Genomic DNA, 56,134 nt, shown 5'->3' with positions numbered 1-56,134 from the left:
ACCGGGGTGCCCGTCACCATAGGCCGGCTGGTGTTCAATCCGCTGCACCCCTACACCCTGCTGGCGGAACAGGTGCGCTATGGGGATGCGGTACAGCTGGAAAAACTCTATCTGGAGATCGAGCACATCGACTGGTTGAACCGGGATGTGCGCATCGCCCACCTGGACCTCATCCGTCCCGTCATCAAGCTGCCGCTCCCCAACCAGTTACCAAGCCTGCCGGTTCGCTCCCTCACCATCAGCGACAGCACCATCGACAACCTGAGCCTGCAGAGCGAGGCCCTGACCCTGCGCGGCCTCAGTGCGTCCCTGAGTGACTGGGAACTGATCGACCCAAGACGCCAGCCCCAGGCCAACCTCACCCTGGGCATCAACCAGCTGGAGACCCCCATGTTCACCCTGGCCCGTCTCAGCCTAAAGGGGCGGCTGGAGGGGCAGGTGCTCAGCACCGACAGACTGACCACCAACCTGTTCGACGGCCTGCTCGAGACCGGCATGGTACTGAACTGGCCAGAGCGCAGCCTGCAACTGCACGATCTCAAGGCCCGCACCATGCGACTCGAGCTTGGTGACATTCCCCCTGGCGAGTTCCCCCTGCGCCGCATCACCCTGGACAGGGGTCAACTTGCCCAGGTGAGCATCAATGCCATCGATCAGGAGCTCTCCCTCAACAACTTCAACGGCCAGCTCACCGCCTTCGACTGGCAGGCGGGCAGCCAGCCCAGCGGCTATCTGGCGGGCACCCTGGGCGACATGGGCCGCGGCCTGTTCCAGCTTGAGGCCGTCGAGGGCAAGCTCGCCTTCTCCCCCCGGCAGCTGGATGCCGAGCTGCGGGGCAAGGCATACGAAGGGGAGTTCAACGTCGAGCTGGCCCTCGACACCCAGCAGCAGAAGCTCGTCCTAAAGGATCTGGCCCTGAGCGGCATGGACATCAGTTTGCCCCAGGGGTGGTGGCAGGATTGGCAGGGCTGGCGCCCGCAACAGATCGACATCCGCAAACTGGCCTTCGACAAGCTCAAGGTGCTCTCTTTCGACGACACTCTGCCCCTCTCCCTGACCGGCTGGCAACTCTACCTGAACGATCTCGCCCTGCGGGGCAACCAGCCAAGCCCCCTGCTGGGACGCGCCCGCATCGAGAGCAAGTGGTTCGAGCTGGTGTGGGACGGTCTCAGTGCCCGCAACGGCACCCTGGATGGCGAGCTGACCCCCAGCTCCTGGCAGCTCAACACCCTCGTCACCTCCCTGCCCGACGAGGGCTCCCTCAACCTGAGCGCCCAGTGGGGCAGGACGCCCGGGCAGGAGAGCCGCCTGCAGTTGCAGGGCAAGCAGCTGGATCTGGAGCAGTGGGGCAAGTTGCTGCACTCCCCCGTCTCCTTCGCGGGCAAGGTGGATCTGGCGGCAGATCTGCAGGCCGACCTCAACGGGCAGCCCGGCGAGCAGACGGCCAACTGGCGCCGGACCCTTCAGGGTAGCTTGAGCCTGGAGAGCAAGGATCCCTTCTGGGACAAGGTCGGCATCGACCCCTTGCTGGATGACTGGTTCAGGGAGCAGACCCCCCCCGATCTGACACCGCAGACGCTGTGGCAGGCGATGCAACGCGGAGACACCCCCTTCTATCAGATCAGGCTGGATGCCAGGGCGGAGCAGGGCAAGGTGCGGATCGAGCAAGGCGGTGCCTCCACCATCACCCACCTGCTGGCACTGCAAGGGGGTGTCGACCTGGCCGCAGACCAGTGGCAGCTCGACCTCGGGGTCCTGAACAAGGGGCGCTGCGCCGAGCTGCTCGCCCGCTGGCGCGGCCCCCTCAATGCGCCCGACCTGGGCTGGAGTTTCCCCACGGGACAGGACGCCTGTGGCTGGGAGGCGGGTGTGCGCTACCCCGCCCAGGGACGAAGCGGCCCGCTCTGGCGCCCACGGCCACCCGCCGCCCAATAACGAACAAGGCCTCGCGAAGAGGCCTTGTTGCTGTGAACATCAGGGATCAGCGTGCGCCGCGCTTGATGGGCAGCACCACATACTGACCGACAAACTCCACCGCCAGCTTGCGGCCACTGAACAACTGCACCCGCAGGCTGAACTTGGCGGATTCTCCGCCCCTCAGCGGCTCGAGCACGGCGGGCATGCCCTCCCGGGCCACCCGCGCCTCCGGTTCTTCGCTCACCGGCCGGTAATACTTGATGTTGCCCTCGGCCAGCACGGTATCCCCTCCCAGCCCTGCCTCCTTGAGCTGCAACCAGATGAGACCCCAGCCCGCCAGCACGCACTGGCTGTAGATGCTACCGGCGAACATGGTGTCGTGGACGTTGAGATTGGCCGCCAGGTTGGCCTTGAGGTGGAAGGTCTGGCCATCGTAGTGGGTGATGTGCACCCCCATCTTCTCGCTGATGGGAATGCCCCGCGACCAGCGGGTGGTGAGATCCTGGCACCACTCCGGACGGTACTGGATGGTCTGCATGGGACTCAGGGACTTGATCATCTGGCGGTGAGGGATGCGGCCGAAGGAGACGGGGCCTTCCCCTACCTCGAGGAAGCCGCAGCGGCGATAGAACTCCACCGCCTCCTGGCGGGCGTTCATCACCAGCCGTTTCACCTTCTCGTCGCGGGCAAGCTGCTCGAGATCTTCCACCATGCGGGCGCCCAGCCCCTGGCCGCGAAATTCGGGTCGCAGCGCCATAAAGCGGATTTGGGCTTCATCGCCGCCCACAAAGAGGCGACCCACGGCGATGGGCGTTCCGTCGGGTGAGAGCATCAGCCGGTGAATGGCGACGGTATCGTACTCGTCACGCTCGGAGCCAAGGGGCAGATTGAAGGGTTTGCGCAGTAGTTCCCAGCGCAACTGATAGTAAGCATCCAGCTCCGCTGGTGTTTCTGGGGTGACTACCCGGTACATAAAGCGATCCTTGAGTGTGCGCCGACTGGCAGATGGAAGGACTGACGCAACCATTTCTCCCGGCGCAGCCTGTAGTAGGTATCCAGCTCGGCTGCCGTTTGGGGGGTGACCACCCGGTACATAACAACATCCTTGAGTTACACTGGTCGAAAGCCATCTTGCCGTGCAAATTCATGGACTTCAATCTACAAGCGTACCAAGCCGATCACTTATTGCACCTCAGCGCCAAACCCGAACGCCGCGTTTCGGTGCTTGAAAATGCCCGTCATCGCTGGCTGGAAATGGACGGCGTGGTGCAATCCGCCATGAGCCTCCACCAACCGGCCCGCCTCTGTCTGCCTCATCAACGGAGCATCGCGGAGCAGTTGCCAAAGCAGGCAAGCAGGATCCTGGAGCTGGGGCTGGGCGGAGGGGATCTCACCCGTCACCTGGCGGCACGCTGGCCCGATGCCCACCACGACTGCGTGGATCTGGATGCCGAGATACTCACCCTGTTCCAGCAGTTCTTTCTCCCCTCATCAGGGGGCTCGCCTCGGCTGCATCACGCCGATGCGCTGCATTTCCTGCACCAGAGCCAGGAGAGCTACGATCTGGTGCTGCTGGATTTGTTCAGCCAGGACGGCAACCCCCTTCTGCTGTTCCAGGCCCCGCTCTATCAGGCGCTGGCCAGCCGCCTGAGCGGCACCCTCATCATCAATCTGCTGCCCCGCACCCGGCTCGAACAGGCACAGGCTCTACGATTGGCAGAGGAGTGGATAGGCCCGACTCGCGTCCACGACGTGCCCGGCTACCGCAACGTCATCCTGCACGCGACCCGTCAGCATGGCCAGGGCGGGCGAGCACCGGCAGGGTGAAGAACCTGCGAAGTGTGCAGGCATCGCGTCCTGCCCTCCGGTGAGGCCCGCCCTGCCTGCCACCCTTATACCTGCAGCCAGAAGGTAACGGGGCCATCGTTGAGCAGCCTGACCTTCATGTCGGCGGCGAAGCGGCCGGTTTCGGTCGGCACGCCGCTCTCCCTGGCACGAGCCACGAAGTACTCATAGAGTCGCTCGGCATCTGCGGGATGGGCGCCACCGGAGAAGCTGGGTCTCATCCCCTTGCCGGTATCCGCCGCCAGGGTGAACTGGGAGACCACCAGCAGGCTGCCACCCACCTGGCTCACGTTGAGGTTCATCTTGCCGTTCTCGTCCGAGAAGATGCGATAACCGCTCACCTTGTGCAGCAGCTTGTCCGCCTTGGCCTCGTCATCCCCCTGCTCCACCCCGAGCAGCACCAGCAACCCCTGGCCGATGGCCCCGGTCACCTCTCCCTCTACCGTTACGCTGGCCTCGCTGACCCGCTGAATCAGTGCAATCACATCCCTCTCCTCTCAAAACAGCACGACCGCCCATCCTGCGGGATGAGCGGTCGTCGATGCTACCAATAAATGCCCTGCCCGGGCCAACCCCTTTGTGTCGGGATCCGGTGTGATGGCCGGCCGGCGTCAGGCCAGTTCCTCTGCACCGGGCTTCTCGTACTCCCCGAGGCAGGCGGTGGTCTCGGCCCCCAGCAACACCACCAGCCAACTCAGATACACCCAGACGAACAGGATGGGAATGGTCGCCAGGGCGCCATAGATGGCCTGGTAGGAGGGGAAGTTGGTGATGTAGATGGCAAAGCCGCGCTTGGCCAGCTCGAACAGGGTGGCCGCCACCAGGGCACCGATGAAGGCGTGGGTCAGCCGCACGCGGCAGTTGGGCACCACGGTATAGATCAGCAGGAAGGTGAGCACGGAGAAGAGGAACGGCAGGCTGCGCAGCAGCAGATAGCCGATACCGAACAGGCTGTCAGCCGCGAACAACCTGAGCGAGAGAATGTAGGAGGAGATGGCGATGCTGGCACCGATGAGCACGGGGCCCAGGGTCAGGATCATCCAATACATGGCGAATGCCTGGGCCAAGGGCCGGCTTCGGGTGGACCGCCAGATGTAGTTGAGATTCTTGTCGATGGCCGAGATGAGCATCAGGGCCACCACGATCAGGGCACCGATACCGACGGCCGTGGTGTTGGTGGCGTTGGCCACGAAGCCGTCGATGTACTCCTTGAGCATCTCCCCTGCGGTGGGGACGAAGTTGTGATAGACAAACTGCTCCATCGCCTGCTTCAGGCTCTGGAACACCGGAAAGGCCGACATCATGCCGAACACCACGGCGATCATGGGCACCAGGGAGAGCAGGGTGACATAGGCCAGGTAACCGGCGGTCACCGTCAATCTGTCCTGCTGGAAGCGGCCCCAGACAAACTGGGCGAAGTGGGCACCATCGTGGCGCAAGAAGGAGAGTGCATGGGCCAGACGGCCGCGGATCTGCTGCTGCATCTTGTTTCTCGTAAGCGTGATCATGCAGACATTGTGTCAGATAGGGTGGTCATTTGGCCACCCGCAGACCGGCCGGATGCGCCTCCATCCAGCTCAGGCCCCATGCGCCCTCATGTCGAGCCCATAAAAAAAGAGGCCTTAAGGCCTCTCTTTGGTCTGTCGATGAACAGCTATCGATCAAGCACGACCGGCGCGCTTGCGATCCAGTTCGGTCAGCAGCTTTTTACGGATACGGATGGCCTTGGGGGTGATCTCCACCAGCTCATCGTTGTCGATGAACTCGAGAGCCTGCTCCAGGGTCATGCGGATCGGCGGAGTCAGCACCTGGGCTTCGTCGGTACCGGAGGCACGCATGTTGGTCAGCTGCTTGCCTTTCAGGCAGTTGACGGTCAGGTCGTTGGAGCGGGAGTGGATCCCGATCACCTGGCCTTCGTACACTTCGGTCGCGTGACCGATGAACAGACGACCACGATCTTGCAGACCGAACAGGGCGAAGGTCAGGGCCTTGCCGGTGGCGTTGGAGATCAGCACGCCGTTCTGACGCTCACCGATGCTGCCACCCTTGTGCGGACCGTAGTGGTCGAAGGTGTGGTACAGCAGACCGGTACCAGAGGTCATGGTCAGGAACTCGGTCTGGAAGCCGATCAGGCCACGGCTCGGGATGATGAAGTCCAGACGGACGCGACCCTTGCCATCCGGGGTCATGTTGGTCATCTCGCCTTTACGCAGGCCGAGCTGCTCCATCACGGAACCCTGATGCGCTTCTTCCACGTCCACAGTGACGGTTTCGAACGGTTCTTGCAGTTCGCCATCCACGGTACGCAGGATAACTTCCGGACGGGACACCGCCAGTTCGTAACCTTCGCGACGCATGTTTTCGATCAGGATGGAGAGGTGCAGTTCACCACGGCCGGAGACGCGGAACTTGTCCGGATCTTCGGTCTCTTCCACGCGCAGGGCCACGTTGTGGACCAGTTCCTGGTTCAGACGCTCCAGAATGTTGCGGGAGGTGACGAACTTGCCTTCTTTACCGGCGAACGGCGAGGTGTTGACCTGGAAGGTCATGTTCACGGTCGGCTCGTCAACGGAGAGCGGCGGCAGGGCTTCGACGGCACTGTTGTCACAGATGGTGTCGGAGATCTTCAGCTCGCCCAGACCGGTGATGGCGATGATGTCGCCCGCTTGCGCGTCGGTCACTTCGGTACGGGACAGGCCCAGGTAGCCCAGCACCTGACCGACCTTGCCGGTACGCGGTTTGCCGTTGGCACCGACGATGGTGACCTGCTGGTTGGTCTTGACGCGACCACGAGTGATGCGGCCGATACCGATGACGCCCACGTAGGAGTTGTAGTCCAGCTGGGAGATCTGCATCTGGAAGGCACCGTCAACGTCGCCCTTCGGGGCTTCCACGTTGTCGACGATGGCCTGGAACAGGGGTTCCATGTTCTCGGACGGGACGTCCTGATCCAGGGTGGCCCAACCGTTCAGTGCAGAGGCGTAAACAACCTTGAAGTCCAGTTGCTCATCGGTGGCACCCAGGTTGTCGAACAGATCGAAGACCTGATCCATTACCCAGTCAGGACGAGCACCCGGGCGGTCGATCTTGTTGATGACCACGATGGGCTTCAGACCCTGGGCGAACGCCTTCTGGGTCACGAAACGGGTCTGCGGCATCGGGCCGTCAACGGCGTCGACCAGCAGCAGCACGGAGTCAACCATGGAGAGTACGCGCTCAACTTCACCACCGAAGTCGGCGTGACCCGGGGTATCCACGATGTTGATGCGGTAGTCGTTCCAGCGGATCGCAGTGTTCTTGGCGAGAATGGTGATGCCACGTTCCCGTTCCAGATCATTGGAGTCCATGATCCGTTCCTGACCTTCGCTGGTGCGATCCAGAGTGCCGGATTGCTGCAGCAGCTTATCAACCAGAGTCGTTTTGCCGTGGTCAACGTGCGCAATAATCGCAATATTGCGTAAATTCTCTAACATTCTCGCCTCAAATCACCGGGTAAAATTGGGCGCTAATTGTACTCTCGCCTTTGTGATCTGCCTAGCAGAATTGCAACACATTCACGCACAACAAAGGATCAGGATCATGGACCCCGCAGCAAAAGGCTGCTTAGATGGCCTGGATACGCTGGTGCACCATCTCGGTGCACCAAAACGATCCAAGGTTGCACCACTTTAATGCAGCAACCGGCATGAGAACGGGTTTTTCGACAGCCTGAAACGGTGCAAGTGCCCTGAAATCAAGCTGTCACAAACTTGGCACGATACTGGCTTATGTGAATGTGACGACGCATTCACCCAAAGAGTTTTAACACCGGAGGTTACTTAGCATGTCAGCCCAGAACGTTTTGGCCCTGATCCAGGAACACGAAGTCAAGTTTGTTGATCTGCGTTTTACCGACACCAAGGGTAAAGAGCAGCACGTATCCATCCCTTCCCACCAGGTTGACGAAGACTTCTTCGAAGACGGCAAGATGTTCGATGGTTCCTCCATCGGCGGCTGGAAGGGCATCAACGAGTCTGACATGGTGCTGATGCCGGACCCGGCTTCCGCCAAACTGGACCCGTTCACCGAAGAGACCACTCTGAACATCGTCTGTGACGTGCTTGAACCCGCCACCATGCAAGGCTATGACCGCGATCCGCGCTCCATCGCCAAGCGTGCTGAAGATTTCCTGAAGTCCAGCGGCATCGCTGACACCGTGCTGTTCGGGCCGGAGCCGGAATTCTTCATGTTCGACAACATCACCTTCTCCAACACCATGGGCCACAGCTTCGTGAAGATCGAATCCGAAGAAGCTGCCTGGAACTCCGGTACCGACTACGAGCACGGCAACAAGGGTCACCGTCCGTTCGTCAAGGGTGGTTACTTCCCGGTTGCCCCGGTTGACTCCTCCCAGGACATCCGTGCCGCCATGTGCCTGGTGCTGGAAGAGATGGGCCAGGTCGTCGAAGCTCACCACCACGAAGTGGCGACCGCCGGTCAGAACGAGATCGCAACCCGCTTCAACACCCTCACTCTGAAGGCTGACGAAGTACAGGTCCTGAAGTACGTGATCCACAACGTGGCCCACGCCTACAACAAGACCGTCACCTTCATGCCGAAACCCATGTTCGGTGACAACGGCTCCGGCATGCACTGCCACCAGTCCCTGGCCAAAGACGGCGTCAACCTGTTCGCAGGCGACCTGTACGGTGGTCTGTCCGAGATGGCGCTGCACTACATCGGCGGCATCATCAAGCACGCCAAGGCCATCAACGCCTTCGCCAACCCGACCACCAACTCCTACAAGCGTCTGGTGCCGGGCTATGAAGCACCGGTCATGCTGGCCTACTCCGCCCGCAACCGCTCTGCCTCCATCCGTATCCCGGTCGTGCCGAGCCCGAAAGCCCGCCGCATCGAAGTACGCTTCCCAGATCCGGCTGCCAACCCCTACCTGGCCTTCGCTGCCCAGCTGATGGCCGGTCTGGACGGTATCATCAACAAGATCCATCCGGGCGATGCCATGGACAAGAACCTGTACGATCTGCCGCCGGAAGAAGCCGCCGAAGTCCCGACCGTTGCCGGTTCCCTGGACGAAGCGCTGTCCGCACTGGATGCAGACCGTGAGTTCCTGACCCGTGGTGGCGTGTTCAGCGATGACTTCATCAACTCCTACCTGGAACTGAAACAGCAGGATGTTGACCGCGTGCGCATGACTCCGCACCCGCTGGAGTTCGAGCTGTACTACTCCGTCTAATCCGCTTTCCCATGACAAACCCGCCATCTGGCGGGTTTTTTTTTCATTCTGGCAACGGAAATACCGCCAAACGGGCACGATCGTGCAGAAAGATGATCCCGTTCACGGAGCCGTACCACCCTCGGCTGTTCACACCCCGACCCCCGTGGTTTTTCTCTGATAGGATTAAGGTGAACCCCGTCAAGGAGAGATGGATGAACACTGTACCCTGGCTGCTGAGCCTCCTGCTGATGGCCTCCTGTTCCGCACAGGCCGCCCGCGTCTACTCCTGGGTCGATCCCCAGGGGGTGACCCACTACACCGATGCCCCTCCTCCCGGCAAGAGCGCAAAAGAGGTGGACCTGCGGGTCTCGCCGCTCATCGGCACCGCCCCCCACTCGGTCCAGGTGGACAACTTCAACAGCCTGACCGGTGTCGATGCCAGGAAAGCCCTGGAAGCGGCTCCCCTGGAGATCGACCTCATCTCTCCGGAACCGGGCAGCACATTGCGCGACAATACCGGCAACATCGTCTTCCAGGGCGAGATCTCTCCCCAGGTCCCGGTGCAATACGATGTGCGCCTGATCCTGAACGGCAAGGCGGTGCCCCTGGTTCACAACAGCCTGGCCATACGGGTGGAAAACCTCGATAGGGGCGCTTACGAGGCACGGCTCGAGTTGCTCGCCAAAGACGGTACGATCCTTGCTAAATCTAAGCCAACCACCTTTTACCTGCACAGGGCGTCGGTGAATCAGGCTCCCAGAGCCGCCCCCAAGGCCAATTAGGGGTGATGTGACGCACCGATGCGGGTAAACTTGATGCACTATATTGGTGCATTCTAGGTGTGCAGCACCGTTTTAGGGAGAAACCTGTGCCAACCCGCTCGGACAACGCCAAGACACTCTTGGACAACCTGCTGACCGCCGTCATTCTCATGGATGAACGTCTCTGCATTCAATTCGTCAACCCGGCGGCAGAACAGCTGCTTTCCCTCAGTGAACGGCGACTGATCGGCATCGAACTGCCCCACTTGCTGGAACACATCTCTCTCGATCTGCAGCGTTTCAAACAGTGCCTCATTTCGGGGCAGGGCTTCACCGACAGCGAAGTCACCCTGGTGGTGGAGGGGGAGCCCAGGCTGGTGGAGATCAGCGTCAGCCCCATGGCCGATCATGAACAGCGACTGATGGTGGTAGAACTGCGCAAGATCGATCAGCAGAAGAAGATCAGCCAGGAGCTGCAGCAACACGCCCAGCAGCAGGCCGCCAAGGAGCTGGTGCGCGGCCTGGCGCACGAGATCAAGAACCCCCTGGGGGGATTGCGCGGCGCGGCCCAACTGCTGCAAAAGGAGTTGCCCGACCCGGCCTTGCGTGAATACACCGGCATCATCATCGAGCAGGCCGATCGCCTGCGGGTGCTGGTCGACAGGTTGCTCGGTCCCCAGCGTCCCGGCCGTCACCAGATGCACAATGTTCACTCCGTGCTGGAGCAGGTGCGCCGTCTGGTGGACCTGGAGCTGCCGCCGCAGATCCGCATCGAACGGGACTACGACCCCAGCATCCCCGAATTCGAGATGGAATCGGACCAGCTGCAACAGGCGTTCCTGAACATAGTGCGCAACGCCGCCGAGGCCCTTGGGGATCAGGACGGCCTCATCCGCATCAAGACGCGCACCGCCTTCCAGATCACCATCCATGGCCAGCGCTATCGCCTGGCGGCCGAAATCAAGATCATCGACAACGGCCCCGGCATTCCCGACGCCATCCGCGACACCCTCTTCTACCCCATGATCACCGGCAAGGAAGGGGGAACGGGCCTGGGCCTCTCCATCGCCCAGAACCTGATCGATCAGCACAAGGGGCGCATCGACTGCATCAGCTGGCCGGGCCACACCGAATTCACCATTTATTTACCACTTCGCAAGTAAGGGAACCTCATGACAGCAAAAGTGTGGATCGTCGATGACGACAGCTCCATCCGGTGGGTTCTGGAGCGCACCCTTGGCAGCGAAGGCTTCGAATGCGAAAGTTTCGCCGACGGCGAAGCCCTGCTGAGTTCACTGGAGATGCGCTCACCGGACGTGATCCTCTCGGATATCCGCATGCCGGGCATCGACGGCCTGAGCCTGCTGGAGCAGATCCATCGCCGCCAGGCGGATCTGCCCATCATCATCATGACGGCCCACTCGGACCTCGACAGCGCGGTCAACGCCTACCAGCGCGGTGCCTTCGAATACCTGCCCAAGCCGTTCGACATCGACGAGGCGGTCACCCTGGTACGCCGAGCCGAGAACCACCTCAAGGAGCAACGTACCAAGCGCAAGGCTCGCCAACAGGAAGCCACCACCACCCCGGAGATCATCGGCGAAGCCCCTGCCATGCAGGAGGTGTTCCGCGCCATCGGCCGGCTGTCGCGCTCCAGCATCTCGGTGCTCATCAACGGTCAAAGCGGTACCGGCAAGGAGCTGGTTGCCCATGCTCTGCACAAGCACAGCCCCCGAGCCCACAAGAACTTCATCGCCCTCAACATGGCGGCCATCCCGAAAGATCTCATCGAATCCGAGCTGTTCGGCCATGAGAAGGGAGCCTTCACCGGCGCCAACAACATTCGTCACGGCCGCTTCGAACAGGCCGATGGCGGCACCCTGTTTCTCGACGAAATAGGCGACATGCCGCTGGACGTGCAGACCCGGTTGCTGCGGGTACTGGCGGACGGGCAGTTCTACCGGGTTGGCGGCCACCAACCGGTGCAGGTGGATGTGCGGATCATTGCCGCCACCCACCAGAATCTGGAGAAGCGGGTCGCCGACGGCGAGTTTCGGGAAGACCTGTTCCACCGCCTCAACGTCATCCGCATCCATATTCCGGCCCTCAAGGAGCGCCGGGAGGACATCCCCCAGCTGGCCCAGCACTTCCTGCTGCGAGCCGCCAAGGAGCTGAACGTGGAGGCCAAGAGCCTGCACCCGGATACCCAGACCTACATCAGCCGCCTCCCCTGGCCGGGCAACGTGCGCCAGCTGGAGAACGTCTGCCGCTGGCTGACGGTGATGGCCTCGGGCCAGGAGGTGTTGGTAGGCGATCTGCCCACCGAGCTGCTGACTCCCATCACCAGCACCGCCGAGCCGGGCCAGCCCGCCCTGACCGGTGGCTGGCAGCAGCAGTTGCAGGACTGGGTGGCCGCCAAGCTGGCGCTGGGGGAGACCGATATCCTGGCGGATGCCATGCCCCAGTTCGAACGGATCATGCTGGAGACAGCACTGGATCACACCCACGGTCACAAGCAGGAGGCAGCCCGCCTGCTCGGCTGGGGCCGCAATACCCTGACCCGCAAGCTCAAGGAGCTCGACATTCCCTGAGCCTGCGGGAAAAACGATTCCCATCACGCCTTGAGGGAAAGCCTGACCAATCACACCCCGTTTGCTTGCAAACGGGGTATCTTTTTCAGGCGCCCCGCCTAGAATGGCAGGCTTTCCAACCCGACTCGCAGAAGGTGCCCCATGATTGACAGATCCCTCCCCCTGACCGACCTGCATCGCCATCTGGATGGCAACATCCGCCCGCAGACCATTCTCGAGCTGGGACGTCAGCACAACATCCGACTGCCGGCCGATGAACTGGAGGCCCTGCGCCCGCACGTGCAGATCGTCGAGAACGAGCCGAGTCTGGTGGCCTTCCTGAAGAAACTGGACTGGGGCGTGGCCGTGCTGGCCGACTACGATGCCTGCCGCCGGGTCGCCTACGAAAACGTGGAAGATCTGCTGCGTGCCGGGATCGACTATGCCGAGCTGCGTTTCAGCCCGGCCTACATGGCGATGACCCACAAACTGCATCCGCAGGGCGTGGTCGAAGCCATCATCGACGGCGTGGCCGCAGGCAGCCGTGACTTCGGCATCAAGACCAATCTCATCGGCATCATGAGCCGTACCTTCGGCACCGAGCAGTGCAAGCAGGAGCTGGATGCCTGTCTGGCTCATCGCGATCGCCTGGTCGCCATCGATCTGGCCGGCGACGAGCTGGGCTTCCCGGGCGAGCTCTTCACCGACCACTTCCGCCGGGTGCGGGATGCAGGCATGCGGGTCACCGTGCACGCCGGTGAAGCCGCCGGCCCCGAGAGCATGTGGCAGGCCATTCGCGAGCTGGGAGCCGAGCGCATCGGCCACGGGGTCAAGGCCATCCAGGATCCGGCCCTGATGGCCTATCTGGCCGAACACCGCATCGGCATCGAGTCCTGCCTCACCTCCAACCTCCAGACCACCACGGTGGCGAGTCTGGCCGATCACCCGATCCGCCAGTTCCTGGCCGCCGGCGTGCTGGCCTGCCTCAATACCGACGATCCGGCGGTGGAGGGGATCGACCTGCCCCATGAATACGAGGTGGCGGCCCCGGCTGCCGGCATGACGGTGAGCGAGATCCGCTCCGCCCAGCAGAACGGCCTGACCCTGGCCTTCCTGAGCGAGAGCGAAAAGGCCGAGCTGAGTGCCCGTGCGGCTCAACGCTAAGCAGCAGCAAACCCAATAAAAAACCGCCGAAAGGCGGTTTTTTATTGTCCAACGACATTGCCCGGCCTAGATCACCCGGGAGAACTGCTGCTGGCGCGCCTTGTTGCGCAGGTAGACATCGAAGCACATGCAGATGTTGCGGATCAGCAGCTGACCGGTGGAGACCACCTCCAGCCCCTCTTCGGTCATGCGCACCAGACCGTCGTCGATGAAGGTCTGCAACAGCTTGAGATCCTCGGCAAAATACTCCTTGAACACCAGGCCGTGGGCCTGCTCCACAGCGGCGAAGTTCAGGGCAAAATCGCAGATGAGGCGCTTGATCACCTCACGACGGATCAGATCGTCCCGATTGAGGGAGCACCCCTTCCACTGGGCATGGCCCAGTGACTCGACCTGGGCATAGTAGGTTTTGAGATCCTTCTGGTTCTGGGAATAGGCATTCCCCATCATGCTGATGGAAGAGACCCCCAGCCCCAGCAGATCGCAATCCCCCTGGGTGGTATAGCCCTGGAAGTTGCGATGCAGCTTGCCCTCGCGCTGGGCGACGGCCAGCTCGTCATCGGGCTTGGCAAAGTGGTCCATGCCGATGAACTGATAACCCTGGCCGGTCAGGAAGGCAATGGTGTCCTGCAGCATGGCCAGCTTCTCCTGCGGCGCCGGCATGTCCGCTTCTTTCAGCTTGTGCTGGGCGGCAAAACGGCTCGGCAGGTGGGCATAGTTGAAGATGGAGAGGCGGGCCGGGTCGGTCTTGAGCACCTCTTCCAGGGTGTGATGGAAGCTCTCCCGGTTCTGGTGCGGCAGACCGTAGATGAGATCCAGATTGGTGGAGCGGAACCCCAGCTCGCGGGCACGAACCAGCATGGCGCGGATGAAGTCGTTGTCCTGCTCCCGATTGACCGCGACCTGGACCGCCTTGTTGAAGTCCTGAACGCCAAGGCTGATGCGGTTGAAACCGAGCTCCCGCAGCACATCCAGCATGGACAATTCGATCTCGCGGGGATCCACCTCGATGCTGATCTCCCCCTCCTCGGCGAAGTGGAAGTGCTCCCGCAACATGGCCATCAGGCGACGAGTCTGGGGTTCGCTCAGATAGGTGGGTGTACCGCCCCCCCAGTGCAGCTGGGTGACCAGTCTCTCCTTGAACAGGGGGGCCTGGGCCTTGATCTCCTGTTCGAGGTAGTCGAGGTATTGATCTGCCTTGTGCTGGTGCCGGGTAATGACCTTGTTGCAGCCGCAGTAGTAGCAGAGCTTGTGACAGAAGGGGATGTGCACGTAGAGCGACAGATTGCGTGCAGGATACTGGCCCGCTGCCTGGACAAAGTCCGGGTAGCCGAACCCCTCGTTGAACTCCAGCGCAGTGGGATAGGAGGTGTAACGCGGACCACTGTAGTTGTATTTTTCGATCAGGGCCTGATCCCACACAATCTGTTCTGCTTGCACGCTTGCTTCCTCTGTCTTTGTCATGGGCTCACCGGCTTAACTGAAAATCCTTCAGTCTGGCGACATCCTCAAGGATCTGCGCCTCCAGCTCGGCCTCGTAGCCGCTGCGTTCGAGATCCATCTTCATCACTTCATTGCGCTTGAGTGCCCGCCTCGCCTCATGGGTCGGCATCTCCTTCACCTTCTCATAGAGGCCGTAGAGCCCCGGGAACTCGGTGGCAAAGGCGCGGCCCCCCTTTATTTGCAAGGCATCCAGCAGATTGGTCAGCCGGATGGCGCCTTCTGAGTAGTCGCACTGACCATCTCGTACCGCGTGGGCGATCACCCTGACACTCTCCAGAATCCGCTCGTTGCGGGCCGCAATGGCGTGCTGCTGCATCTCTTGCTGGCGTTTGAGACGCGCCATCAGGGTGCCGGCATAGACGGCAAGCCCCAGCAAAATCAGGCCACCCAACAGGGCGGCCAGCATCCATCCACTCATCACTTTTTCTTCGGCTCGGGTTTGGCTTCAGGCTGGTAGTCCGCCTGAGAGAAACGCTCCCACAGCTCCTCTTCGGAGGCAGGCTGACTCGGCTCATCAAAATCGGCATCATCAAAATCCATGTCGCCATCTTCGTCATCGTCGTTGTCGATGATGCCGAGCTCGTCCATCAGCTCCTGATAACGGTCAACCCGCTGATCGACCCATGCCTGCTCTGCGGCCTCCAGGGTTTCACCGGCATCCAGACGATCCAGCAAGGCATTGAGGCGATCATCATTCTCGATGGACGCCAGCTCCTGCTCGGGGGTCATCACCACCCGCTTCTCTTTCGCAGGCTTGGTCGCCACCGGCTTGCTGCCCTTCTCGTCGGCAATCAGCGCGATGGGCTTGCGAGAGCCGATGCGTGGATCCTTGGCCTGCTTGGAGCCGCTCTTTTTGCCCGCCTGCTCGACCTGCTGGCGGGAGCCCGCCTTCAGGCCCTTGCGCTTGGCGGCGCGCTTGCGCTCACGACCTTCCTGAGCACTGGCATCTGATTCTTTGCGCTTGCCGGTAGGCTTGCGGTTGGGTTGTTTGGCCGACATGAATGACTCCGACAAATAACTGAATGGAAACCCCCGGAGCGTGTCGTCCGGGGAGGATGCTGAAGCGGGGAACAGTAAATATGGAACAAGAGTGGGATCCCGCACCAATTCGACCACTTTGGGTCGCTGAACACCGCAGGATCGGCATCCTCTGGGCATGTTGCTGGTATTTTGACACAGAATGTCTTGGCGGGTTAATGACCCAATAGAAAAAAGGCAGCCGAAGCTGCCTTTTTCCATCATGCGAGTTCCATTCCCTGGTAGCCAATCGCCTTATCCCTGGGCGAACCACGGCGCATCATTTCGTTGGATCATCCTGATCCTTATTGACCAGTCCTGAGTGTGCGTGTGTTTGTTTGTCTAACCCAAACCGGCGACATCCTGCCTCCCATCGGGGTGGTTGCCTCCCGCAGCCCCGCTCATCCCTGGCGGTCACCATCCTGGCTTTTTGCATCTATTGCTCATCGCATGCTCCGAGCCGACATCCTGTCAAACCGAAGACGGGTCTTGCACCCTCTCTCCGGCCAATCCTTGCTGCCTACTGTAACTTCTTCGCTGGATGACTCAATCAACCAAAGCACATTTCGAACTGGTACAAAGTGATTTTTTATTTCTTAATTCATTGAAAAACAAAAAATAATTAAATATACATGAGCAATCTTTCAGACACGACCAGCCCCGTATATAGAAGATCTCTTACAGCAATGCAGGCTGTTTACGGGCGATCGCTACAACCTCAAAAAAGAACAGGGAACACAATGGTTCCCTGTTCTTTTCAACAAGATAACTAACAGGCTATATCAGTGAAGCCCCGCCACATACTTGGAGAGCGCCTCGATATCCTGATCCGTCAGCTTCTTGGCCACATCCCGCATCATGCCATTGGGATCGTTGTCGCGGGTCGCCGAACGAAAAGCGCTGAGCTGGGCCTTGATATAGGCGGGATGCTGCCCTGACAGGCTGGGATACTTCGCTTGCTCGACGCCGGAACCCCGTGGGCCATGACAGGCGGTACAGGCGGCCAGGCCTCGCTCCATGTCTCCCCCCATATAAAGCGCCTTGCCTGCGGCAACCACATCATCGGGCACGGCAACCGGCGTCACCTTCTGGCTGGAGAAATAGGCGGCAAGATCGTCCATATCCTGCTCGGACAACGGCAACGCCATGGGTCCCATGACGGGCGCAACCCGACCAGTTTGGCCAGAAGCTGCAGCCTTCAGTTCAACTAATTGTTTTTTGATATATGATGCGTGCTGACCAGCAATCTTGGGATACATGTCGACTGGGCTGTTGCCGTCCGGTCCATGACAGGCCGCACAGACGGCAGCCTTGGTTTGTCCCGCAGCGGCATCGCCCTTGGCTTGTGCCATCCCAGTTACGCCAACCATCAGAGCAAGTGTAATGACTAGGTTCTTCATGGCGTTCCAACTTTCTCGTTATTAGGCTTCCAGATCCCATGCCGCTGAAGGCATGTTAAAATAAACGCGTTCAAGCGACGCCATTTTACACTATTTCACAAAAAAGTAACTCTATAACCCTCTATCTCTATGGGGAATTTACGTTGGATACACAAACTCTGAATTTCAATAAGGTGCATTTTGTGACCAGCGCACCCGACATCCGCCACCTGCCAAATGATGGGGGTGTCGAGATTGCGTTTGCCGGTCGTTCCAACGCTGGCAAGTCGTCTGCATTGAATACCTTGACCAAACACAAGAACCTGGCACGTACCAGTAAGACCCCTGGCCGTACTCAGCTGATCAACCTGTTTGAGCTGGAACCGGGCAAACGCCTGGTCGACTTGCCCGGCTATGGATATGCCCAGGTTCCGCTGGAAATGAAGCTCAAGTGGCAAAAGTCACTGGCTGAATACCTGCAACGACGGGAGTCCCTGAAAGGGCTGGTGATCCTGATGGACATCCGCCATCCGCTCAAGGAAACCGACATGAACATGCTGGAATGGAGTTCACACCGTGAACTGCCGGTGATGCTGTTGCTGACCAAGGCGGACAAGTTAAGCCCGGGGCCCCGCAACAACCAGGTGATCAAGGTTCGTCAGGCGGTGGCAGAACTGGGCCCGCAGATCCAGGTTGAAGCATTCTCTTCTCTGACCAATATCGGCGTCGAGAAGCTGGCCCAGACCCTGAGCGGCTGGTACCTGTCCGAAGCAGACAACGCCCAGGCAGACGACGAAGATCATCAGAACGAGGAGTAAACGACTCCTCTCCCTGGCTGCAATTGGCGGAGTTGGACCTCCGCTGATTGAAAGACTTTCATGATCCCCCCATCTCCGAGCCCTCCCTCCCCGCCTTCGCCACCTCTGAAGAAAAACCTAAAAAATATATTTAAATCATACCGATAGCATGTTTAGACGCGAAAAGAATTAACTAACCATCAACCTGATACCGTTTTCATGAATATCGAGTAGAAAATCAGAATTGAAGGCTGTAACAAACGAAACTGAAATTTAATTACACAATGAGGCAATATAGGGATAAAAATGAGGCCGGTATTGTCATTGCAAACCGGCCTAAAGAAATGAGTTCAAAAATTTGGGAAAAAGCGAGTTCTCGAGAACAAAGACGATTGGTTTTCCTCAAGAAGCGCCTTCATTCTAACAAAGAACGGCAACAATTAAAGCATTTACTCTAAAAGTTGCGCATAAAAAAACGCCCCGACGATGACTCATCGGGGCTGCTATTCAGCCACATTCAATTACGTGAAATAAAAGGTCTGAAAGATAGAACATCTTACCTCTGTACCCTACGCCGACAACTGTACAGCAAAGCAGCAGAAAGTGAAAGTAATTTATGTAATTTAGTTTCAAAGATAAGGAAGATAAAAAATATTCATAATTTTCATGCAGATAAAAAAATCCCCAGTACGAATACCGGGGAGTTATAAAGGTGACTAGCTAGCACTTCCTCAACTATCCAGTTAGTCAGCAGTCCGTTACAGAAGTTCCGCTGCTTTGAGAAAAAACTCAAAAAAATTCTGCGAGTGACGGCAAAGTAAAAGTAACTTATTGTTACGCAATGGTTTTATAAAAATGGCACCTGTTCTGCCACACACCCACCGCAGAACGACCGTTTCACATCACACGCGCCGTGCCGCATCACGAGGGAGCCCTTATCCAGAGATGCAGAATCTCTACATCAGATCTGCAGATCTGCCGACAGCCCAATAGAGCGCACAAGCTGGTTCACACGACGCGCAGATTGCGCTGCAACTCTCTCAATACCTGCTTGGTGCCGGGCCGGATCCCTCGCCATACGGTAAAGGCCTCAGCAGCCTGCTCGACCAGCATGCCCAATCCATCCATGGTATGGCGCGCACCATGTTGCTTTGCCCAGCCGATGAAGGCTGTGTCCGTTGCGCCATACATCATGTCGTAGATCGCGATGTCCTGGTGGATGAGGGTTGGCGCCAAAGGTGGCAACTCTCCTTGCAGACTCGCTGAGGTGGAATTGATGATGAGATCAAACGGCCCCACCAGCTGTTCATAGGATTGAGCAGTGATGCTGCCCAGATCCCTGAACTCCACAGCCAGCTGTTCCGCCTTGGCATGGGTACGGTTGACCACGACGATCTCGCCCGGCGCTTCCGCCAGCAAGGGGGCCAGGGCGCCACGAGCTGCGCCACCAGCTCCCAGAAGCAGGATCCTGCTACCGGCAAGGTTCACTCCGTGAGCCTTGAGATCGGCGACCAGCCCGGCGCCGTCGGTATTGTCACCCAGCAGCACGCCATCATCAGTCAGTTTGATGGTGTTGACCGCTCCCGCCCGCTTGGCCCTGGGGCTCAGCCGCTCCACCAGCACGAAGGCTTGCTCCTTGAAAGGTACGGTCACGTTGCACCCCTTCCCTCCTTCGGCGAAGAAGTGGTTCAGAGCGCTGGCAAACTCATCGACGGCCGGTTCTGCCAGACCATACTCCAGCTCTTGCTGGGTCTGCCTGGCAAACAGGGTATGAATGAAGGGAGATTTGCTGTGGCGCACGGGGTGGCCAAAAACCAGATAACGATCCATCAAGGCGTTCCTTTTGAGAGCAATATCCCGATTTAACGGGTTTTCTCATGAAGGAACAAGCCGAATATCGGCCAATAAGAAGGGGCCATCATGGCCCCTCTGGTCACAACCACTCGCGCGGTTTGAGGTAGTCGCTATAGAGCAATGCCTCCGGGCTGCCAGCCTCCGGCTGCCAGTCGTACTCCCAGCGCGCCAGCGGCGGCATCGACATCAGGATGGATTCAGTGCGCCCCCCCGTCTGCAGTCCGAACAGGGTCCCGCGGTCGTAGACCAGATTGAACTCCACGTAGCGGCCACGGCGATAAAGCTGGAACGCCCGTTCCCGCTCCCCATAAGCAAGCTCCTTGCGTCGCTCGACAATCGGCAAGTAAGCCGCGAGGTAACCCTCACCCACTGCACGCATAAAGGCAAAGCAGTCGGCAAAGGGCCAGCGGTTCAGGTCATCGAAGAAAAGACCGCCCACCCCGCGCGTCTCGCCCCGATGCTTGAGGAAGAAGTAACGATCGCACCAGGATTTGAACTCGGGATAAATGTCGGTGCCGAACGGCTGACAGAGCTCACGGGAGACCTGGTGCCAATGCCTCACGTCCTCTTCGAACGGATAGAAGGGCGTCAGGTCGAAGCCGCCACCAAACCACCAGATCGGCTCCTCCCCCTCTTTCTCGGCGATGAAGAACCGCACATTCGCATGGCTGGTCGGTACATAGGGATTATGCGGGTGGATCACCAGCGATACCCCCATGGCCTCAAACCTGCGGCCAGCCAGTTCGGGGCGATGTGCGGTCGCGGATGCCGGCATGGCATCGCCATAGACATGGGAGAAGTTGACCCCACCTTGCTCGATCACCGCCCCCTGACGCAGCACCCGTGTTCTACCGCCACCACCACCTTCGCGACTCCAGGCATCTTCCACAAAGCGCCCGTATCCATCGGCCTGCTCCAGGCCACGGCAGATATCATCCTGCAATTGCAGCAGGAAGGCTTTTACCTGGGCCACATCCGGTTTGCTCATTTTATCTCCTGTCAGACAGGCATCATGCATGCACTGCCTGCACTTCTCGTATTGTCATGACCTCATCGCACAACCTGCATGAAACAGGGCCGTGCCCAACTCAGGATGGGCGAATGATGGCCCCGGTGCGGGCGTCCTTGATTTCGGACGGGTTGGCTTGCCCCCCGACTTCGCCGGGCAGAATGTAAGCCAGCTGGCTTGCCAGCAGATCGCCAATATCAGCCACCCGGCGAGCGGGCTCCTCACCGGTGAGATTGGCACTGGTGGACACCAGCGGTTTGCCAAATGCCCGGCAAAGCCCTTGCACCTGGGGATGGCCTGTGACCCGCACCGCCAGGGTCTCGAACTGACCGGTCAACCAGGACGGCGTCGTCGCGCGAGCGGGCATGATCCAGGTGAAGGGACCAGGCCAGCTCGCCTGCACGCGAGCAAGCTGCTCATCGCTGAGCTGGCTCAAGTCGATGTAGTCCTGCAATTGCGCCAGATCTGCCGCGATCAGGATCAATCCCTTCTCCACCGGCCGCTGCTTGATGGCCAGCAGCCGCTGCACGGCGGCTTCGGAATCAGGATCACACCCCAGACCAAACACGGCTTCGGTGGCATAGGCGATAACCCCTTCTCCTTGAAGGGCGGCAACCGCTTGTTCAAATTCATTTGGCATAGGCACATGCGACAGCCACGCTGCCGCCTCTCATCACTGGATTGTATGTTGAACCGACATGACGGCATCGGGACCATCACTGCTGCGATATGGGCTATATCCCTGCTCCTCTTCAGTCATGCATTTCGGCTCAGACGCTTGAGTGCATCAGTGAACCGAGCAACCGCAGGGAGTTTGAGATGGCGATCAGGTCAGGATCAAGGCAAGTTGGGCGATGCGCATCGGCTCACAACCTCACGCTGACCAGCAATCCGCCTGCCTGATCATGGGCGGCGAGATTATACCCGCTCAATCTGGTGGGAGCATTTCTTTTGCGGGCAGACCCAGCGCAGGTTTCCCCGCACCTTCTTCTCGATCACGATGCCCCAGCCACACTCGGGACAGGGCATGGGAACCGGCTTGTCATTCACCACATACTTGCAGTGAGGATAGGCGTCACACGAGTAGAACTGTTTGCCATAACGGGACGTGCGGCTCACCAGATGACCTTTACCACACTCCGGGCAGAGGATTTGGGTATCGTCACTCTCCTGAAGGGATTCGATATGCTGACAGGCCGGGTACTGGGTACATCCCACAAACAGACCGTAACGACCCTTCTTGATGGCCAGTGGATGGCCACAATCCGGACAGGACGACCCCTCGAGCACTTTCTCTATATCGCGGCCAGAGGGGGTGAGGGAGCGAATGTAATCGCAAGCGGGATAGGCTGAACAACCAAGGAAGGGACCGTGCTTGCCCTGGCGGATCACCAGTTCAGCACCACACTGCGGGCACGGCTCGCGCTCGAAGGCATGTTCGTGGGCAGAGAAGAGGTGGTGATCGATCTTTGACATGGGCCGCGCCTTGAAATCCAGATGGCCTGAATTCTACCAGCGCGGCACCGGGCTGTCAGTGGATGACGCCGTCCGACTCGTCAAACACCAGCTCTTCCATCTGCTGGTAGGCGTTTTCGCTGCCTGGCACATTGAACAGCACCATCATGACGACCCACTTCAGATCGTCCAGCTCGATGTCCGGCTTGTCCAGCTCGAGCAACCGTTCGATGCAGATTTCACGGGTTTCGGCATTCAGCACTTGCGCCTGCTCCAGGAACAGCAGGAAACCGCGACATTCAGTACTGAGGCGAACAAGCTCCTGCGGCGCATAGATCCGCATAGAGCCCTGCTGGCTTGCGGTGACATAGACTTCCCGCTCGCTGTCGTGCAGGTTGGCCAGTCGCTCCAGCCAGTTGAGCGCTTTCTCGATCTCGTCCTTGTCGAAACCGGCACGGCTCAGTTCGTCGGTGAGTTCATCCTGCTCGACCATCACATCTGCATCGCTGTGGATGTAGGTCTCGAAAAGGTACATCAATACATCAAACATGATTCGCCCTCCTCGCTCTGACGTATCCACCGGCTACCGCCATCACTGCACCAACCAGCTCCAGCTCTACCAACCTGCCCAGTACGACATCGACAGGAAGCCGGGCCCGTTCGGCAACGGTATCCACGCTCGTGGTCTCATAATCTACGTTATCCAACAAATCGGCATAAGGCAATTCGCTATTATGCTGCGCCTCGGAAGAACCGTTGGCGGGTCCGGGGGGCAAGACCAGCCTTGGAAACTCTTCCAGGATATCGGCGGCATTCAAGACCAGCTTGGCACCCTGTTGAAGCAGACGGTTGCACCCTGCTGCCTGTGCATTTTGCGGGGCGCCGGGAACGGCAAAGACCTCGCGGCCCTGCTCCAGCGCATAACGGGCCGTGATGAGCGAACCACTCTGTTCTGCCGCTTCCACCACCAGTGTCCCCAGCGACAGACCACTGATGATACGGTTGCGGCGAGGGAAGTGTTCAGCCAGGGGGCCTTGCTGGGGCGCCAACTCGGAGACAAGCAGACCTTCCTGCTCGAGGATCTGCATCGCCAACCCCTGATGACGCTTGGGGTAGAGACAATCCAGACCGGATCCGAGCACCGCCAGGGTGATTCCGCCCGATGCCAGCGCCTGCTGATGGCAAACGCCATCGATGCCCAACGCGAGGCCGGAGGTGATCGCCAGACCACAGCCCACCAACTCGGCACACAAGCGTGTCGCATTGTCTTTGCCGGCATAGGTGGGGTGGCGGGTACCCACCATCGCCAACTGTGGCAGGGAGAGGGATGAGACGTTCCCGCGGCAGTAGAGCAAGAGCGGGGCGCCGGGGATCTCTTTGAGCAGGGCAGGATATGCAGGGTCATCGGGACAGAGGAGGTGATTGCCGGGCTCGGCGGCCCAGCTCAATCCCTGCTCCACGACAGGAAGAGGCCATCTCATCTGCTGAATCTGGACACTCTGCAGGCCAAGAGCTCGCAGGGCGCCATCGTCTGAGTCAAACAGAGTTGTGATGTCACCACCCACATGAGCCAACAGGCGAGCGGCGGTGACCGGGCCTATGCCTGTAACGGCATCCAGCGTCAGCCATAGCGACAACCGCTCCAGTGGCAAGGACACGTCAGAAATTACTGACCTGATAACCAGAGCCGACCAGATCCTGGCTCTGCAGGATAAGACCGTAACTCAATTTGTCGTAGACCTTGAACAGCATGACTCTGGCAACGGCCTCGGCAGGCAGCGATGACTTGCCGGCAGAATAGAACGCCTTGTCATAGACGGATGAATATTCCCGGTATGACACCTTGCCATTCTTGTCCACCATCTCGGCTCCCGGGCGCAGGATCTCGAGCACATCGCCCGGGGCCACCTGATCACGCCCCCCCTTGTTGATGAGTACCACATCAAATTTGCCCCCACCATGTACCTTACTCGGCAGCTCGATCACATAGCCGGGGGAAATGGAAGGTGCCGCCTTTGGCATGAACACGGCAGAGATGCTCTCCTGCGACGGCAGCGGCATCACCTTGTCGCCCTGATACACCTCACGCCGGTTATGGGTCAGCGTCACTTTGGTGGTGTCGTGGGCAAGGTACTCCTCTGCCCGCACCGTGCCGACAAAAATTGCCTCCTGACCGAGCGACTCGCCGGTATGCTTGTCCTTGTATGCCACCCCCGGGCGATAGAGGCCATAACTCTGGCCCGGGTTCAGGGCTCCTTTCACATAGAGAATGTCGCCCTCCAGCATCCCGACATGCTTGTCATTGTTGCCGAGCACATAGGGCAGGTCCTTGCTCTGCTGGCTGTTGGCCAGAATGTGGTCGGTCTGCAGGAAGGGCGCTATCTCGCTCAGAGGCAGGGTCGGTATGGGATTGGCCTTGTTTTCATAGCGGTTCTTGGGTGAGAGACGGATGACCTGCTTGCCCCCCTGATTGGCTTTGCCGAGCCGAGGCTCACCATTGACCCAGCTCAGGTGCAGCACGTCACCGGGATAGATCCAGTGGGGATTGGCGATCTGCGGATTGATGTTCCAGAGGCGTGGCCAGAGCCAGGGTTCGGCCAGATACTGGCCCGAGATATCCCAGAGGGTGTCCCCTTTTTGCACCACATAAGTCTCGGGGTAACCGGATTTGAGCGTCAACTGCTGTGCCATGGCGCCACCGGCCAGGGCTGTCGCCAGGCAGGCGACGACGATTTGCTTCAGATACATAACACTCCCTGTTACTTCTGCACGCAAAGTGTTGCTGTTTTTTGTCGGCGTAAATGACTAGAATTACGTCAATATTGACTGCGTTTATATGAAACTAAAGAAAAAATTATGGCCATTCTAGATGTATTGCGTTTCCCCGATGAGCGTCTGCGCACAATCGCGGCCCCTGTCGAAGCCTTTACACCCGAGTTACAACACATTGTAGATGATATGTTCGAAACCATGTACGCGGAGGAAGGCATCGGCCTGGCCGCGACCCAAGTCGACATTCATCAGCGCATCATCGTCATCGATGTCTCCGAGAACCGCGAAGAACAGCTGGTGTTGATCAACCCGGAGATCCTGGAGCAGTCCGGCAGCACCGGCATCGAAGAGGGCTGCCTCTCCGTGCCCGGCAACCGTGCTCTGGTTCCGCGCGCCGAGTGGGTCAAGGTCAGGGCGCAAGATCGCCACGGCAACACCTTCGAGCTGGAAGCGGACGATCTGCTCGCCATCTGCATACAACATGAGATGGATCATCTGGTCGGCAAGCTGTTTGTGGATTACTTGTCCCCGCTCAAGCGCCAGCGCATTCGTCAGAAGCTGGAAAAGATGGCCCGTGAAGATCGCAAAGTCCTCTGAGGATACGCTCCATTGAACAAGCTGAAACTGATTTTTGCCGGTACCCCCGACTTCGCCGCCCGTCATCTGGCGGCGTTGTTGTCTTCCGGCCACGAGGTCGTCGCCGTTTATACCCAGCCGGACAAGCCCGCCGGTCGCGGCCAGAAGCTCACCGCCAGCCCGGTCAAGGAGCTGGCGCTGGCCCACGATCTGCCGGTCTACCAGCCTGCCTCCCTGCGCAATGAAGCGGCGCAGACCGAACTGGCCGCTCTGGGTGCCGATCTGATGGTCGTCGTGGCTTATGGCCTGATCCTCCCCAAGGCGGTGCTTGATACGCCGCGTCTGGGCTGCATCAACGTCCACGGCTCCCTGCTGCCGCGCTGGCGCGGTGCCGCCCCGATTCAACGCTCCATCTGGGCGGGGGATGCCGAAACCGGCGTCACCATCATGCAGATGGACGTGGGGCTGGATACCGGCGCCATGATCCGCAAGGTAACCTGCCCCATCGCCAGTGATGAGACCTCTGCCAGCCTCTATGACAAGCTGGCCGGTCTGGGCCCGCAGGCACTGGTCGATACCCTGGACGCCATGGCTGCCGGCGACACCGCTGCCGAGCCCCAGGACGATGCGCTGGCCAACTACGCCGAGAAGCTCTCCAAGGAAGAGGCCCGCATCGACTGGTCGATGGACGCCGTTGCCATCGAACGCTGCATCCGTGCCTTCAACCCCTGGCCCATCAGCTGGTTCGACGTCGCCGGACAGACCGTCAAGGTGTGGCAGGCCGAGGTCGTCGCACGGGATCACGGTCAGGCAGCCGGCACCCTGCTCAAGGCCGACAAGCAGGGGATCGAGGTTGCCACCGGTCAGGGCGTGCTGCGCCTGCTGACCCTGCAACCTCCCGGCAAGAAGGCCATGTCCGTTTCGGATCTGCTCAACTCTCGCCGCGACTGGTTTGAACCTGGCACGCAACTGATTTGATCTGGATTGAATTGACACAAGCGGGGCCCTGGCCCCGACTTGTGCATCTAAGGTAACGCTATGAAAACACGCGCACAGGCTGCTCTCGTCATTCAACAGGTGCTGGATCAGGGTCAATCTCTCTCCGCCGTTCTGCCTGCTGCCCAAGAGAAGGTCGCCCCTCGCGATCGCGCCCTCCTGCAAGAACTCTGCTACGGCACCCTGCGCTGGCTGCCCCGCCTCGATGCGGCGGTCAGCGAGATGATGGACAAGCCGCTCAAGAACAAGAGCCGCATCTTCCACTACCTCATCCTGGTCGGCCTCTACCAGCTCATCTATACCCGCATTCCGGCTCACGCCGCCGTGGCCGAGACCGTCAACGCCGTCAAGCTGCTCAAGGGTTCTTCCCTGCGCGGCCTCATCAACGGCGTACTGCGCAACTTCCAGCGCAGCGCCGAAGTGATCCTGCTGCGCATCGACCGCGTTCCCAGCGTCCGCCTCGGCCACCCCGAATGGCTCACCAAGCGCCTGCGTCAGGCCTATCCCGATGACTGGGAGTTCATCATGGAGGCCAACAACCAGCGCCCGCCCATGTGGATCCGCAACAACAGCCAGCGCCAGAGCCGCGAGGCCATGCTGGCCCGCATGAGCGAGGCGGGCATCCCGGCCATGGCCGGTGTGGAAGGGGAAGATTGCATCCTGCTGGAGCGCCCCTGCGACGTGACCAAGCTGCCCGGCTTCGAGCAGGGTGACTGCTCGGTGCAGGACGGTGCCGCCCAGCAGGCCGCCGCCCTGCTCGATCCCCAGCCGGGCGAGTGGGTGCTGGACGCCTGCGCCGCCCCCGGCGGCAAAACCGCCCACCTGCTGGAACGCCAGCCGGCCCTTGCCGGCGTGGTTGCCGTCGACGCTGATGACAACCGCCTCAAGCGGGTGCAGGAGAACCTGGATCGTATCGGCCTTCAGGCCCAAGTCATCCACGGTGATGCCAGCACGCCGGATCTGTGGTGGCCACAGGGGCAGTTCGACCGCATCCTGCTGGATGCCCCCTGCTCCGCCACCGGCGTCATCCGCCGTCACCCCGACATCAAGTGGTTGCGCCGGGATCAGGACATCCGCGAACTGGCCGAGCTGCAACGCCGCATTCTCGATGCCCTCTGGGGCAAGCTGAAGCAGGGCGGCACTCTGCTCTACGCCACCTGCTCCGTGTTGCCGGAAGAGAACCGGGAGCAGATCCGCGCCTTCCTGGCCGATACCCCGGATGCCCGCCTGGTGCCGTTGCATGCAGAAGACACCCCGGCCTGTCCGGGTCGCCAGTTCCTACCCGGCGAGGCGGAGATGGACGGCTTCTACTATGCCAAGCTCATCAAGCTGTAGGCCGAACCGGCGGATGGCAGGCCCGGTGACGGGCCGCCTCATTACGAAGCAACAACCTTGAGTAAGATGGCCTTATGAAAATCATCATTCTGGGCGCAGGTCAGGTGGGTGGCACCCTGGCCGAGAACCTCGCCGGCGAGAACAACGACATCACCATCGTCGACACCGACAGCGAGCGCCTGCGCGAACTGCAGGACAAATTCGACCTGCGGGTGGTGAACGGCCACGGCGCCCATCCCAGGGTGCTGCGCGAAGCCGGCGCCCAGGATGCCGACATGCTGGTCGCCGTCACCAACAGCGACGAGACCAACATGGTCGCTTGCCAGGTCGCCTACTCCCTGTTCAACACCCCGAACAAGGTGGCGCGCATTCGCTCCCCCGCCTATCTGGTGGAGCGGGATCGCCTGTTCCTGCCCGAATCCGTCCCCGTGGACCACCTGATCGCCCCGGAGCAGCTGGTGACCGACTACGTGCGTCGCCTGATCGAGTATCCGGGGGCGTTGCAGGTGGTGGATTTTGCCGACGGCAAGGTGGGCCTGGTGGCGGTCAAGGCCTATTACGGCGGCCCCCTGGTGGGCAATGCGCTCTCCACCCTGCGGGAACACATGCCCAACATCGAAACCCGGGTCGCCGCCATCTTCCGCCAGGGGCGCTCCATCCGCCCCCAGGGCACCACCATCATCGAAGCCGATGACGAGGTGTTCTTCGTAGCTGCGGCGGGCCATATCCGTGCCGTGATGTCTGAACTGCAACGCCTCGAGAGCCCCTACCGGCGCATCATGATCGTCGGCGGCGGCAACATAGGCGCCGGCCTCGCCCGCCAGCTCGAGAAGCGCTACAGCGTCAAGCTCATCGAGCGCAACCAGAAGCGGGCGGAGCAGCTCTCCGAACACCTGGAACACACCATCGTCTTCTGCGGCGATGCGGCGGATCAGGAGCTGCTGGCGGAGGAGCACATCGACCAGATCGACGTCTTCATCGCGGTGACCAACGAGGATGAGGCCAACATCATGTCGGCCCTGCTCGCCAAGAAGATGGGGGCCAAGAAGACCATGGTGCTGATCCAGCGCGGCGCCTACGTGGACCTGGTACAGGGCGGCTCCATCGACATCGCCATTTCCCCCCAGCAGGCCACCATCTCGGCCCTGCTGACCCATGTGCGCCGTGCCGACATCGCCAACGTCTACAGCCTGCGCCGCGGGGCGGCCGAAGCCATCGAGGCGATCGCCCACGGGGACGAGAACACCTCCAAGGTGGTGGGCAAGACGGTGGGCGAGCTGAAGCTGCCCCCGGGCACCACCATAGGCGCAGTGGTGCGCGGTGATGAGGTGCTGATCGCCCACGATCGCACCCAGATACAGCAGGATGACCACGTGGTGATGTTCCTGGTGGACAAGAAGTACATCCCGGAAGTGGAGCGTCTGTTCCAGCCCAGTCCCTTCTTCCTGTAAGCCGGCCATGTCTCTGGCAACGGTATCCGGACCCGGCCCCTTTTCTCAGGAAAGGTCCGGGTCTTTTTTCAATCAACGACCAGGTTATCTTGCATGATCAAGCTGCATCCCATCGTCTTCACGCTCGGGCTGGTGCTCTCCAAGCTGGCGCTCTTCATGTGGCTGCCCACCCTGCTGGCCCTGCTGACCGGTTCGGAAGGTTTCGTCGAATTTCTCAAGTCGGTCTTGATCACCCATGGTGCCGCACTGCTCTGCCTCCATTACGGTCGCAAGGCGGAGTTTCACCTCGGGGTGCGGGAGATGTTCCTCCTCACCACCTCGGTCTGGGTTGTCGCCTGCGTCTTCGGGGCCCTGCCCTTCGTCTTCATCACCCATATCGACTTTGCCGACGCCTACTTCGAGACCATGTCGGGGGTCACCACCACGGGCTCCACCGTACTGTCGGGGCTTGACGGCATGGCTCACAGCATTCTGCTGTGGCGATCCATCCTGCAGTGGCTGGGCGGGGTCGGTTTCATCGTGATGGCGGTGGCGGTGCTGCCCTACCTCAACGTCGGGGGCATGAAGCTGTTCCAGACCGAGAGCTCGGATTGGTCCGACAAGAGCGCCCCCCGCGCCAAAACGGTGGCCAACAACATAGTGCTGGTCTATCTGGTACTCTCCATGCTCTGCTTCCTCGCCTACTGGGTGAGCGGCATGAACCTGTTCGAGGCGGTCAACCACGCCATGACGACCCTGAGCACCGGCGGCTACTCCACCTCGGACCAATCCATGTCCCACTTCTCCCACGCGGCGCACTGGATAGGCACCCTCTTCATGTTCCTCGGTGGCCTGCCCTTCCTGCTCTATGTGCAGGCTCTCTCCCGCCGTGACAACAGCCTGTTCAAGGATGCCCAGGTGCAGGGCTTCTTCTGGCTGATCGTCTGGGTGACCCTGGTCGTCACCTTCTATCTCTGGGTGAGAGACATCTACGGCTTCATGGATGCCTTGCGCATCAGCAGCTTCAATATCGTCTCCGTGCTCACCACCACGGGTTTCGGACTCGGCGACTTCGGCACCTGGGGCCCGCTCACCACCATTATCTTCATCATCCTGCTGGCACTCGGCGCCTGCTCCGGCTCCACCTCGGGCGGGCTCAAGATCTTCCGGGTCCAGGTGGCCTTCGCCCTGTTCAAGAAACAGATGCGCCAGCTGATGCACCCCTCCGCCGTGTTTCCCCAGAAGTACAACGGCCGTCCGGTCAACGACGCCATCATCCGCTCCCTGATCTCCTTCGTGCTGGTCTACTTCGCCATCATCCTGCTCATCGCCGCCCTGCTCGCCGCCATCGGGCTGGACCCCCTGACCGCCATCTCGGGCTCCATCACCGCCGTGGCCAACGTGGGCCCGGGCATGGGGCCTGTCATCGGTCCCAGCACCAACTTCGCCAGCCTGCCGGATGCGGCCAAGTGGATACTGTCGTTCGGCATGCTGCTGGGACGCCTCGAGATCCTGACGGTGGCGGTGCTCTTCTTCCCCTCCTTCTGGAAGCAATAAGCAGCCGTCCAGGCTGTTGCATGAAACGAAAAGGGCAGCCAATGGCTGCCCTTTTCGTTGTCCCGGCGAATGACGACTCCCCTCAGTCCGCCGACTCCTCCCGCTCCAGCGCCCTGTCCACCAGCGCGTCCGGCAAGGGCTTGGTCACCTCGACCCCCAGCTCGCGAAAGCGCTCGGCCTGGGCGATCAGGTTGCCACGACCGTTGACCAGCCGGCCCATCGCCTTGTCGTAGCTCTCCTGCGCCTTGTGCAGGCTGCCCCCCATTTGCTGCATCTCCTCCACGAACAGCCGCAGCTTCTCGTAGAGGCGGCCGGCCCGCTCCGCTATCTGGCGCGAGTTCTGGTTCTGCCGCTCGTAGCGCCACAGGTTCTCTATGGTGCGCAGCGCCACCATCAGGTTGGTGGGGCTCACCAGCAGGATGTTGTGTTCCAGCCCGTAGCGCACCAGGGAAGGGTCCGCTTCCAGGGCAGCGAGGAAGGCAGGCTCCACCGCCACGAACATCAGCACATAGTCCAGGGTGCGCACCCCGGGCAACTGCTGGTAATCCTTGCGGCCCAGCTCGCGGATATGGTTGCGCACCGAGGCGATGTGCTCCTTGAGCGCCACCGCCTTCTCCAGATCATCAGCGGCGTTGTACCAGCGCTCATAGGCGGTCAGCGACACCTTGGCGTCGATGATGATGTCTTTGTCCTGGGGCAGGTGGACGATGACGTCGGGCTGGTAGCGCTTGCCCTTGTCCACCTCGATGTTGACCTGGGTGTGGTACTCATGCCCCTCGCGCAGGCCGCACTCGGAGAGGATCCGCGCCAGCACCACCTCCCCCCAGTTGCCCTGCTGCTTGCTGTCGCCCTTGAGGGCCCGGGTCAGCGCCGCCGCCTCTTCGGTCATGCGGGCGTTGAGCTCGGCAAGGCGCTCCAGCTCGAACTTGAGGTTGTGGCGTTGGGCCGTCTCCTGGGCGTGGGTCTCTCCCACCTGGCGGCGAAAGCCCTCGAGCTGCTCCTTGAGTGGAGTCAGCAGGAGATCCATGCTGTTCTGATTCAGTTCGCGGAAGTTGCCGGCATTTTGTTCAAAGATACGATTGGCGAGGTTCTCGAACTGCTGGCTGAGGCGCTGTTCAGCCTCTTGTTGCAGTTGCAGCTTCTCGGCGCTGGCGATGCGTTCGCTGCGCAGAGTCGCCTCGGCTTCCTTGAGGCGGGCGGTGAGCTTGAGCAGCAGGGTCTGCTGCTGATCCAGCTTCTGCTGAGCCAGCATCTTCTCGTCCTGCAGCGCGTCCCAGCGATCCTGCAACCCCTGATGACGCTCCTCCAGCAGCAGCGCCTCTTCACGGCCGCTGCGTCGCCCCCACCACCAGCCGAACAGCAGCGCCAGCCCGCCAGCCAGCATGGCAGGCCACCAGGTCAGCAGCGGGGTCATCGGCGCCCCCGCTGGCGCAGGAAGAGTTCGAGATAGCGGTTGAGCAGCAACCAGATCAGCACAAAGAGCAGATAGGCCGCCAGCACCACCCACTTGTGGCTGTTGACCCCGGTATCCAGTTCACTGAACTCGATACCCTTGAGATGGCAGTAGGCCCACATCAGCAGGGGGAAGACATAGAGCAGAGAAGCACGCCACAGAAATAGCCACATGAGTTCATTCAATCCCGCAAAAAGACCCGCCTAGCTTACACAAGGGCAACCCGGCTTGCGATCCTGCCCGCCGCTATTCTCTGGCTTGCCGGCCTAAAACTGGATAAAATTAACCCCTAATAGGTATAGAGGTGGGCATGACGCATTTTTTCTGTCGCTGGCTGGCACACGCATGGGGGAGCCCCCGCAGACCCGAGGTGGTCTGCCATGAGGCACGCCCGCCCTGGGCCATCGACGAGTCCCAGTTCCTCACCCTCTGCACCCGTTGTGGCGACTGCTTCAAGGCGTGTCCCAACGGCCTCATCAAGCCCGCCGATCGCCCCGAATATGACGGCAGCCCCATCGCCGGTACCCCAGTGCTGGATCTCGCCTGTGGCCAGTGCAGCTATTGCGGCAGCTGCGCCAGAGCCTGCCCCACGGGCGCACTGGATCTCTGCCTCGGCCGTCAGGTGCAGACCCGGGTCAGGATAGAGGCGAGCTGCCAGGCCCGTCAGGGCTACTACTGCCTGCTGTGCGAAGATGCCTGCCCCCAGCAGGCGATCAAGGTCGGCAGCGAGGGAGTGACCGTCAACATGGCCGCCTGCGATGGCTGCGGCGCTTGCGGCCTCGCCTGTCTGCACGGAGCCATCACCCTTGTGCCCCAGCTCTGACCGCTGGCAATGACAGAGGGGCCCGCAGGCCCCTCTGTCATTCACCGTGGCATCATGCCATGGTCAGGATATTATCCTGCTCTATGCCGAGAAGGTGGCACAGACGAGTGGGATCCCGCACCGCATCCGCCAAAGTGTACTCCCCCAGTACCTCCAGGAAGGCGTGCATGGCGCGGCGCAGAATGCCCTGGATGCGGCAGCCCCCGGAGAGACGGCAGTTTTCGCGCTTGCAGTCCACCGGGCAGAGCACGTGCTCCATGTCCATCACCACATCGCGCAGGTTGATGGAGACGGCGGCACGGCCGAGGCGGATGCCCCCATGCTTGCCACGCACCGTCTCGATGTAACCCTTGATGCCGAGCTGATGCACTATCTTGACCACGTGATTGCGGGAGATGGCGAAGGTGTCGGCCACTTCCGTGATGGTCGACAGGCGATCACCGGGCTGGATGGCCAGGAAGGTCAGGGTACGCAGGGCGTAGTCGGTAAATCGTGTCAGTTGCATGGTCGCACTTGCCTCTTACTACAAGCCAGAAATCAGGACGACAGCCGGTGGCCAAAGAGGGGGTCTGCACATGCGTGCGCACGGGATGGGCTTCTTCGACCGAGTCGTGAAGTCACAAGGGTAAGAGCAGCCCGGGCGGGTGTCGACGAAGATGTACATAAATCGACACTTTCTTTGATTGATCGCAAACTTGCCGCCTCGGCGAGGGGTTTTGGCGGTTTCCGTCGACAAACCCCCACCTCCTCTGCCATCGCCGGAGCCGTTGTCCGGCGAGTTCAGTGGGGCTGTTTCAGCCAGTTGCGCAGCGCCTGGGAGGGGATGGAGCTCTCGGAAGCCACCGCGAAGGCGCCCCAGTCCACGGCGCACTGCAACGCATCGGCCATGGCCATGCCCCGCGCAAGACCGTGGATGAGGCCGCCCGCGAAGGCATCCCCCGCCCCCGTGGTATCCACCACGGAGACCGGTCGCGCCGCCACCCTGACCTGCTCCTCCCCGTGAATGGCCACGGCTCCCGCCTTGCCTTCGGTCAGCACCAGCCATTCGAGCTGATCCCCCGCGAGCTGGCGGGCATGCTGCCAGGGGTCGCTCACCTCGCCGAGATCGGAGCGGGAGGCCACCAGCACGTGGCAGGGGCGGCGGGCCTGCCCCCCCTTGGGATACTGGGCCACCACGAAACTCTTGGCGAGCATCTGGCGCATGTAGCCCACGATGGCGGTGCCCGGATAGTTCACATAGAGGCAGTCCACCCCTTCGGTCGGCAGATCCCCCGGCAGATCCGGACGACGTGGGCGCCTGAGGATGGTGCGCTCACCGGTGGCGTCCACCAGCACCAGCAGCTCGCCGGTCTCGCCGCCAAAGCGTTCCACATGGCTGCAATCCAGGCCGTATGAGGCCGCCTGCTCCAGCAGCCAGTCACCGGTGTCGTCCAGCCCGACCCGGGAGGCGATGATCACCTCGTGCCCCGCCCACACCAGTCCGATGCCGGTATTGGCGGCGCCGCCGCCGAGTCTGCGCCCCTGATCCACGTATTGCAGCCGCGCCCCCGCCACCAGGGGTTCGGCCAGGGAGAGCACATGATCACAGTTGAGATTGGCGAGCAGCAGGATGCGGGACATGGAAACCTCGGCGGGAGGAGGCCGGCCCCCCGGGGTGCCGGCACAGAAACGGAAGCGGGATCAGTAGACGGGCAGCTCCACCCCTGACAGCAGCTCGTCGATGCGCGCCTGGGTCGGCTGCTGCATCACGTTCTGGATCATCTCCTTGGTGAGATGGGGGGAGAAGGAGCTGATGAAGTCATACATGTAGTTCTGCAAGAGGATGCTCTTGCTGAAGCAGATCTGGGCCGGGCAGGGCTCGAACAGGTGCTCCAGATTGATGGCCACGAGGCCGGGGGCATCGCTATCGTTGGCAACCAGAGAGGAGATGATGCCGATACCAAAGCCCAACTCCACGTAGCGCTTGATGACGCCGGCATCCATCACCGTCATGTAGTAGTTGGGGGTGAGGCCGGCCGCCTGGAACACCTTGTCCTGCACCTGACGCCCGGTGGCGCCGCTCTCGTAGCTCAGGATGGGATACTGGCAGAGCTGCTCCAGGGTCGGCTTCTTCACCTTGGCCAGGGGGTGCTCCTGGGGCACCACCAGGGAGAGGGTCCAGAGGTAGGCGGGCAGCGCGATCAGCTCCTTGTCGAAGCCTATCTCGTGGGCCACGATGGAAAAATCCGAGTATCCCTTGCTGATCTGCTCCTTGGTGGCGGACATCACAGGATGCAGGTGGAACGAGATCTTGGGGTACTTTTTGGTGAAGTAGGTGACGCTTTTCGGCAGCAGGTAGCGGGCGATGGTGTGGGTGGTATGGATGTTGAGGGTGCCCACGGTCGGATCCAGGTACTCCCGGGAGATGGCCTTGATCTTGCTCTCGATATTGAGCATGGCCTCGGCACACTTGATGATCTCCTCCCCCACCGGGGTGATCCGGTGCAGGTGCTTGCCGCGGCGCTCGAAGATGCGCACCCCCAGCTCGCTCTCCAGCAAGCCGATCTGCTTGCTCACCCCAGGCTGGCTGGTATAGAGCGCATCGGAGGCAACGGAGACGTTGAGATTGTGGTCCCGCACCGCGATCAGATACTTCAACTGCTGTAGTTTCAAGGTTGCCCCCTCACAGACTGACGCGGCGCTCGTCGATGGACCAGGCCGCCAAAAATGGCGGCCAGTGTATCATCCGGACTGGGCATATCGCCGCTTGATCCTTCATTTTGCTACAAAATCTAGCATCAGCGCGGTGGATATGACAAACGGGGTTCAGCGCACGTCGGCCCCGATCGGCAGGATGCCGAGGAACTGCAGCAGCCACTGCATCATGGTGGCGGAATCCACCTCCCCTTCCAGGGAAGAGAGACTGCTCTGGTAATGCGCATCGGGCAGCCTGTCCCGTCGCCGCTCGATCAGGGCCCGGTTGTACGCCACCGAGAATTCCGGGTGCCCCTGGATGGCGACGATGTGATCCCCCTGCAGGAACATGAAGTTGGGGCAGAAGTCGTTGCCCGCGAGCAGGGTCGCCCCCGGCGGAAGCTGCTCCACCTGATCCTGGTGGCTTGCCAAGATGCGGATGGTGTCCAGCCCCGGCGCCATCCAGGGTTTTGTCGTCTGCATGGCATGGACCGACACCCCCAGCCCCCACCCCTTGGTGGACTTCATTACCTCCCCTCCCAGGGCCTGGGCGATCACCTGATGGCCGAAGCAGACCCCGGCCAGCTTGACGTTGGCATCGTGGGCCCGGCGGATCCAGTCGCGCAGCGCCAGGATCCAGGGGATGTCGCTGTAGGCATCGTGACGCGAGCCGGTGATGAGCCAGGCATCGCATTCGGTCAGATCCGGGGGCAGATCGCCGTCGAGGGCGGACCAGACCCGAAATTCCAGCTCGGGGGCCAACGCCCGGAAACCCTTGATAAACATCTCGGAGTAAACGGGACCAAAATCCCCCACCAAATCGGGGTCCAGCCGGTCACAATCGAGAATACCCAGTCGCATCTGTTACTCCTTGACAGAAGCGCCCCCGCAGACCGGCGGCCTGCGGGGGCAAGAGATTAAAGCCATGGCAGCGAGCCGGTGGCTCACTTCATGGTCGGCATGGAGAACTCGGCGCCGGCGCGCAGGCTCTGGGGCCAGCGGGCGGTCACCGTCTTCATCCGGGTGTAGAAGCGCACCCCATCCGGCCCGTGCATGTTGAGCGGCCCGAAGATGGACCGTTTCCAGCCACCGAAGCTGTGAAACGCCATGGGCACCGGAATGGGAACGTTCACCCCTACCATACCGACCTGAACCCGCGTGGTGAAGTCCCTTGCGGTATCTCCGTCACCGGTGAAGATGGCGGTGCCGTTGCCGTACTCGTGTTCGTTGATGAGGCGCAGGGCCGTCTCGTAGTCCGGGGCCCGCACGATGGCGAGCACGGGGCCGAAGATCTCCTCCCGGTAGATGCGCATCTCGGGGCCGACCCGATCGAACAGGCTGCCCCCGATGAAGTAGCCCTCGCCATGGCTCAGGCCCCGGCCATCCACCACCAGCTCGGCCCCCTCGGCCACCCCCTGATCCACGTAGCCGCGCACCTTGGCCAGGTGTTCCCGGCTGATGAGGGGCCCCATCTCGTTCTCCGGACTCTGACCGAGACCGGGGCCGACCCGCAGGGCCGCCACCAGGGGCGAGAGCTTCGCCACCAGGGCATCGGCAGTCTCGTCACCCACCACCACGGCCACCGAGATCGCCATGCAACGCTCGCCCGCCGCGCCATAGGCGGCCCCCATCAGGGCGGAAACCGCCTGATCCAGATTGGCATCCGGCATGACCACCATGTGGTTCTTGGCGCCGCCCAGGGCCTGCACACGCTTGCCGTGGGCCGAGGCGGTGGCATAGATGTACTGGGCGATGGGGGTGGAGCCGACAAACGACACGGCACCGACCCTCGGGTCGGTCAGCAGCACGTCCACCACCTCCTTGTCGCCGTTGACCACGTTGAGCACCCCGTCCGGCAGGCCCGCCTGCTTGAGCAGTTCGGCCATGCGCAGGGAGAGGGACGGATCCTTCTCCGAGGGCTTGAGGATAAAGGTGTTGCCGCAGGCCAGGGCCACCGGGAACATCCAGAGCGGCACCATGGCAGGGAAGTTGAACGGGGTGATGCCGGCGCAGACCCCCACCGGCTGCATCATGGAGTGACTGTCCACCCCGCGGCCCACGTTGAGGGAGTGCTCCCCCTTGAGCAGATGGGGAATGCCGCAGGCAAACTCCACCACCTCCAGACCCCGGGTCAGCTCGCCCTGGGCGTCGGAGAAGACCTTGCCGTGCTCACGGCTGATGAGCTGGGCCAGCTCGTCCCTGTGCTGCTCCATCAGCTCCTTGAAGCGAAACAGCACCCGGGCCCGCACCAGCGGCGGGGTCTGGGCCCACTCCCCAAAGGCGCGCTCGGCGCAGGCAATCGCCTCGGCACACTCGTCGGCCGTGCTGAGAACGACGGAGCCCTGCTGCTGGCCGGTGGCCGGATTGAAGATGGCACCGAAACGCTCGCTGCGACTCTCGGTCGTCTCGCCGTCGATGAAGTTGTCGATCCTGTAACTCATAAATCCTCCGTGATGGGTCATCCGTCCTCCCCTCGCCGCGCCGGGGCAGCACAGGGGGATGACGCCCGGGACGAGCGCCATCCTGTGTGATGTGGGGGTCAGTCCTGGGCCTGCAGGGCGTCCTGCAGCAGGGTGAAGAGATCGTCGATCTGGCTGCGCTCGATGATGAGGGGCGGCGAAAGGGCGATGATGTCGCCGGTCACCCGGATAAGCGCCCCCTTCTCGAAACAGCGCACGAACACCTCGTAGGCCCGCTTGCCCGGCGCATCGGGTATGGATTCGAGCTCGATGCCCGCCACCAGGCCGTAGTTGCGCACGTCTTTCACGTGCTTGCAGCCCTTGAGGGAATGGGCCGCCTCCTCCCAGTAGCCCGCCAGCTCGGCCGCCCGGGTCAGCAGATTTTCGCTCCGGTAGATCTCGAGGGTCGCCAGACCCGCCGCCGCCGCCACCGGGTGGCCGGAGTAGGTGTAGCCGTGGAACAGCTCGATGGCCCCCTTGCCCGCCACCATCATGTCGTCATAGATGTGGTTCTGTACCAGCACGGCCCCCATGGGGATGGCGCCGTTGGTGAGCCCCTTGGCGCAGGTGATCATGTCGGGGATGACGTCGAACTCCTGGGCGGCGAAGGGGGAGCCGAGGCGGCCGAAACCGGTGATCACCTCGTCAAAAATCAGCAGGATGCCGTGTTTGGTACAGATCTCCCGCAGCCGCTTGAGATAGCCCTTGGGGGGCATGATGACCCCGGTGCTGCCGGCGATGGGCTCGACGATGACCGCCGCGATGTTGCTGGCGTCGTGCAGGAAGACAATCTTCTCCAGTTCATCGGCCAGGGTGAGGTCTTCTGCTGGCAATCCCTTGGTGAACGCATTTTTCCCTATATTGAGGGTGTGGGGCAGATGATCCACCCCGGTCAGCAGGGAGCCGAACCACTTGCGGTTGCCGGGAATGCCCCCCACCGAGATGCCGCCAAAACCCACCCCGTGGTAGCCGCGCTCGCGGCCGATGAGCCGGGTACGGGTGCCCTGGCCGCGAGCCCGCTGCCAGGCCAGCGCAATCTTGAGCGCGGTGTCCACGGACTCCGATCCGGAGTTGGTATAGAAGACGTGACCGAATCCCTTGGGGGCGATCTCCACCAGCCGGTTGGCCAGCTCGAACGGCAGGGGGTGGCCCATCTGGAAGGTGGGGGCAAAATCGAGGTGGGAGATCTGCTGGGAGACCGCCTCGGCGATCTCGCGCCGACCATGGCCTGCGTTGCAACACCAGAGTCCGGCAGTGCCATCCAGTATCTTGCGGCCATCCTCTGAGTGATAATACATCCCCTCTGCCGACTTCAGGATGCGCGGCGCCGCCTTGAACTGCTGGTTGGCGGTGAACGGCATCCAGAATGCGGACATGTCGGGGGTATTGATGTCGCTGACAGGTTTCATGGTCACCTCATCCTTAAGGCGTTTAGTAACACCCGGCTCATGCCTATTAAATTAAACACCTGAATCCATAAAAAAGGGCTTTTATCGCCCGGCTTGGTGTCACCCCTCAGGGGTGGTATAAGATATTTAACACAATTTTAATAATAGTAAACAGTCAAGGAGTGTCTATCGATGGATATCGGTCACCGCCTCAAGGCGGTTCGCACCAAGGCGGCCCTCTCCCAGCGCGAGCTGGCAAAACGCTCCGGTGTGACCAACGGCTTTATCTCCCAGATCGAGAAAAATCAGGTGAGCCCCTCGGTGGCTTCCCTGCGCAAGGTGCTGGAAGGCATCCCCATGTCATTGGCCAGCTTCTTCACCGACGAGACGGAGATGGATTCCGAGGTGATCTTCCGTGCGGACGACATGCCGGATCTCGGCACCCACCCCATCAGCTACCGTCTGGTGGGTCACAGCCGTGCCAACCGCGCCATCGGCATGATGCAGGAGATACTGCCCCCGGGCGCCGACACCGGTGACGACATGCTGAGTCACGAAGGGGAAGAGTGCGGCATCGTCATCCGGGGTCAGGTGGAAGTCACGGTAGGCGAGCAGGTTCACCTGCTGGCACCGGGGGATGGCTACTACTTCGACAGCCGCACTCCCCACCGTTTTCGCAACGTGGGGGATCAGGAGTGCATGCTGATCTCGGCCAACACGCCCGCCAGCTTCTGACGGGCCTTCTCCCGGAACAGCCCGCCGGGCTCCTCCCCGCCCGGCCCAGGGATCAAGCCAGCGACACGGGCTCCCGCCCCGCCGCGCGACCCCCGACACCACAGGCCAGGGCGCCCGGTTTGCCCCGCCGTTGGCCCGGGTTGTTCGGGGTCAGTGTTTAATGAATTGTTACAAGATGGATTTACAAGCGGCAGGATGTTTAGCATATTGATACGCGGAGACTGACTTTCTGCCGGTTCAAGGAGTGAACATGAGTGACCTGACCCTGGCCCAGTGGCAACACAAGGCCGCCCATCTGACCCTGCCCTCGCAAGCCTTTATCGACGGCACCTACCGGGATGCCATCAACGGCGCCACCTTCGATTGCATCAACCCGGCCAACGGCCAACTGCTGACCAGGGTCGCCTCCTGCGACGCCGCCGATGCCGAGCTGGCGGTCAAGGCGGCCCGTGCCGCCTTCGACGACAAGCGCTGGTGCGGCCTCTCCCCCAAGCAGCGCAAGCTCATCATGCAGCGCTTCGCCGAACTGATGCGCCTGAACCTGGTGGAGCTGGCACTGCTGGAGTCGCTGGATATGGGCAAGCCCATCGGCGACGCCATGGGGTATGACGCCCCCGCCGCCGCGAACTGCATCGCCTGGAACGCCGAGGCGATAGACAAGATCTACGATCAGGTCGCCCCGGTGGAAGAGTCCGCCCTGGCCCTGGTGACCCGCGAGCCCCTCGGTGTCGTGGCCGCCATCGTGCCCTGGAACTTCCCCCTGGTGATGGCCTGCTGGAAGCTGGGCCCGGCGCTCGCCACCGGCAACTCGGTGATCCTCAAACCCTCCGAGAAATCCCCCCTCACCGCCCTGCGCATCGCGGGTCTGGCGAAGGAGGCGGGCATCCCCGACGGCGTGTTCAACGTGCTGCCGGGCTTTGGTCACACCGTGGGCGAGGCGCTGGCCATGCACATGGACGTCGACTGCATCACCTTCACCGGCTCCACCAAGATCGGCAAGCATCTGGTGCAGTGCTCCGGCAAGTCCAACCTCAAGCGCGCCTTCATGGAGTGCGGCGGCAAGAGCCCCAACATCGTGCTGGCGGATGCACCGGATCTGGACGCCGCCGCCAGAAGCGCCGTCGGCGCCATCTTCTACAACCAGGGGGAAGTGTGCACCGCCGCCTCCCGCCTGCTGGTGCAAAACAGCATCAAGCCCCAGTTCATGGAGCGGCTGCTGGCCCACGCCCGCGAGTGGATCTCGGCCAACCCGCTCGACCCCACCACCCGCATCGGTGCCATGGTGGACCACATCCAGATGGAGCAGGTCCTCAACTACATCGCCATCGGCCAGCAGGAGGGCGCCAAGCTGCTGCTGGGAGGCAAGCGTACCCAGCCCGAGGAGGGCGGCTACTACATCGAACCCACCATCTTTGACAACGTGACCCCGACGATGCGCATCTTCCGCGAGGAGATATTCGGCCCCGTGCTGGCGGTGACCGGCTTCGACACCCTGGAAGAGGCCATCGCCCTTGGCAACGACACCGACTACGGCCTGGCCGCGGCGATCTGGACGGCGGATCTCAACCAGGCGGTGAAGGGGTCGCGCGCCCTGCGCGCCGGCACCGTCTTCGTCAACAACTGGGATGGCGGCGACATGACCATGCCGTTTGGCGGCTTCAAGCAGTCCGGCAACGGGCGCGACAAGTCCCTGCACGCCCTGGAGAAGTACACCGAGCTGAAAAGCACCTGGATCCAGCTCGAATAACGTCATAAATGACGCTTATCAACAAAACAGGGGGGAGAAATCCCCCTTTCTCATTTTTACTCTTTTATCCCCTCGCTCAATCGATATAATCGTCAAATAGCAAGCCATTAAATTTAAAGATAAAAATGCTGTTTTTTCTGGGAAGTGTACTGTTTCTGGTGGTGGGACTGCCGCTGTTGTTCTTCGTGCTGGGTCAGGGGGAAGCCTATGTTACCTGGGGCCCCTGGATCTCCGCCATCGCCCTCATGCTGTGGCTGCTGATGGACGTGGAGAAGATCCGCCGCGGGGGCGGTCGCTGAAGTCGCTCCTGCTGTTAAAATCCCGTCAGACCCATTTATTGTCTTCTTTCCCTGCAAAAGGATCGCTACACTGACTTTTTGCGATGTTTCCCGACATCCGCACTCCAGTGAAGGTTATCCGCATGCAACAACAGATCCAGCGCCAGGGCGTCCTCTATGCCCTCGGCGCCTACACCCTTTGGGGCCTGGCACCCATCTACTTCAAGTCCCTCTCCGCCGTGCCGGCCGCCGAGATCCTGACCCACCGCATGATCTGGTCCTGCGCCCTGCTGATGGTGCTGGTGCTGCTCGGACGCCAGTGGCACAAGGTGCAGGCGGTGCTGCGCCAGCCCAAGGTGCTGCTCACCCTGGCCTTCACCTCCGTCACCGTCGGCGGCAACTGGCTGCTGTTCATCTGGGCCATCAACAACGGCCACATGCTGGATGCGAGCCTGGGCTACTACATCAACCCTCTGTTCAACGTGCTGCTCGGCATGGTGTTTCTGAGCGAGAAGCTGCGCCGCCTGCAGTGGTGGGCGGTAGGGCTCGCCTTTGTCGGTGTCGCCGTCCAGCTCATCGCCTTCGGTTCCCTGCCCTGGATAGCCCTGGTGCTGGCCTCGAGCTTCGCCATCTACGGCCTCATTCGCAAGAAACTGGCCCTGGACGCCCTCACCGGCCTGCTCATCGAGACCCTGATCATGCTGCCGCCAGCCGCCTTCTATCTGTGGGGCATCGCCGACAGCCCCACCAGCCACCTCACCCAGAATGACTGGCACCTGAACCTGCTGCTCATCGCCGCGGGCGCCGTCACCACGGCCCCCCTGCTCTGCTTCACCGCGGCGGCCACCCGGCTCAAGCTCTCCACCCTGGGCTTCTTCCAGTACATAGGCCCCAGCCTGATGTTCATCCTGGCGGTGACCCTGTATGGCGAGGCGCTGGCGCTGGACAAGATGATCACCTTTGGCTGCATCTGGAGCGCCCTGGTGCTGTTCAGCCTGGATGGCCTGCGCAGCGGCAAGCGGCGCCAGGAGGTCGGCTGAGGCGCCGGCGCAATAATCTACAAGCCAAGGGGCCGCTTTCGGGGTATCAATAGGGGATGAACGCCCCCCAATCCCGCATCCACTACTGGCAATCCCGGCTGCTGCCGGGGGTTGAACTCTCCCACTCCCACCACAGGGAGTTCAGCTATGGCCGCCACGTGCATCTGGACTACCACATCGGTCTGGTGCAGCGGGGCGGCCAGAAGTTCATCCACAAGGGGAACAGCCACAACCTGGTGCGCGGCGAACTCTCCACCGTCAACCCGGACGAAATGCACGACGGCCTCAGCCTGCTGCCGGAAGGGTACGAGGTGCGGGTCTTCTCCATCGCCCCCGAGCAGCTGGCCCGCTGGCTGCCGGAACACCCCGAGCCCTTTTTCCACCAGGGATTGCAGAGCCGCCCCGACCTCTATCAGGGCTTTGCCCGCCTGCACATGCACCTGGACGGCCCTGCCCCCGACGGCCTGCTGGCGGAGAGCCAGTTGCTGGCCCTGCTGGGCGAACTGTTCCGGCTCGCCCCCGAGCGCCACGCCCTGGCGGATCCCCAGCTCAGGTTCCTGCGCGACCATCTGCTGGCCCGGCTGGACGAGCGCCACACCCTGGAGGACCTGGCCGCCCTGTTCGGGCTGGATCGCTTCGCCTTCCTCCGTCAGTTCAAGAAGAAGACCGGCATGACCCCCTATGCCTGGCTCAAGCGGCTGCGCCTCGAACAGGGCAAGCGCCTGCTCGGCAGCGGTCTGCCAGTGAGCGAGGTGGCTCTGGCGGTGGGCTTCTTCGATCAGAGCCACTTCCACCACGGTTTTCGTCAGGCCTTCGGGCTCACCCCGGCGGAGTATCGCCAGCAGATGCTGCCCGCCTGAATCGTCGCCGCTGCAATCTTTTACAATCTCCCGTCCCCCGTCCTGCCCCATGCTGTCACCTCCATACCGCTGTCGGAGGTCTTTTATGTTCACCAGCCTGTTTCTGACCCTGGGTCTCGTCCACCTCGTCGCCCTGGCGAGCCCGGGCCCGGATTTCGCGCTCATCCTGCGCACCAGCCTGCACAGGCCCACCGCCCTCGGAGCGGCCCTTGGCATCGCCCTCGCCATCCTGCTCCACGCCACCCTGAGCCTGACCGGCATCAGCCTGCTGATCGCAAGCCAGCCCTGGCTCTTTCTCGCCGTGAAACTGGTGGGTGCCCTCTATCTGGGCTGGCTGGGCTGGGGGGCGCTGAAGGCTGCCTGGCAGGGAAGCGGGGATCTGGCGCTGCGCGCCGGAGGCGAGCGGCCGGGCTGGCGCAAGGGGGTGAAGAGCGGGCTGGCCACCAATCTGCTCAACCCCAAGGCGATGCTGTTCTTCATGGGACTGCTGGCCGCCATGGTGACGCCCCAGGTGGATGGCCTGACCCGGGGACTGCTGATCCTGGAGCTGTTCCTGCTCTCCCTCGTCTGGTTCAGCGCCCTGGCCTGGAGCCTCTCCACCCCCCGCGCCCAGCACCTGCTCGGCCGCATCCAGCGCCCGCTCAACCTGATGACGGGCCTGCTGTTTGGCGCGGTCAGCCTCTCCATCCTGGTGGATCTGCAGGGGCACTGGCCAGCAGCCTGACCGGCACGTCCTTGTTGGCGGCAAGCAGGGAGGGGCCCTGACGGACGGCGCGACTACTCCCCGTGCCGCATCCCCTTGCGCAGGTAGACGTAACCCTCCCCCGGGCTGCCCCAGCGCTGATGGGCGCCGTTGTCATAGGCCCTGTCCAGCAGCCGGACGCTGTCCGGGCCGATCCAGAGGTACTGCACCAGGGTGGTGGCACCGCCAAAATCGGTGGCGCAGTGCCCGACCCGGGTCTGCCCCTTGTACTCCCCGCCCGGCTGGCGGGTCAGCCAGATCTCGCACCCTTCGCGCAGGGAGAGTTGCTGGGGGGTGAGGGAGTCGAGCAGCTCGGGCCGACGCCAGGCGCCGGCAAAATCCATGGCCCTCGGCATGGTCAGTTCGGCCATCAGGATGCGGCCATCGGGCAGGGAGGAGAAGCGGTAGATGCGCTGGCGAAACGGCCGCTGCGCCCGCTCGGTCAGAAACTGCTCCGCATAGACCCAGCGAAAGGGGCCCTCCCCGGGCCAGATCTCCACCAGCCGCAGCTCGGCGCTAGTGAAGCGGGCATCGAAGGTGGCTTGCTCCTGGCTGGAAAACTCCCCCGAGAACCAGGAGAGCAGGGGCTCCAGCCTCCCCTGCGTGGCATGGGGGCCGGGGGCCGTCACGAAGGGGACGGGCGCCGCCCAGATCAGGCTGGCGTAAAACAGCCCCAGCAGGGCCGCCATCAGCTGTGTCATCGAATCCTTCCGAGTCGCTTGCATGGCGGCGATTATATGAGCGAACGGTGACAATAACCTCTATCTTGATCAACTCCTTGAAGAGAAAACGAAAAATCCTCTCTGCAGGCGAAAGGAGGCGACGCCCCCGGCCTGCGTTCCGTCAGATCAGCATCCGAAGCGCACAGTAAACCAACAAGCCCGCCAGCGTCAGGTTCAGAATGCGGCCGTGGCGCTGGAACAGGGGCTGCAGCAGATGACCCGCCAGGGCCCAGCAGAGGTTCCCCAGCGTGCCGATCAGCGCCAGCAGCAGGCTGACGCCCAGCACCCAGACGAATTCTGTGGTGTGGGGCAACACGAAGGTGGAGAGCGCCGTGATGCCGTATAGGATGATCTTCACGTTCACGAACTGCAGCCAGAAGCTGGTCCAGAAGCCGGGCAAGGCTCCATCTGTGCTCGACAGGTTGGAGCCGCTGGCCGCAATGCGCCAGGCCAGCCAGAGCACATAAGCCGCCCCGGCCCAGCTGAGCCAGCCAACCAGCGCGGGGGAGAGGCTGATGAGGGTGAAGGTGAACAGGGCACACAGCAGCATGATCAGCAGGAAGCCCGCACTCATGCCCGCCAGCACCCGGCTACTGCGGCGCAGACCATGCTGATTGGCGGCGCTCAGAGCCAGTATGTTGTTCGGTCCCGGCGTCATGGCCGTGATCAGGGTGTAAGTCAAAAATGCGCTGACAAGGGTCGTGGTCATGGTGTTTCTCCAAATGGGAGTGATACCTTAACGCGGCCATTGGCATCAAAAAATCGAATGTTTTAGCATTCTAAATTCAACCATTTCGATGAATTGGAGTCCCCATGGATTTGCGACGTCTCATTACCCTCAAGACGGTGATCGAGGAGGGCTCCTTCGTGAAGGCATCCCGCAAGCTCTGCTGCACCCAGTCGACGGTAACCTTCCATATCCAGCAGTTGGAGCAGGAACTTTCGCTACAACTGTTCGAAAAAATAGGGCGTCGCATGTGCCTGACCAAGGCCGGACAGAACATCATGCCGCATGTGCACGAGATGATCCGGGTGATGTCGGGTCTGCGCCAGGCGGCGCAGCAGGACGCCGAGCCGAGCGGTGAGCTCAGGGTCGCCATCGGCGAAACTCTGCTGGCCTACAAGATGCCGGCGGTGCTCGAGCGCTTCAAGCGGCTGGCTCCCGGGGTCCGACTGTCGCTCCGGTCCCTGAACTGTTACGTCATTCGCGATGCGCTGCTGGCGGACGAGGCCGATCTCGGTATCTTCTATCGGGTCGGCAACGATGCCGCCCTGCTGATGGAGAGCTTTGGCGAGCAACCCCTGGTGCTGGTAGCTTCCCCCGCCCTCAGCGGTGGTATCGACTTCACCCGCCCGGATCAGCACCTGCCGGTCAGCTTCATCATCAACGAACCCCAGTGCATCTTCCGTCAGATTTTCGAGAGCACATTACGCCAGCGAGCCATCACTCTGGACGGCACCATAGAGCTGTGGAGCATAGAGAGCATCAAGCGCTGCGTGGCCAGCAACCTCGGCGTCTCCTTCCTGCCCCGCTTCGCCGTCGAGCGGGAGCTGAGTTCGGGGGAGCTGCAGGAGCTGCCCTTCTCCCCCACGCCCCTCGTCATCACGGCCCTGTGCGCCCACCACGCCAGCAAGTTTGTCAGCCCCGCCATGCGGGTGTTTATGGAGTGCGTGCAGACGTGCCTGACAGAGGAGGCGTCGCCAGCGGCAAATGCGGCCGCTCATGGCGACCAGGACGCGCGCCGCCTGATGACAACCTAGCCCTTCAATGGGAGCGCCACGACTCCTGACCCTCGGTTGTCCTTCCCCCGAGCGACTATCCTTGCTCGGATACAACCGAGAAGGAACCCAAGATGAGCACAGGAACAGTCACTCTGCATCGCGTACTCAAGGCCCCGCCACAGCGGGTATACCAGGCCTTTATCGAGCCGGACGCCCTGGCCAAATGGCTGCCCCCCCATGGCTTCACCTGCAAGGTGGCGGCGCTGGATGCCAGGGTCGGCGGCCAGTTCAGGATGTCGTTCACCCACTTCGCCAGCGGCCACACCCACGCCTTCGGCGGCGAGTATCTCGTGCTGGAGCCGGGCAAGCGCATCCGCTACACCGACCGCTTCGACGACCCCAACCTGCCGGGGGAGATGCAGGTCACCATCACCCTCACCCAGGTGCTGTGCGGCACCGAGCTCGCCATCGAACAGGCGGGTATTCCGGCGATCATCCCGGTGGAGATGTGCTACCTCGGCTGGCAGGAGTCCCTGATGCAGCTCGCCACCCTGGTGGAGCCCGAGATCCCCGCCGAGTGACCCGACACGGGGGCTCCCCCGGTGGCCCCCGCACAGATACCCCTTGTGAGAGAGGGGCCTGATCAGGTATCTCTGTGGGCAGGGCGGGCTGCGTCCTTGCAGCGACCATCCACCGCCAGGAGCCCCCATGAAACGAGTCTTGATGATGACCATGGCCGCCGCCCTGCTGGGCGGGTGCGCCGTGAAGAACCAGGTCACCCACAGCCTGCAGGCGATCCCGCTCACCGCCTTCCAGCAGAGCGAGAGCAACCCCAACCAGCGCATCTACAAGGAGCCCGGCGTGGATCTGCGCCAGTACCATCAGGTGCTGCTCGACCCCTTGCAGTTCATCCGCCAGGAGAACGGCCAGTGGTATCTGCTGACCGCCAACGAGCAGAACGAGATCGGCCGCTACTACCACGCCACCTTCCAGCGCGAACTGATGAGCCAGGGCGTCAAGATGGCTACCGAACCCGGTCCCGGCGTGATGCGGGTGCAGGCGGCCATCACCAACTTCGACCTGACCCGCCCCGACCCCAAGCTGCGGGATCTGCTGCCCGCCAAGATCGCCATCAACGTCACCCGCGAGGTAATAGGCAAGGAGCCCTATCTGCTCAGGGTGGGCAGCATGGCCCAGTTGCTCGACGCCCAGAGCGGCAAGCTGCTGGTGCGGGTGATGGACGCTCGCGAGAGCCCGGACACCACCCACAAGGATTCCCCCATCACCGCTCTGGAGATGGAGAAGATGATCGATCAGTGGGCCGCAAGTCGCGCCAAACAACTGGCCGACAATCTGGGGCGCTGAGCCGGGCCGAAAACGACAAAGCCTGCCAGGGGGCAGGCTTTGTTGTCGCTGAAGCGCGGCTTATTGCAGGTTCAGACCGCCCAGGTAATCCCGCTTGCCCAGATCCACCCCGGCCTGGCGCAGCAGGGCATAGGTCATGGTGAGGTGGAAGTAGAAGTTCGGGATGCCGTACTCATGCACGCAGCTGTGGCCGTCCATCCCCTTGCCGCCCGCCCAGTAGGGGTAGTAGTGGCCGCTCGCATACTGGCTGAAATCGGCGTCCAGCTTGCCTTGCAGGTAGGCGATGGTCTTGGCCACGTGGGCGCGCAGATCCGCCATGGTCTTGGGATCATCCCCCAGCACCGGCGGCTCGCTCAGGCTGGCAGTGGCCACCACGGCGCGGGCGCTGTCGCAGCAGATCAGCACCTGCTTGCTCAGGGGCAGCATGTCGACGATGAGGCGCTCATTGAAGAAGTTGTCCACGTTGAATTTCTTCGCCTCGGCGTGGGCCTCGGCCTTGGCCAGACACTGGTCCAGGTTGGTCAGCATCTTGATGAACTGGGCTGCGATATCACGATTCATAATGCACTCTCGGTTGGTTGAAGGCAGTAAAACGAGCGGCTCCACTATAGCGCATCCCCCTTGCAGTTCGAGCCCGAGGGGATGAAAAGCGGGGGCGTCCTCCCTGCCCTGCGACAGGCGGTGGCGAGCACCGGCGGGCTGCGAGGCCAGCGCGCCATACCCCGTCGCCGCACCGAGTCCCTCTTTCCCCTTTTTTTGATCTGTGACAGGCATCTCGTTTTTCGAGGGGCGTAGTCTGGAGCCCGTTGCCCCGGCACGGGCCGGGGCACCCATCCCACAAGGAGAATGCCATGAAGATCTACGATCGAAACCGCAATGTGCTGACCCTGGGCCAACGGGTGATGATTGCCGCCACTGGCGCAGTCGACACCCTCAAGGAGGCGCACACCGACAACCTGACCCCCTATCAGGCCGAGCATGAGAAGTGCGTGCTGCTGACGAACAGCCAGGAGCGCTACGCCCCCATCGAGTTGATTAGACTAGGCTGATCCCGTTTTCCGTCACCCTACTCTTTACAATTCACCCGGCCGCACGCCCCGTCGCTGGCCGGGTTTCTCTCTCCGCTCTACTCCTTCTCCGAGCCGCTGCCACCTTATGAGGGCGAGGCGATGCAGCTGGCCGGGATCCAGCCTGATTGCCCCGCTTCGTTGTGAACCCAGAGCCAGCCTGCCAGCTCCCGATCCACTCGAACCCGCTCCCCCACCGCCACATCCAGCTCCCGGGCGGTATAGTCCTGGCGCGCCTGCGCCTCCTCGGCGCTTATCGGGGTCAGCAGGGACAGGGGCGCCCACCCCTCGTTGCCGTCTGCGGTAAAGGTGCGCACCCAGCCCGGAAACTCGTCGTCCTCGTGGCCGATGCGCACCCGCTCTCCGGCCCGAAAGGCGATGGGATTGGGGTAGCAGGTGTGGTGCGCCGTGGTGATCAACGCCAGCATTGTCTCTTCCTCCGACAGGTTCTGTTTGGTGACGCCCCGAGTCATACCACAAGCCGGGCACCGTTGCGTCAACCGGGCTCACACCCTCTGGCAGAGGGCACGCTCCCCCAGGGCGGGCCTACGACCCTGATCCCCACGATTCATTACTGTCAGTGAATTTTCATATCATCCGAGTGTCATTTCAGTGAACACATCACCGCCCTAGACTGCTTCTCGAACCTTAACGAGGAGTCTTGTATGAAACTCACCCCTATCCCGTTGCTGGCCGGCACCCTCGCCTCGGCCTTCTCTTTCAACACCTTCGCCGGTGACATCGTCTCGGTGCAGTTCAGCGATGGCCGCCCCGCCGTGACCGGGGTCGAAGCGGTCAACAACGCGCTCAACCCCATCGGCGTCAACGTGGTCACCGTCGACATTCCCGAGGCCGCCAGGCCGCTGCTTGAAGCCTCTCACCGCCGCGCCCTGACCAAAGCGGAGCACGGCACCCTGATTGCGGCCTTCAATCTGAGTCAGGGGGAGCTGCTGGAGCAGGCCAGGCTCGCAGGCCGCGAGCCCGCGGTGCAAGGAGGCGGCGTCGCCACCGAAGAGACCGGCGTCGGCCCCTACCCCAAGGTCTATGACCTGATGGCGCTGGACGAGCGCACCCGCAGCGCCGTGCTCGGCAAATATGGCCGCATGCACGTCAACTCCGCCGAGGACGGCACCGACATCGACGAGGTGATGACGGTGGTCAGCGGCGGGCCGTTCCGCTGGGGCTTTACCCTCAAAGACGGCAGCATCGCCCGCTTCCAGATAGACAAGGTGGGCCTGGAGGACAAGGCCGTGCGGATCAGCTATCACGGGCTTGGCATGCACGCCGGGTTGATGGACGCAAAACAGGGGCTCTTGGTGGCCTTCGCCCACGGACCCAGAGCGTTCACCATGCGCTACCAGGCCGACGTGCCCCACGCCCAGTTGCTTGGCACCAACCCCTGGGCCGATGTCGGCATCACCCTGCCCCCCGCCCCCGGCAAGGTGCAGTAAGCCGGTGCGTGCCATCTGGCGGCGGGGCCCGGGCCCTGCCGCCTGCTTTTATGCCTGCTACGCCTGCCACCTCGGGGCCGGGGTGCCCGGGGCCCATCGCCTCTCTTTCGTCTGCGTCTCTGCCACGCCCCGGAAGGCCATGATCCGGGCCGGTCTGCCACGGGCAACTCTCTGTCTGGCGGGGGATGGGGGGTGGACACCCCGGGGATCCGCACTATTGTGATAAAAGTGCGCAATGATGGCGCCATCATTTACCAGTAGTGAATTAACGGGGGCAGGATGAACAAGATCACGGCGCTGAACGTCTTTCGCCGGGTGGTGGAAATGGGCACCTTCAGGGCGGCGGCGGACGACCTGCGCCTCTCCCAGGCGGCGGTCAGCAAGAACATCAACGAGCTGGAGGCCTTTCTCGGCATCGCCCTCATCAACCGCACCACCCGGCGGCTGAGCGTCACCGAATCGGGAATGGCCTATTACGGCCAGATATGCGCCGTGCTGGACAGCCTGGAGGCCGCCGACCAGTCCATCATGGCCGCCTCCTTCACCCCCAGGGGCAGGCTGAGGATCGGCATGCCCATGTCCTACGGGCTGATCCGGCTCAACCCCCTTGTCTGCGAATTCCAGCGCCGCTATCAGGAAATCGGCATCGAGGTGATCCTGAGCGACGCCTACATGGATCTGGTGGACCAGGGGCTGGACGTGGTGATCCGGGGGGCTGGCACCCTGGAGGACTCCACCCTGCGCGCCAAACCCCTGTGCGAGGTGCAGCGGGTGCTCTGCGCCGCCCCCGACTACCTGAAGGAGGCGGGCCAGCCCGCCAACCCGGCGGATCTCAAGGGCCACAACTGCCTGCGCTACAGCCTCTCCTCCTCCCCCAACAAGTGGTTCTTCACCCGGGACGCGGAGAGCGTGGCGGTGGAGCTGCCCCCCGCCAGCTTCTGCGCCAACAACGGCATCGCCCTGAAACAGGCGGCGGTGCAGGGGCTCGGGGTGATCCTGGTACCGGATGAATTCGTGTCGAACGACCTGTCGGACGGCACCCTGGTCAGATTGCTCCCCGACTGGCAACCCGACCCCCACGCCCTGTTCGCCGTCTACCCCTTCCACAAGGAGCAGTCCCGCAACGTGCGGCTCTTTATCGAATTTCTCGTCAAGGCGTTTCAGCTGAGGTGAGCCCGATAGGCGGATGCCTGTTGGAACCCGCCTGCATGTAGGTTCGATTAGCGAAGCGTAATCGGACGTTCGTGGAATCGGACGATCGCGTCATCGATCGCTCCCTCTGGCTACCGCCCGCCGTCCAGGATGACGCCCCCTGCCTGTGTTGCCGATGTATCCGCAAATAGTCGCCTGCCAAGCTGGCGGATCAGCAGCAGCGGCGACAACAGGGTGAGCAGCAGCCAGTGGGTGTGGGGCAGGATAAAGCTCCAGATGATCTCGTGAGGCAGCCAGGTCGACGCGGTTGCCGTCATAAAGGCGATGTCATAGGTCTGCCACAACCAGAGCCCGGCAAAGAGCGGCAACAACAGCGGGCGGGGTGTCAGCAAAAACAGCGGCAAGTAAACACAGGCGAGTACGGCGCTGAACTCCAGCATGGCCGGGGTCAGCTCAGACAAGGTATGACTGGGGGAGAGACCGCTCCATTGGACAGGCGTCCCCTCGGCCAATGCAGGCCACCAGGATGCGTATTGAAACAGGGTAAACGAAATCAGAAACAGCAGGCTGGTCAGCAGCGCCAGCGCCGTTTTCCGCAACAACCAGTGCCCCATCCGGCGCAGTGTCGGCATCCATGTAGACATCAATGGCTCCCATTTGGTGACGGGGCAGTATACCGTGACATTGGTCGTTTTTAACGCGGGCAAACCAGAAGGGCTGAATAATCCGCTTCTTGTTTCTGATTTTCTCTACTACTTTAATAATATATAACTTGATGATAAATATAAATCACACATAAAAAGATTCACTCAGAACCTCATTTTGTTTTTTGACTAGATGACCATAATACTGTATTTTGTAATTGTATTATACAATGGTAACTGAATAGTATGATGGCTAAAGAAGTGAAATATTTTGAAAGTGACATTAAGGCTCTATTAATTCAATTTCTAATGGAGAAGAATATTTTATCTGAAGACGCCATTATTATAAATGAGCTTACTGTAGACAAATACGCTCGGAGAGCTGACATCGTTCTTTTAAAAAAAGATGAGCTTCATGCATATGAAATAAAGAGCGATGCTGATGGCCTCACAAGATTAGACGGCCAAATATCAAAATATCTTGAATATTTCGATAAAGTTACTGTTGTTGTTACACGCAAACATACAGAAAAAGCATTGCTAGCTTCACCTATGCAAGTGAGCGTTATCGAACTTAATAACGACAAATTCAAAATTATTAGACGAGGAAGGAAAATAAAAAACACAAGAAAAGAAAGTTTTATATCATTAATGACTAGTGTAGAACTTAGAACATTAGCATCAAGAATTGGATTAGCGGCAAACTCTTATAAAAGAAAAGACTTAGAAAAAGCTATGAGTCTTGCAACATTAAAGCAATTAAGAGAGCATGCTATATTATGTTTAAAGAAAAAATACTCTAGACAATTTGACAAATTTTCAGAGGAGACCAGTCACCGAGTAGTGAAATCGACAGATATATCACTACTCAGCGTGCACAAACGAACATCTAACCATCACAACGGAACACAAAACATTAAAGATATCATAAATAACCTTTACGCTATTGAACAATAGACTAGTCAATCCATTCTTCGTCGGTATCCAAACCTTCAATTAAATCATGATAATGCAACTGCAAATATAGATGAATATTTATTCTAACTGCTGTTGCTCTATTTGGATTAGTGATTCCATAATCATCACCTTTAGATGTAAGTTCTATCATCTGTGTTCCCCAAAGAGCAAGGGAAGGCTCCCAATAATCACTCTTTATAACTTCTAACGCAGCCTCTTTATAGAGAGTTTTTCTTTCCTCACCCGCCTCCTCATTTAATTCCTTCCTGACGAAACGCCAATCATTTTTTAGCGGATAATCTATCCGTGGGGGAGGCGTTCCTCCACCGCCCTTGTTTTTCTCTGCTCTCGCACCGCCACGGTCAGAGTAAACAAATGAAGCATCCGGAAGAGCTTTAACAATCTTGTTATAAAATTGGCGTTCGTATATAGGAATTTCACCACGGTAAGAGCCGCTAAAGCTATTAGGTGAATCGCCCCGGCTTCTCTAGACACTTTTGAGCCGTTCGAAATATTGCTTTTCACACTCTACTGGCGATAGCCCATTGTTGAAACTGTGCCGACGCTTGGGGTTGTAAAACATTTCAATGTAATCGAACACATCCTGCCGGGCCTCCTCCCGATCTGCATAGGTTTTACGTCGGATCCGCTCGCGTTTGAGGAGTTGGAAGAAACTCTCCGCCACCGCGTTATCATGGCAATTGCCACGTCTGCTCATGCTGGCCTTGAGCCGGTGCTCCCGCAAAAAATCCTGCCAGTCATAGCTGCTAAACTGGCTCCCTTGGTCAGAATGAACCAGCACTTCCTGCTCGGGTCGCCGTCGCCACACTGCCATCAGTAACGCGCTGATGGCCAACTCTCGGTCGATCCGTGGCCCCATTGACCAACCAATGACTTGTCGTGAAAACAAATCCAATACCGCGGCCAGATAGAGCCAGCCTTCATGGGTTCGAATATAAGTGATGTCCGTTACCCAGACCTTATTTGGCTCAGTCACATCGAACTGGCGTTCAAGATGATTCGGTGCAACCACCGTTGGCCGGCCACCATAATGACCGGGACGGCGACGATAACCGGTTTGTGAACGCAAACCTTCATGACGCATTAATCGCGCCACCCGGTGTTTCCCACAGGTCTCGCCCATCTCTCGCAGGTCATCCCGGATCTTGCGATAGCCATAGACGCCCCCGCTTTCTAGCCAACATTGCTTGATCTGGCCCAGGAGGCGTTGGTCTTCAAGTGCGCGGGCAGATAAAGGCTGGTGCTGCCAGGCGTAATAACCGCTCGGGTGGACATTCATCATCCGACACAGTCGGCGGATGGGATGTGTGGACGCGTGCACCCGGATGAAGGCGTACCTTACCCTGACAGCTTGGCAAAGTACGCGGCGGCCTTTTTTAAGATATCTCGCTCATCGGTGACGCGGCGCAGTTCAGCCTTGAGGCGCCGAATTTCGGCTTGCTGGCTGGAGTCATGCTGTTGCTGCACGGCGGGCTGGCTGTAGCGCCTGATCCAGGCGTAAAGACTGTGGCTGGAAACACCAAGTCGCTCAGCGACCTCTGCCACTGGGTAATGGCGCTCAGTCACCTGCTTGACGGCGGCCAGTTTGAATTCTTCCGTGTAACGTTGCTGCTTGCTCATAACACCTCCTGATTGACCTCAGTTTGAGGCTCTTGAGGTGTCTAGGAAAGTAGGGGCGATTCA

The 56,134-nt window shown here is 61.0% G+C and carries 56 protein-coding genes and 1 pseudogene (1 of these 57 cut by a window edge); 27 read left to right on the top strand and 30 right to left on the bottom strand.

Annotation, left to right across the window (positions count from 1 at the left end):
• Positions 1–1,935 carry the 3' portion of an AsmA-like C-terminal region-containing protein gene (locus AB5Y80_RS09910; RefSeq protein ID WP_368172869.1) on the top strand. It extends 126 nt beyond the left edge of the window, so the window shows 1,935 of its 2,061 coding nt (coding positions 127–2,061); its start codon lies off the left edge, out of view; the stop codon is at positions 1,933–1,935.
• Between the two features lie 46 nt (positions 1,936–1,981).
• Here the strand turns inward: AB5Y80_RS09910 and AB5Y80_RS09905 are convergent, their stop codons facing one another.
• Positions 1,982–2,890, bottom strand: a complete 909-nt coding sequence (locus tag AB5Y80_RS09905) for a bifunctional GNAT family N-acetyltransferase/hotdog fold thioesterase (protein ID WP_010672532.1) — start codon at positions 2,888–2,890, stop codon at positions 1,982–1,984.
• Positions 2,891–3,063: 173 nt separating this feature from the next.
• Between AB5Y80_RS09905 and AB5Y80_RS09900 the strand changes: the two genes are divergently transcribed.
• Positions 3,064–3,744, top strand: a complete 681-nt coding sequence (locus AB5Y80_RS09900; RefSeq protein ID WP_042865392.1) for a methyltransferase domain-containing protein — start codon at positions 3,064–3,066, stop codon at positions 3,742–3,744.
• Between the two features lie 65 nt (positions 3,745–3,809).
• On the opposite strand, the gene dtd is transcribed toward AB5Y80_RS09900, so the two are convergent.
• From dtd to typA, 3 genes are all read right to left on the bottom strand, one after another.
• The gene (gene dtd, locus AB5Y80_RS09895; protein WP_039039510.1) at positions 3,810–4,247 is read right to left on the bottom strand and encodes a D-aminoacyl-tRNA deacylase; all 438 of its coding nucleotides are present in this window, start codon (positions 4,245–4,247) and stop codon (positions 3,810–3,812) included.
• A gap of 126 nt (positions 4,248–4,373) precedes the next feature.
• A complete protein-coding gene (locus AB5Y80_RS09890) occupies positions 4,374–5,246 on the bottom strand; it encodes a virulence factor BrkB family protein (protein ID WP_039039511.1) in 873 nt (290 codons plus the stop codon).
• A gap of 177 nt (positions 5,247–5,423) precedes the next feature.
• On the bottom strand, positions 5,424–7,235 hold the full coding sequence (typA, locus tag AB5Y80_RS09885; RefSeq protein WP_039039512.1) for a translational GTPase TypA: 1,812 nt from the start codon (positions 7,233–7,235) through the stop codon (positions 5,424–5,426).
• Between the two features lie 350 nt (positions 7,236–7,585).
• On the opposite strand from typA, the gene glnA reads away from it, so the two are divergent.
• The 5 genes from glnA to add all read left to right on the top strand — a co-directional run bounded on the left by glnA (position 7,586) and on the right by add (position 13,472).
• Entirely contained in the window at positions 7,586–8,995 is a 1,410-nt protein-coding gene (gene glnA, locus AB5Y80_RS09880; protein ID WP_010672526.1) for a glutamate--ammonia ligase, read from the top strand.
• Between the two features lie 194 nt (positions 8,996–9,189).
• Complete coding sequence (locus AB5Y80_RS09875) at positions 9,190–9,759, top strand: DUF4124 domain-containing protein (RefSeq protein ID WP_010672525.1); 570 nt, start codon at positions 9,190–9,192, stop codon at positions 9,757–9,759.
• Positions 9,760–9,845: 86 nt separating this feature from the next.
• Positions 9,846–10,901, top strand: coding sequence for a nitrogen regulation protein NR(II) (glnL, locus tag AB5Y80_RS09870; RefSeq protein ID WP_010672524.1), 1,056 nt, complete (start codon positions 9,846–9,848; stop codon positions 10,899–10,901).
• A gap of 9 nt (positions 10,902–10,910) precedes the next feature.
• On the top strand, positions 10,911–12,329 hold the full coding sequence (glnG, locus tag AB5Y80_RS09865; protein WP_010672523.1) for a nitrogen regulation protein NR(I): 1,419 nt from the start codon (positions 10,911–10,913) through the stop codon (positions 12,327–12,329).
• A 141-nt stretch (positions 12,330–12,470) separates the two neighbouring features.
• Positions 12,471–13,472 (top strand): adenosine deaminase, encoded by a 1,002-nt coding sequence (add, locus tag AB5Y80_RS09860; RefSeq protein WP_102949017.1) that lies wholly within the window; start codon positions 12,471–12,473, stop codon positions 13,470–13,472.
• A 66-nt stretch (positions 13,473–13,538) separates the two neighbouring features.
• Here the strand turns inward: add and hemN are convergent, their stop codons facing one another.
• From hemN to AB5Y80_RS09840, 4 genes are all read right to left on the bottom strand, one after another.
• Entirely contained in the window at positions 13,539–14,912 is a 1,374-nt protein-coding gene (hemN, locus tag AB5Y80_RS09855) for an oxygen-independent coproporphyrinogen III oxidase (RefSeq protein ID WP_368172878.1), read from the bottom strand.
• Between the two features lie 28 nt (positions 14,913–14,940).
• Complete coding sequence (locus tag AB5Y80_RS09850; RefSeq protein WP_039039514.1) at positions 14,941–15,381, bottom strand: DUF2489 domain-containing protein; 441 nt, start codon at positions 15,379–15,381, stop codon at positions 14,941–14,943.
• Positions 15,382–15,392: 11 nt separating this feature from the next.
• Entirely contained in the window at positions 15,393–15,974 is a 582-nt protein-coding gene (gene yihI, locus AB5Y80_RS09845) for a Der GTPase-activating protein YihI (RefSeq protein WP_039039515.1), read from the bottom strand.
• Between the two features lie 800 nt (positions 15,975–16,774).
• Entirely contained in the window at positions 16,775–17,392 is a 618-nt protein-coding gene (locus AB5Y80_RS09840) for a cytochrome c (RefSeq protein WP_039039516.1), read from the bottom strand.
• A gap of 143 nt (positions 17,393–17,535) precedes the next feature.
• Between AB5Y80_RS09840 and yihA the strand changes: the two genes are divergently transcribed.
• Positions 17,536–18,189, top strand: coding sequence for a ribosome biogenesis GTP-binding protein YihA/YsxC (gene yihA, locus AB5Y80_RS09835; RefSeq protein ID WP_041212162.1), 654 nt, complete (start codon positions 17,536–17,538; stop codon positions 18,187–18,189).
• Between the two features lie 987 nt (positions 18,190–19,176).
• Here yihA and aroE read toward each other — a convergent pair.
• The 7 genes from aroE to AB5Y80_RS09800 form a co-directional block, all read right to left on the bottom strand.
• Positions 19,177–19,998: a shikimate dehydrogenase gene (gene aroE, locus AB5Y80_RS09830; protein WP_323942422.1), complete on the bottom strand. Its 822-nt coding sequence runs from the start codon at positions 19,996–19,998 to the stop codon at positions 19,177–19,179.
• A gap of 103 nt (positions 19,999–20,101) precedes the next feature.
• Complete coding sequence (gene hemF / locus AB5Y80_RS09825) at positions 20,102–21,010, bottom strand: oxygen-dependent coproporphyrinogen oxidase (protein ID WP_010672515.1); 909 nt, start codon at positions 21,008–21,010, stop codon at positions 20,102–20,104.
• A gap of 100 nt (positions 21,011–21,110) precedes the next feature.
• Complete coding sequence (locus AB5Y80_RS09820; protein ID WP_039039520.1) at positions 21,111–21,671, bottom strand: Sua5/YciO/YrdC/YwlC family protein; 561 nt, start codon at positions 21,669–21,671, stop codon at positions 21,111–21,113.
• Positions 21,672–21,949: 278 nt separating this feature from the next.
• The gene (locus AB5Y80_RS09815) at positions 21,950–22,507 is read right to left on the bottom strand and encodes a topoisomerase DNA-binding C4 zinc finger domain-containing protein (RefSeq protein ID WP_336574686.1); all 558 of its coding nucleotides are present in this window, start codon (positions 22,505–22,507) and stop codon (positions 21,950–21,952) included.
• Between the two features lie 55 nt (positions 22,508–22,562).
• Positions 22,563–23,036 (bottom strand): DUF494 family protein, encoded by a 474-nt coding sequence (locus AB5Y80_RS09810; protein WP_010672510.1) that lies wholly within the window; start codon positions 23,034–23,036, stop codon positions 22,563–22,565.
• Entirely contained in the window at positions 23,029–24,144 is a 1,116-nt protein-coding gene (dprA, locus tag AB5Y80_RS09805; protein ID WP_069784173.1) for a DNA-processing protein DprA, read from the bottom strand. The genes AB5Y80_RS09810 and dprA overlap by 8 nt, the downstream gene beginning before the upstream one ends.
• A gap of 1 nt (position 24,145) precedes the next feature.
• On the bottom strand, positions 24,146–25,234 hold the full coding sequence (locus AB5Y80_RS09800; RefSeq protein WP_368172868.1) for a LysM peptidoglycan-binding domain-containing protein: 1,089 nt from the start codon (positions 25,232–25,234) through the stop codon (positions 24,146–24,148).
• Positions 25,235–25,342: 108 nt separating this feature from the next.
• Between AB5Y80_RS09800 and def the strand changes: the two genes are divergently transcribed.
• The 5 genes from def to AB5Y80_RS09775 all read left to right on the top strand — a co-directional run bounded on the left by def (position 25,343) and on the right by AB5Y80_RS09775 (position 31,152).
• Positions 25,343–25,855 carry a peptide deformylase gene (gene def, locus AB5Y80_RS09795; RefSeq protein ID WP_368172867.1) on the top strand — a complete coding sequence of 171 codons (513 nt, stop codon included), beginning with the start codon at positions 25,343–25,345 and terminating at the stop codon, positions 25,853–25,855.
• Between the two features lie 12 nt (positions 25,856–25,867).
• Positions 25,868–26,812 (top strand): methionyl-tRNA formyltransferase, encoded by a 945-nt coding sequence (gene fmt / locus AB5Y80_RS09790; RefSeq protein ID WP_368172866.1) that lies wholly within the window; start codon positions 25,868–25,870, stop codon positions 26,810–26,812.
• A gap of 60 nt (positions 26,813–26,872) precedes the next feature.
• Positions 26,873–28,165, top strand: coding sequence for a 16S rRNA (cytosine(967)-C(5))-methyltransferase RsmB (gene rsmB / locus AB5Y80_RS09785; protein WP_010672505.1), 1,293 nt, complete (start codon positions 26,873–26,875; stop codon positions 28,163–28,165).
• Between the two features lie 74 nt (positions 28,166–28,239).
• Positions 28,240–29,616, top strand: a complete 1,377-nt coding sequence (trkA, locus tag AB5Y80_RS09780) for a Trk system potassium transporter TrkA (protein WP_010672504.1) — start codon at positions 28,240–28,242, stop codon at positions 29,614–29,616.
• Positions 29,617–29,709: 93 nt separating this feature from the next.
• Positions 29,710–31,152, top strand: a complete 1,443-nt coding sequence (locus AB5Y80_RS09775) for a TrkH family potassium uptake protein (RefSeq protein ID WP_010672503.1) — start codon at positions 29,710–29,712, stop codon at positions 31,150–31,152.
• An 82-nt stretch (positions 31,153–31,234) separates the two neighbouring features.
• Here AB5Y80_RS09775 and rmuC read toward each other — a convergent pair whose 3' ends face one another.
• Together rmuC and AB5Y80_RS09765 are read right to left on the bottom strand one after the other, a co-directional pair.
• A complete protein-coding gene (rmuC, locus tag AB5Y80_RS09770; protein WP_368172865.1) occupies positions 31,235–32,566 on the bottom strand; it encodes a DNA recombination protein RmuC in 1,332 nt (443 codons plus the stop codon).
• Positions 32,563–32,778, bottom strand: coding sequence for a hypothetical protein (locus AB5Y80_RS09765; protein WP_223916108.1), 216 nt, complete (start codon positions 32,776–32,778; stop codon positions 32,563–32,565). Before AB5Y80_RS09765 ends, rmuC begins: the two co-directional genes overlap by 4 nt.
• A gap of 137 nt (positions 32,779–32,915) precedes the next feature.
• Between AB5Y80_RS09765 and AB5Y80_RS09760 the strand changes: the two genes are divergently transcribed.
• Complete coding sequence (locus AB5Y80_RS09760; protein WP_010672500.1) at positions 32,916–33,428, top strand: ferredoxin-type protein NapF; 513 nt, start codon at positions 32,916–32,918, stop codon at positions 33,426–33,428.
• 52 nt (positions 33,429–33,480) lie between these two features.
• On the opposite strand, the gene AB5Y80_RS09755 is transcribed toward AB5Y80_RS09760, so the two are convergent.
• The 6 genes from AB5Y80_RS09755 to AB5Y80_RS09730 form a co-directional block, all read right to left on the bottom strand.
• Entirely contained in the window at positions 33,481–33,933 is a 453-nt protein-coding gene (locus AB5Y80_RS09755; protein ID WP_010672499.1) for an Rrf2 family transcriptional regulator, read from the bottom strand.
• 275 nt (positions 33,934–34,208) lie between these two features.
• The gene (locus AB5Y80_RS09750; RefSeq protein WP_010672498.1) at positions 34,209–35,048 is read right to left on the bottom strand and encodes a PfkB family carbohydrate kinase; all 840 of its coding nucleotides are present in this window, start codon (positions 35,046–35,048) and stop codon (positions 34,209–34,211) included.
• Positions 35,049–35,108: 60 nt separating this feature from the next.
• Positions 35,109–36,080, bottom strand: coding sequence for a LysR substrate-binding domain-containing protein (locus AB5Y80_RS09745; RefSeq protein ID WP_029313477.1), 972 nt, complete (start codon positions 36,078–36,080; stop codon positions 35,109–35,111).
• A 153-nt stretch (positions 36,081–36,233) separates the two neighbouring features.
• Complete coding sequence (locus AB5Y80_RS09740; protein ID WP_042882239.1) at positions 36,234–36,962, bottom strand: glutamine amidotransferase; 729 nt, start codon at positions 36,960–36,962, stop codon at positions 36,234–36,236.
• Between the two features lie 83 nt (positions 36,963–37,045).
• On the bottom strand, positions 37,046–38,542 hold the full coding sequence (locus AB5Y80_RS09735; RefSeq protein ID WP_053288836.1) for a CoA-acylating methylmalonate-semialdehyde dehydrogenase: 1,497 nt from the start codon (positions 38,540–38,542) through the stop codon (positions 37,046–37,048).
• Positions 38,543–38,640: 98 nt separating this feature from the next.
• Positions 38,641–39,969, bottom strand: coding sequence for an aspartate aminotransferase family protein (locus tag AB5Y80_RS09730; protein ID WP_368172864.1), 1,329 nt, complete (start codon positions 39,967–39,969; stop codon positions 38,641–38,643).
• A gap of 171 nt (positions 39,970–40,140) precedes the next feature.
• Here AB5Y80_RS09730 and AB5Y80_RS09725 point away from each other — a divergent pair, with 171 nt between their 5' ends.
• From AB5Y80_RS09725 to AB5Y80_RS09700, 6 genes are all read left to right on the top strand, one after another.
• On the top strand, positions 40,141–40,683 hold the full coding sequence (locus AB5Y80_RS09725; protein WP_041214097.1) for a cupin domain-containing protein: 543 nt from the start codon (positions 40,141–40,143) through the stop codon (positions 40,681–40,683).
• Between the two features lie 250 nt (positions 40,684–40,933).
• Positions 40,934–42,430, top strand: coding sequence for an aldehyde dehydrogenase (locus tag AB5Y80_RS09720; protein WP_368172863.1), 1,497 nt, complete (start codon positions 40,934–40,936; stop codon positions 42,428–42,430).
• 125 nt (positions 42,431–42,555) lie between these two features.
• Positions 42,556–42,729 (top strand): hypothetical protein, encoded by a 174-nt coding sequence (locus AB5Y80_RS09715; RefSeq protein WP_010672491.1) that lies wholly within the window; start codon positions 42,556–42,558, stop codon positions 42,727–42,729.
• 122 nt (positions 42,730–42,851) lie between these two features.
• Positions 42,852–43,748: an EamA family transporter RarD gene (rarD, locus tag AB5Y80_RS09710; RefSeq protein WP_039039527.1), complete on the top strand. Its 897-nt coding sequence runs from the start codon at positions 42,852–42,854 to the stop codon at positions 43,746–43,748.
• A gap of 56 nt (positions 43,749–43,804) precedes the next feature.
• A complete protein-coding gene (locus AB5Y80_RS09705; RefSeq protein ID WP_010672489.1) occupies positions 43,805–44,608 on the top strand; it encodes an AraC family transcriptional regulator in 804 nt (267 codons plus the stop codon).
• A gap of 85 nt (positions 44,609–44,693) precedes the next feature.
• Positions 44,694–45,332 (top strand): LysE family translocator, encoded by a 639-nt coding sequence (locus tag AB5Y80_RS09700; protein ID WP_010672488.1) that lies wholly within the window; start codon positions 44,694–44,696, stop codon positions 45,330–45,332.
• A 53-nt stretch (positions 45,333–45,385) separates the two neighbouring features.
• On the opposite strand, the gene AB5Y80_RS09695 is transcribed toward AB5Y80_RS09700, so the two are convergent.
• Both AB5Y80_RS09695 and eamB read right to left on the bottom strand, forming a co-directional pair.
• Positions 45,386–46,051, bottom strand: a complete 666-nt coding sequence (locus tag AB5Y80_RS09695) for a chromophore lyase CpcT/CpeT (RefSeq protein WP_368172862.1) — start codon at positions 46,049–46,051, stop codon at positions 45,386–45,388.
• Between the two features lie 142 nt (positions 46,052–46,193).
• Positions 46,194–46,781 carry a cysteine/O-acetylserine transporter gene (gene eamB, locus AB5Y80_RS09690; protein ID WP_039039530.1) on the bottom strand — a complete coding sequence of 196 codons (588 nt, stop codon included), beginning with the start codon at positions 46,779–46,781 and terminating at the stop codon, positions 46,194–46,196.
• A gap of 104 nt (positions 46,782–46,885) precedes the next feature.
• Here eamB and AB5Y80_RS09685 point away from each other — a divergent pair, with 104 nt between their 5' ends.
• From AB5Y80_RS09685 to AB5Y80_RS09675, 3 genes are all read left to right on the top strand, one after another.
• Entirely contained in the window at positions 46,886–47,833 is a 948-nt protein-coding gene (locus AB5Y80_RS09685; protein WP_080767915.1) for a LysR family transcriptional regulator, read from the top strand.
• Positions 47,834–47,925: 92 nt separating this feature from the next.
• On the top strand, positions 47,926–48,375 hold the full coding sequence (locus AB5Y80_RS09680; RefSeq protein WP_368172861.1) for an SRPBCC family protein: 450 nt from the start codon (positions 47,926–47,928) through the stop codon (positions 48,373–48,375).
• Positions 48,376–48,502: 127 nt separating this feature from the next.
• A complete protein-coding gene (locus tag AB5Y80_RS09675; protein ID WP_323580560.1) occupies positions 48,503–49,159 on the top strand; it encodes a DUF3313 domain-containing protein in 657 nt (218 codons plus the stop codon).
• A gap of 60 nt (positions 49,160–49,219) precedes the next feature.
• Here AB5Y80_RS09675 and AB5Y80_RS09670 read toward each other — a convergent pair whose 3' ends face one another.
• A complete protein-coding gene (locus tag AB5Y80_RS09670; protein ID WP_041212145.1) occupies positions 49,220–49,720 on the bottom strand; it encodes a DUF1993 domain-containing protein in 501 nt (166 codons plus the stop codon).
• Between the two features lie 290 nt (positions 49,721–50,010).
• On the opposite strand from AB5Y80_RS09670, the gene ydfZ reads away from it, so the two are divergent.
• A complete protein-coding gene (gene ydfZ, locus AB5Y80_RS09665; protein ID WP_039039534.1) occupies positions 50,011–50,208 on the top strand; it encodes a putative selenium delivery protein YdfZ in 198 nt (65 codons plus the stop codon).
• A 104-nt stretch (positions 50,209–50,312) separates the two neighbouring features.
• Here the strand turns inward: ydfZ and AB5Y80_RS09660 are convergent, their stop codons facing one another.
• Entirely contained in the window at positions 50,313–50,654 is a 342-nt protein-coding gene (locus tag AB5Y80_RS09660) for an SH3 domain-containing protein (RefSeq protein WP_167826438.1), read from the bottom strand.
• A 237-nt stretch (positions 50,655–50,891) separates the two neighbouring features.
• On the opposite strand from AB5Y80_RS09660, the gene AB5Y80_RS09655 reads away from it, so the two are divergent.
• Entirely contained in the window at positions 50,892–51,677 is a 786-nt protein-coding gene (locus AB5Y80_RS09655) for a hypothetical protein (protein ID WP_368172860.1), read from the top strand.
• A gap of 279 nt (positions 51,678–51,956) precedes the next feature.
• The gene (locus AB5Y80_RS09650) at positions 51,957–52,850 is read left to right on the top strand and encodes a LysR family transcriptional regulator (RefSeq protein WP_368172859.1); all 894 of its coding nucleotides are present in this window, start codon (positions 51,957–51,959) and stop codon (positions 52,848–52,850) included.
• A gap of 110 nt (positions 52,851–52,960) precedes the next feature.
• Here AB5Y80_RS09650 and AB5Y80_RS09645 read toward each other — a convergent pair whose 3' ends face one another.
• A complete protein-coding gene (locus AB5Y80_RS09645) occupies positions 52,961–53,443 on the bottom strand; it encodes a hypothetical protein (RefSeq protein WP_368172877.1) in 483 nt (160 codons plus the stop codon).
• Between the two features lie 279 nt (positions 53,444–53,722).
• On the opposite strand from AB5Y80_RS09645, the gene AB5Y80_RS09640 reads away from it, so the two are divergent.
• Positions 53,723–54,430 carry a sce7726 family protein gene (locus AB5Y80_RS09640; RefSeq protein WP_368172858.1) on the top strand — a complete coding sequence of 236 codons (708 nt, stop codon included), beginning with the start codon at positions 53,723–53,725 and terminating at the stop codon, positions 54,428–54,430.
• Between the two features lies 1 nt (position 54,431).
• Here AB5Y80_RS09640 and AB5Y80_RS09635 read toward each other — a convergent pair.
• Both AB5Y80_RS09635 and AB5Y80_RS09630 read right to left on the bottom strand, forming a co-directional pair.
• Positions 54,432–54,887 (bottom strand): annotated as a pseudogene (locus AB5Y80_RS09635) (hypothetical protein); the annotation flags it as partial.
• Between the two features lie 30 nt (positions 54,888–54,917).
• Positions 54,918–56,071, bottom strand: a protein-coding gene (locus tag AB5Y80_RS09630) for an IS3-like element ISAeca4 family transposase (RefSeq protein ID WP_139739419.1) whose coding sequence is annotated in 2 segments (ribosomal slippage) — positions 54,918–55,834 and positions 55,834–56,071 — 1,155 coding nt in all. Because the reading frame shifts where the segments join, the coding sequence is not laid out codon by codon here.
• Between the last annotated feature and the right edge of the window lie 63 nt (positions 56,072–56,134).

It is taken from the genome of Aeromonas sp. R2-1 (genome assembly GCF_040908425.1).
GTDB classification, from domain to species: Bacteria; Pseudomonadota; Gammaproteobacteria; order Enterobacterales; family Aeromonadaceae; genus Aeromonas; species Aeromonas caviae.
Note: the sequence above shows the minus strand (reverse complement) of the source record. Positions and strands in the feature narration are given on the sequence as shown.

Excerpts from the sequence above, each read along its gene's own strand:
- AB5Y80_RS09905 (WP_010672532.1), bottom strand. The coding sequence starts at position 2,890 with ATGTACCGGGTAGTCACCCCAGAAACACCAGCGGAGCTGGATGCTTAC.
- AB5Y80_RS09900 (WP_042865392.1), top strand. The coding sequence starts at position 3,064 with ATGGACTTCAATCTACAAGCGTACCAAGCCGATCACTTATTGCACCTC.
- AB5Y80_RS09890 (WP_039039511.1), bottom strand. The coding sequence starts at position 5,246 with ATGCAGCAGCAGATCCGCGGCCGTCTGGCCCATGCACTCTCCTTCTTG.
- typA (WP_039039512.1), bottom strand. The coding sequence starts at position 7,235 with ATGTTAGAGAATTTACGCAATATTGCGATTATTGCGCACGTTGACCAC.
- glnA (WP_010672526.1), top strand. The coding sequence starts at position 7,586 with ATGTCAGCCCAGAACGTTTTGGCCCTGATCCAGGAACACGAAGTCAAG.
- AB5Y80_RS09875 (WP_010672525.1), top strand. The coding sequence starts at position 9,190 with ATGAACACTGTACCCTGGCTGCTGAGCCTCCTGCTGATGGCCTCCTGT.
- glnG (WP_010672523.1), top strand. The coding sequence starts at position 10,911 with ATGACAGCAAAAGTGTGGATCGTCGATGACGACAGCTCCATCCGGTGG.
- add (WP_102949017.1), top strand. The coding sequence starts at position 12,471 with ATGATTGACAGATCCCTCCCCCTGACCGACCTGCATCGCCATCTGGAT.
- AB5Y80_RS09850 (WP_039039514.1), bottom strand. The coding sequence starts at position 15,381 with ATGCTGGCCGCCCTGTTGGGTGGCCTGATTTTGCTGGGGCTTGCCGTC.
- yihI (WP_039039515.1), bottom strand. The coding sequence starts at position 15,974 with ATGTCGGCCAAACAACCCAACCGCAAGCCTACCGGCAAGCGCAAAGAA.
- AB5Y80_RS09840 (WP_039039516.1), bottom strand. The coding sequence starts at position 17,392 with ATGAAGAACCTAGTCATTACACTTGCTCTGATGGTTGGCGTAACTGGG.
- aroE (WP_323942422.1), bottom strand. The coding sequence starts at position 19,998 with ATGGATCGTTATCTGGTTTTTGGCCACCCCGTGCGCCACAGCAAATCT.
- hemF (WP_010672515.1), bottom strand. The coding sequence starts at position 21,010 with ATGAGCAAACCGGATGTGGCCCAGGTAAAAGCCTTCCTGCTGCAATTG.
- AB5Y80_RS09820 (WP_039039520.1), bottom strand. The coding sequence starts at position 21,671 with ATGCCAAATGAATTTGAACAAGCGGTTGCCGCCCTTCAAGGAGAAGGG.
- AB5Y80_RS09815 (WP_336574686.1), bottom strand. The coding sequence starts at position 22,507 with ATGTCAAAGATCGATCACCACCTCTTCTCTGCCCACGAACATGCCTTC.
- AB5Y80_RS09810 (WP_010672510.1), bottom strand. The coding sequence starts at position 23,036 with ATGTTTGATGTATTGATGTACCTTTTCGAGACCTACATCCACAGCGAT.
- AB5Y80_RS09800 (WP_368172868.1), bottom strand. The coding sequence starts at position 25,234 with ATGTATCTGAAGCAAATCGTCGTCGCCTGCCTGGCGACAGCCCTGGCC.
- def (WP_368172867.1), top strand. The coding sequence starts at position 25,343 with ATGGCCATTCTAGATGTATTGCGTTTCCCCGATGAGCGTCTGCGCACA.
- rsmB (WP_010672505.1), top strand. The coding sequence starts at position 26,873 with ATGAAAACACGCGCACAGGCTGCTCTCGTCATTCAACAGGTGCTGGAT.
- trkA (WP_010672504.1), top strand. The coding sequence starts at position 28,240 with ATGAAAATCATCATTCTGGGCGCAGGTCAGGTGGGTGGCACCCTGGCC.
- AB5Y80_RS09775 (WP_010672503.1), top strand. The coding sequence starts at position 29,710 with ATGATCAAGCTGCATCCCATCGTCTTCACGCTCGGGCTGGTGCTCTCC.
- rmuC (WP_368172865.1), bottom strand. The coding sequence starts at position 32,566 with ATGACCCCGCTGCTGACCTGGTGGCCTGCCATGCTGGCTGGCGGGCTG.
- AB5Y80_RS09765 (WP_223916108.1), bottom strand. The coding sequence starts at position 32,778 with ATGTGGCTATTTCTGTGGCGTGCTTCTCTGCTCTATGTCTTCCCCCTG.
- AB5Y80_RS09760 (WP_010672500.1), top strand. The coding sequence starts at position 32,916 with ATGACGCATTTTTTCTGTCGCTGGCTGGCACACGCATGGGGGAGCCCC.
- AB5Y80_RS09755 (WP_010672499.1), bottom strand. The coding sequence starts at position 33,933 with ATGCAACTGACACGATTTACCGACTACGCCCTGCGTACCCTGACCTTC.
- AB5Y80_RS09750 (WP_010672498.1), bottom strand. The coding sequence starts at position 35,048 with ATGTCCCGCATCCTGCTGCTCGCCAATCTCAACTGTGATCATGTGCTC.
- AB5Y80_RS09740 (WP_042882239.1), bottom strand. The coding sequence starts at position 36,962 with ATGCGACTGGGTATTCTCGATTGTGACCGGCTGGACCCCGATTTGGTG.
- AB5Y80_RS09735 (WP_053288836.1), bottom strand. The coding sequence starts at position 38,542 with ATGAGTTACAGGATCGACAACTTCATCGACGGCGAGACGACCGAGAGT.
- AB5Y80_RS09730 (WP_368172864.1), bottom strand. The coding sequence starts at position 39,969 with ATGAAACCTGTCAGCGACATCAATACCCCCGACATGTCCGCATTCTGG.
- AB5Y80_RS09725 (WP_041214097.1), top strand. The coding sequence starts at position 40,141 with ATGGATATCGGTCACCGCCTCAAGGCGGTTCGCACCAAGGCGGCCCTC.
- AB5Y80_RS09720 (WP_368172863.1), top strand. The coding sequence starts at position 40,934 with ATGAGTGACCTGACCCTGGCCCAGTGGCAACACAAGGCCGCCCATCTG.
- AB5Y80_RS09715 (WP_010672491.1), top strand. The coding sequence starts at position 42,556 with ATGCTGTTTTTTCTGGGAAGTGTACTGTTTCTGGTGGTGGGACTGCCG.
- rarD (WP_039039527.1), top strand. The coding sequence starts at position 42,852 with ATGCAACAACAGATCCAGCGCCAGGGCGTCCTCTATGCCCTCGGCGCC.
- AB5Y80_RS09705 (WP_010672489.1), top strand. The coding sequence starts at position 43,805 with ATGAACGCCCCCCAATCCCGCATCCACTACTGGCAATCCCGGCTGCTG.
- AB5Y80_RS09700 (WP_010672488.1), top strand. The coding sequence starts at position 44,694 with ATGTTCACCAGCCTGTTTCTGACCCTGGGTCTCGTCCACCTCGTCGCC.
- AB5Y80_RS09695 (WP_368172862.1), bottom strand. The coding sequence starts at position 46,051 with ATGACACAGCTGATGGCGGCCCTGCTGGGGCTGTTTTACGCCAGCCTG.
- eamB (WP_039039530.1), bottom strand. The coding sequence starts at position 46,781 with ATGACCACGACCCTTGTCAGCGCATTTTTGACTTACACCCTGATCACG.
- AB5Y80_RS09685 (WP_080767915.1), top strand. The coding sequence starts at position 46,886 with ATGGATTTGCGACGTCTCATTACCCTCAAGACGGTGATCGAGGAGGGC.
- AB5Y80_RS09680 (WP_368172861.1), top strand. The coding sequence starts at position 47,926 with ATGAGCACAGGAACAGTCACTCTGCATCGCGTACTCAAGGCCCCGCCA.
- AB5Y80_RS09675 (WP_323580560.1), top strand. The coding sequence starts at position 48,503 with ATGAAACGAGTCTTGATGATGACCATGGCCGCCGCCCTGCTGGGCGGG.
- AB5Y80_RS09670 (WP_041212145.1), bottom strand. The coding sequence starts at position 49,720 with ATGAATCGTGATATCGCAGCCCAGTTCATCAAGATGCTGACCAACCTG.
- ydfZ (WP_039039534.1), top strand. The coding sequence starts at position 50,011 with ATGAAGATCTACGATCGAAACCGCAATGTGCTGACCCTGGGCCAACGG.
- AB5Y80_RS09660 (WP_167826438.1), bottom strand. The coding sequence starts at position 50,654 with ATGCTGGCGTTGATCACCACGGCGCACCACACCTGCTACCCCAATCCC.
- AB5Y80_RS09655 (WP_368172860.1), top strand. The coding sequence starts at position 50,892 with ATGAAACTCACCCCTATCCCGTTGCTGGCCGGCACCCTCGCCTCGGCC.
- AB5Y80_RS09650 (WP_368172859.1), top strand. The coding sequence starts at position 51,957 with ATGAACAAGATCACGGCGCTGAACGTCTTTCGCCGGGTGGTGGAAATG.
- AB5Y80_RS09645 (WP_368172877.1), bottom strand. The coding sequence starts at position 53,443 with ATGGGGCACTGGTTGTTGCGGAAAACGGCGCTGGCGCTGCTGACCAGC.
- AB5Y80_RS09640 (WP_368172858.1), top strand. The coding sequence starts at position 53,723 with ATGGCTAAAGAAGTGAAATATTTTGAAAGTGACATTAAGGCTCTATTA.